General features: G+C 32.9%; 41 protein-coding genes and 1 riboswitch (2 of these 42 only partly in view). Of the genes, 31 read left to right on the top strand and 10 right to left on the bottom strand.

From position 1 onward, the window contains the following. From argB to argH, 3 genes are all read left to right on the top strand, one after another. Nucleotides 1-615 carry the 3' portion of an acetylglutamate kinase gene (gene argB, locus H0I32_RS10285; protein WP_179313422.1) on the top strand. Its footprint begins 162 nt before the window's first position, so 615 of the gene's 777 nt are visible here — the last part of the coding sequence; its start codon lies beyond the left edge, outside the window; the stop codon is at nucleotides 613-615. Continuing rightward, nucleotides 612-1673: a M20 family metallo-hydrolase gene (locus H0I32_RS10280; RefSeq protein ID WP_179313423.1), complete on the top strand. Its 1062-nt coding sequence runs from the start codon at nucleotides 612-614 to the stop codon at nucleotides 1671-1673. The genes argB and H0I32_RS10280 overlap by 4 nt, the downstream gene beginning before the upstream one ends. Before the next feature lie 111 nt (nucleotides 1674-1784). Then, entirely contained in the window at nucleotides 1785-3059 is a 1275-nt protein-coding gene (gene argH / locus H0I32_RS10275) for an argininosuccinate lyase (protein ID WP_179313424.1), read from the top strand. Nucleotides 3060-3188: 129 nt separating this feature from the next. On the opposite strand, the gene H0I32_RS10270 is transcribed toward argH, so the two are convergent. Next, on the bottom strand, nucleotides 3189-4652 hold the full coding sequence (locus H0I32_RS10270; protein ID WP_179313425.1) for a glutamate synthase subunit beta: 1464 nt from the start codon (nucleotides 4650-4652) through the stop codon (nucleotides 3189-3191). A gap of 4 nt (nucleotides 4653-4656) precedes the next feature. After that, on the bottom strand, nucleotides 4657-9171 hold the full coding sequence (gene gltB, locus H0I32_RS10265) for a glutamate synthase large subunit (RefSeq protein WP_246293597.1): 4515 nt from the start codon (nucleotides 9169-9171) through the stop codon (nucleotides 4657-4659). 444 nt (nucleotides 9172-9615) lie between these two features. On the opposite strand from gltB, the gene H0I32_RS10260 reads away from it, so the two are divergent. Continuing rightward, nucleotides 9616-10635, top strand: coding sequence for an outer membrane beta-barrel protein (locus H0I32_RS10260; protein ID WP_179313426.1), 1020 nt, complete (start codon nucleotides 9616-9618; stop codon nucleotides 10633-10635). 27 nt (nucleotides 10636-10662) lie between these two features. Continuing rightward, entirely contained in the window at nucleotides 10663-11961 is a 1299-nt protein-coding gene (locus tag H0I32_RS10255; protein WP_179313427.1) for an ammonium transporter, read from the top strand. A 173-nt stretch (nucleotides 11962-12134) separates the two neighbouring features. On the opposite strand, the gene H0I32_RS10250 is transcribed toward H0I32_RS10255, so the two are convergent. From H0I32_RS10250 to H0I32_RS10230, 5 genes are read right to left on the bottom strand one after another with little or no spacing between them, the layout of a single operon-like run. After that, on the bottom strand, nucleotides 12135-14714 hold the full coding sequence (locus H0I32_RS10250) for a phosphoenolpyruvate carboxylase (RefSeq protein ID WP_179313428.1): 2580 nt from the start codon (nucleotides 14712-14714) through the stop codon (nucleotides 12135-12137). Nucleotides 14715-14728: 14 nt separating this feature from the next. Then, entirely contained in the window at nucleotides 14729-15847 is a 1119-nt protein-coding gene (gene leuB / locus H0I32_RS10245; protein ID WP_179313429.1) for a 3-isopropylmalate dehydrogenase, read from the bottom strand. 9 nt (nucleotides 15848-15856) lie between these two features. Continuing rightward, a complete protein-coding gene (gene leuD, locus H0I32_RS10240) occupies nucleotides 15857-16447 on the bottom strand; it encodes a 3-isopropylmalate dehydratase small subunit (RefSeq protein ID WP_173586403.1) in 591 nt (196 codons plus the stop codon). Next, nucleotides 16447-17829, bottom strand: coding sequence for a 3-isopropylmalate dehydratase large subunit (leuC, locus tag H0I32_RS10235; RefSeq protein ID WP_173586402.1), 1383 nt, complete (start codon nucleotides 17827-17829; stop codon nucleotides 16447-16449). Before leuC ends, leuD begins: the two co-directional genes overlap by 1 nt. Nucleotides 17830-17833: 4 nt before the next feature. Continuing rightward, complete coding sequence (locus H0I32_RS10230; RefSeq protein ID WP_179313430.1) at nucleotides 17834-19009, bottom strand: 2-isopropylmalate synthase; 1176 nt, start codon at nucleotides 19007-19009, stop codon at nucleotides 17834-17836. Nucleotides 19010-19158: 149 nt separating this feature from the next. Here H0I32_RS10230 and H0I32_RS10225 point away from each other — a divergent pair, with 149 nt between their 5' ends. The 20 genes from H0I32_RS10225 (at nucleotide 19159) to H0I32_RS10130 (ending at nucleotide 46053) form a co-directional block, all read left to right on the top strand. Next, the gene (locus tag H0I32_RS10225) at nucleotides 19159-20709 is read left to right on the top strand and encodes a hypothetical protein (protein ID WP_179313618.1); all 1551 of its coding nucleotides are present in this window, start codon (nucleotides 19159-19161) and stop codon (nucleotides 20707-20709) included. A gap of 99 nt (nucleotides 20710-20808) precedes the next feature. Next, nucleotides 20809-20932: riboswitch (SAM riboswitch) on the top strand. Between the two features lie 145 nt (nucleotides 20933-21077). Next, nucleotides 21078-22373: an O-acetylhomoserine aminocarboxypropyltransferase/cysteine synthase family protein gene (locus tag H0I32_RS10220; RefSeq protein WP_179313431.1), complete on the top strand. Its 1296-nt coding sequence runs from the start codon at nucleotides 21078-21080 to the stop codon at nucleotides 22371-22373. A 130-nt stretch (nucleotides 22374-22503) separates the two neighbouring features. Then, complete coding sequence (locus tag H0I32_RS10215; RefSeq protein ID WP_173586399.1) at nucleotides 22504-22953, top strand: OsmC family protein; 450 nt, start codon at nucleotides 22504-22506, stop codon at nucleotides 22951-22953. A 12-nt stretch (nucleotides 22954-22965) separates the two neighbouring features. Further along, nucleotides 22966-23976, top strand: coding sequence for an alpha/beta fold hydrolase (locus tag H0I32_RS10210; RefSeq protein WP_179313432.1), 1011 nt, complete (start codon nucleotides 22966-22968; stop codon nucleotides 23974-23976). Between the two features lie 215 nt (nucleotides 23977-24191). After that, the gene (locus tag H0I32_RS10205; protein ID WP_179313433.1) at nucleotides 24192-29282 is read left to right on the top strand and encodes a translocation/assembly module TamB; all 5091 of its coding nucleotides are present in this window, start codon (nucleotides 24192-24194) and stop codon (nucleotides 29280-29282) included. A 3-nt stretch (nucleotides 29283-29285) separates the two neighbouring features. Next, nucleotides 29286-31571, top strand: a complete 2286-nt coding sequence (locus H0I32_RS10200; protein WP_179313434.1) for a BamA/TamA family outer membrane protein — start codon at nucleotides 29286-29288, stop codon at nucleotides 31569-31571. A 99-nt stretch (nucleotides 31572-31670) separates the two neighbouring features. Further along, complete coding sequence (locus H0I32_RS10195; protein ID WP_179313435.1) at nucleotides 31671-32144, top strand: nucleoside deaminase; 474 nt, start codon at nucleotides 31671-31673, stop codon at nucleotides 32142-32144. 88 nt (nucleotides 32145-32232) lie between these two features. Continuing rightward, the gene (locus tag H0I32_RS10190; RefSeq protein WP_173586394.1) at nucleotides 32233-32568 is read left to right on the top strand and encodes an arsenosugar biosynthesis-associated peroxidase-like protein; all 336 of its coding nucleotides are present in this window, start codon (nucleotides 32233-32235) and stop codon (nucleotides 32566-32568) included. A gap of 56 nt (nucleotides 32569-32624) precedes the next feature. Then, complete coding sequence (arsS, locus tag H0I32_RS10185; RefSeq protein ID WP_179313436.1) at nucleotides 32625-33680, top strand: arsenosugar biosynthesis radical SAM (seleno)protein ArsS; 1056 nt, start codon at nucleotides 32625-32627, stop codon at nucleotides 33678-33680. 71 nt (nucleotides 33681-33751) lie between these two features. Then, the gene (locus tag H0I32_RS10180) at nucleotides 33752-34432 is read left to right on the top strand and encodes a DUF2064 domain-containing protein (protein ID WP_179313437.1); all 681 of its coding nucleotides are present in this window, start codon (nucleotides 33752-33754) and stop codon (nucleotides 34430-34432) included. 89 nt (nucleotides 34433-34521) lie between these two features. Continuing rightward, nucleotides 34522-37716 carry a SusC/RagA family TonB-linked outer membrane protein gene (locus H0I32_RS10175; protein WP_179313438.1) on the top strand — a complete coding sequence of 1065 codons (3195 nt, stop codon included), beginning with the start codon at nucleotides 34522-34524 and terminating at the stop codon, nucleotides 37714-37716. 9 nt (nucleotides 37717-37725) lie between these two features. Then, nucleotides 37726-39168: a SusD/RagB family nutrient-binding outer membrane lipoprotein gene (locus tag H0I32_RS10170; RefSeq protein WP_179313439.1), complete on the top strand. Its 1443-nt coding sequence runs from the start codon at nucleotides 37726-37728 to the stop codon at nucleotides 39166-39168. A 6-nt stretch (nucleotides 39169-39174) separates the two neighbouring features. Then, on the top strand, nucleotides 39175-40521 hold the full coding sequence (locus H0I32_RS10165; RefSeq protein ID WP_179313440.1) for a sodium:solute symporter family transporter: 1347 nt from the start codon (nucleotides 39175-39177) through the stop codon (nucleotides 40519-40521). Between the two features lie 60 nt (nucleotides 40522-40581). Continuing rightward, nucleotides 40582-41409: a metallophosphoesterase family protein gene (locus tag H0I32_RS10160; RefSeq protein WP_179313441.1), complete on the top strand. Its 828-nt coding sequence runs from the start codon at nucleotides 40582-40584 to the stop codon at nucleotides 41407-41409. Nucleotides 41410-41439: 30 nt separating this feature from the next. Continuing rightward, nucleotides 41440-41934: a rhodanese-like domain-containing protein gene (locus H0I32_RS10155; RefSeq protein WP_179313442.1), complete on the top strand. Its 495-nt coding sequence runs from the start codon at nucleotides 41440-41442 to the stop codon at nucleotides 41932-41934. Continuing rightward, the gene (locus tag H0I32_RS10150; RefSeq protein WP_179313443.1) at nucleotides 41927-42556 is read left to right on the top strand and encodes a TIGR04282 family arsenosugar biosynthesis glycosyltransferase; all 630 of its coding nucleotides are present in this window, start codon (nucleotides 41927-41929) and stop codon (nucleotides 42554-42556) included. Before H0I32_RS10155 ends, H0I32_RS10150 begins: the two co-directional genes overlap by 8 nt. Beyond that, nucleotides 42549-43361: a purine-nucleoside phosphorylase gene (locus tag H0I32_RS10145; protein ID WP_179313444.1), complete on the top strand. Its 813-nt coding sequence runs from the start codon at nucleotides 42549-42551 to the stop codon at nucleotides 43359-43361. The genes H0I32_RS10150 and H0I32_RS10145 overlap by 8 nt, the downstream gene beginning before the upstream one ends. A 68-nt stretch (nucleotides 43362-43429) precedes the next feature. Continuing rightward, nucleotides 43430-44338: a sterol desaturase family protein gene (locus H0I32_RS10140; protein WP_173586384.1), complete on the top strand. Its 909-nt coding sequence runs from the start codon at nucleotides 43430-43432 to the stop codon at nucleotides 44336-44338. A gap of 32 nt (nucleotides 44339-44370) precedes the next feature. Then, the gene (locus H0I32_RS10135; protein WP_179313445.1) at nucleotides 44371-45174 is read left to right on the top strand and encodes a DUF547 domain-containing protein; all 804 of its coding nucleotides are present in this window, start codon (nucleotides 44371-44373) and stop codon (nucleotides 45172-45174) included. A 33-nt stretch (nucleotides 45175-45207) separates the two neighbouring features. Next, the gene (locus H0I32_RS10130; RefSeq protein ID WP_179313446.1) at nucleotides 45208-46053 is read left to right on the top strand and encodes a TIGR04283 family arsenosugar biosynthesis glycosyltransferase; all 846 of its coding nucleotides are present in this window, start codon (nucleotides 45208-45210) and stop codon (nucleotides 46051-46053) included. A gap of 7 nt (nucleotides 46054-46060) precedes the next feature. Here H0I32_RS10130 and H0I32_RS10125 read toward each other — a convergent pair whose 3' ends face one another. Beyond that, entirely contained in the window at nucleotides 46061-46795 is a 735-nt protein-coding gene (locus tag H0I32_RS10125) for a metallophosphoesterase family protein (protein WP_179313447.1), read from the bottom strand. 187 nt (nucleotides 46796-46982) lie between these two features. Here H0I32_RS10125 and H0I32_RS10120 point away from each other — a divergent pair, with 187 nt between their 5' ends. Further along, entirely contained in the window at nucleotides 46983-48509 is a 1527-nt protein-coding gene (locus H0I32_RS10120) for a carboxypeptidase-like regulatory domain-containing protein (RefSeq protein WP_179313448.1), read from the top strand. Between the two features lie 33 nt (nucleotides 48510-48542). On the opposite strand, the gene H0I32_RS10115 is transcribed toward H0I32_RS10120, so the two are convergent. After that, nucleotides 48543-49559 (bottom strand): glycoside hydrolase family 113, encoded by a 1017-nt coding sequence (locus tag H0I32_RS10115; RefSeq protein WP_173586379.1) that lies wholly within the window; start codon nucleotides 49557-49559, stop codon nucleotides 48543-48545. A gap of 121 nt (nucleotides 49560-49680) precedes the next feature. Here H0I32_RS10115 and H0I32_RS10110 point away from each other — a divergent pair, with 121 nt between their 5' ends. From H0I32_RS10110 to H0I32_RS10095, 4 genes are all read left to right on the top strand, one after another. Continuing rightward, on the top strand, nucleotides 49681-50985 hold the full coding sequence (locus H0I32_RS10110) for an NAD(P)/FAD-dependent oxidoreductase (protein ID WP_179313449.1): 1305 nt from the start codon (nucleotides 49681-49683) through the stop codon (nucleotides 50983-50985). 1 nt (nucleotide 50986) lies between these two features. Then, entirely contained in the window at nucleotides 50987-52576 is a 1590-nt protein-coding gene (locus H0I32_RS10105; protein WP_179313450.1) for a 4Fe-4S binding protein, read from the top strand. A 217-nt stretch (nucleotides 52577-52793) separates the two neighbouring features. Beyond that, entirely contained in the window at nucleotides 52794-53483 is a 690-nt protein-coding gene (locus H0I32_RS10100; protein WP_173586376.1) for a glycosyltransferase family 2 protein, read from the top strand. Nucleotides 53484-53539: 56 nt separating this feature from the next. After that, on the top strand, nucleotides 53540-54973 hold the full coding sequence (locus H0I32_RS10095; RefSeq protein ID WP_218841346.1) for a cellulose synthase family protein: 1434 nt from the start codon (nucleotides 53540-53542) through the stop codon (nucleotides 54971-54973). A gap of 100 nt (nucleotides 54974-55073) precedes the next feature. On the opposite strand, the gene H0I32_RS10090 is transcribed toward H0I32_RS10095, so the two are convergent. Continuing rightward, complete coding sequence (locus tag H0I32_RS10090) at nucleotides 55074-56165, bottom strand: SMP-30/gluconolactonase/LRE family protein (RefSeq protein ID WP_179313451.1); 1092 nt, start codon at nucleotides 56163-56165, stop codon at nucleotides 55074-55076. 204 nt (nucleotides 56166-56369) lie between these two features. On the opposite strand from H0I32_RS10090, the gene H0I32_RS10085 reads away from it, so the two are divergent. Further along, nucleotides 56370-57671: the 5' portion of a mannosyltransferase gene (locus tag H0I32_RS10085; protein WP_179313452.1), read on the top strand. It continues 63 nt past the right edge of the window; the window shows 1302 of its 1365 coding nt (coding positions 1-1302); it begins with the start codon at nucleotides 56370-56372; its stop codon lies off the right edge, out of view.

Genomic DNA, 57671 nt, shown 5'->3' with positions numbered 1-57671 from the left:
GTAACTATGATTGAAGGCAGACGTGTTACCAACAATGAAACTTTAGATATTATCACAATGGTTTACGCCGGTAAGATCAATAAAAATATTGTAGCACAATTACAATCTCATCAATGTAATTCAATTGGTTTTTCTGGTGCCGATGGCAATTCTATTGTCTCTATAAAAAGACCAACAGAACCTATTAACTATGGGTTTGCAGGAGATGTAAAACAAGTCAATACTAAAACTCTAGAAATTCTTCTTCAAAACAACATCACACCCGTTTTTTGCGCCATAACCCACGATGAAAATGGTCAATTACTAAACACGAATGCAGATACTATTGCTTCAGAATTAGCTATAGGTTTCGCAACAAGTTATCTTACAAAATTGTATTATTGTTTTGAGAAAAATGGGGTTTTAGAAAATGTAGAAAATGATGATTCTGTTATAGAAAAAATTAATACAGAAACGTACAAAACATTAATTGAAAACGGCATTATTTACGAAGGTATGTTACCTAAATTAAATAATTGTTTTTACGCCATTAATCATAACGTTAAAAAGGTTTGTATTGGAAAATCAGATATGCTTTTCCATGCCAATGCTAAACACACAACAATCACAAAATGATAGAAAGACTTACTGTAGAAGCCATAGCGTTACTAAAACAACTTATAGAAACGCAATCATTTTCTTCCGAAGAAGACCAAACTGCTTTATTAATTGAAGATTGGTTTAAAACACAAAAAATTCCTTTTAACAGGAGTCAAAATAACATTTGGGCAACCAATAAACATTTTGATAAGAGCAAGCCAACCTTATTACTAAATTCACATCACGACACCGTAAAACCAAACAACGGCTACACTAAAGACCCTTTAAAAGCCATTGTAGAAGACGGTAAACTATACGGTTTAGGCAGTAATGATGCTGGTGGATGCTTGGTATCTTTAATTGCTACTTTCACTTACTATTACGACAAGAAAAACCTTAACTACAACTTAGTTATTGTAGCTTCTGCTGAAGAGGAAAGCAGCGGACCAAATGGACTAAATAGTATGTTATCTATCATTCCAAACATCGATGTTGCTATAGTAGGCGAACCAACATTGATGAATCTTGCTATTGCAGAAAAAGGATTAGTAGTTTTTGACGCAAAAGTAAAAGGGACCGCTGGCCATGCCGCACACCCAAATGAAGATAATTCTATTTACAACACAATAGAAGTTTTAAAATGGTTTAAAGATTACGACTTTACAAAAAAATCACCAACTTTAGGTGATGTAAAAATGACGGTGACGCAAATCAATGCAGGTAAACAACACAACGCAATACCACCTGAAGTAGATTTAGTAATTGATGTTCGCGTAAATGACAAGTACACCAATGAACAAATTGCGGAAATTTTACAAAGAAAATCACCTTGTACAAGTATTATACCACGGAGCTTACGATTAAATTCATCTTCTATTCCTATAAGTCACGAATTAGTAGAAGCCGGAATTGAACTAGAAAGAGAAACCTATGGTTCACCTACCCTATCAGATCAAGCAGTTTTAAGCTGTCCTTCCTTAAAATTAGGCCCTGGCGACAGCACACGCTCGCATACAGCAGATGAATTTATTTATTTAGCTGAAATTGAAGAAGGAATTGATATTTATATTAAATTATTAGAAAAAGTATTGTAAAAACAGAAGAATCAAGATCATATGCTTTATCGCATGAATAAAGAGTCCGTGTTCTAACAGTGAAGCGGTCTTGCTTCTTGGTTCTAAATTTTAAGAATTAAAATTTATATTATGAAATTGTGGGACAAAGGATTTTCAATCGATAAAAAAATAGAATTATTCACCGTTGGTAACGACCGAGAAATAGACATGCATATTGCAAAATATGATGTCCAAGCATCTTTAGCACATGCTATAATGTTAGAATCAATAGGAATTATAACTTCTAAAGAATTAACACAACTTAAATCAGGATTAGAAATATTAGCAACATCTATTAAAGAAGGTACTTTTATTATTGAAGATTCGTTTGAAGATGTACATTCTAAAATTGAACACGAATTGACCAAAACCTTAGGTGAAGTTGGAAAGAAAATTCACACTGCTCGTTCTAGAAATGATCAAGTTTTAGTCGCACTTCAACTCTATTACAAAGAGAATCTAGAAATTATTAATAACAAAACAAAAACATTTTTTGATACCCTTTTAGGCTTAGCCGACACCTATAAAACCAAATTAATACCTGGTTACACACATTTACAAGTTGCAATGCCTTCCTCTTTTGGATTATGGTTCTCTGCTTATGCGGAATTATTAATCGATGATGTTTACGTTTTAAATGCGGTTTCAAAAATAGCAGATCAAAACCCTTTAGGTTCAGCTGCTGGTTACGGAAGTTCATTTCCTATTGATAGAAATATCACCACCAAAGAACTTGGTTTTTCTACTTTAAAATATAACGTTGTTGCTGCACAATTGAGTAGAGGAAAAAGTGAACGTGCTATTGCAAGTGCTTTAGGCGGACTTTGTAACACGATGTCTCGTTTTGCTATGGATATTTGCCTGTATATGAGTCAGAATTTTGGTTTTGTAACGTTCCCTGATGAATTAACAACAGGAAGCAGTATTATGCCACACAAAAAGAATCCTGATGTATTTGAACTGATTAGAGGAAAGTGTAATAAAATTCAAGCTTTACATTCTGAAATGTTACTTATCACCAATAATTTACCAAGTGGTTATCACAGAGATTTTCAATTATTAAAAGAGAACATCATTAATGCTTTTGAAGACGTAAAAGACATTTTAGATATCTTTAATTATGCTATTCAACAAATCATTGTAAAAGATATTGATTTGAAGGATGAAAAATACCAATACTTATTTACAGTAGATAGTATCAATAATTTAGTGGTGGATGGCATGAGTTTTAGAGAAGCTTATCAAAAAATTGGAGGACAAGTCCAAGCCGGTACTTATAAACCAGATTTAGGTAAAAAACATTCTCATATTGGAAGTATTCATAATTTATGCTTAGAAGACATTAAAGCTAAATACCCAAAATAAATACAATTAAAATATAAAATAGTTTAAACAAAAAAAGCATCTGAAATCAGATGCTTTTTAGTTTCTACTCTAACAAAAAGACTACCCCTAGATTTTATAGTAGTAGAAATATTTTTAAAATTGATTTGATTATAAACCAATCAAATCTCCTTCTTCATTTTTAGTTGCTAAATCAGATGTTCCCATTAAGAAAATATCTACCTGACGAGCTGCTTCTCGTCCCTCAGAAATAGCCCAAACAATTAACGATTGTCCACGACGCATATCTCCAGCAGTAAACACTTTTGGTACATTAGTTTGATATTTACCATATTCAGCCTTATAATTAGAACGTACATCTCTGTGAATCCCTAATTGATCAGCTATTGTAGCTTCAGGACCAGTAAAACCAAGTGCGAGCAATGCTAAATCACATTTCCAAGTTTTTTCAGTTCCAGGAACCTCAACTAACTTAGGTCTTTCTCCCGGAACCATTTCCCATTCTACATTTACGGTTTTTAATGCCGTAAGCTCTCCTTTACTATTGGTAACAAATTCTTTTGTATTAATCAACCAGTTTCTCTCCACACCTTCTTTATGAGAGGTAGATGTTTTTAACTGTAACGGCCAATATGGCCATGGTGTAGAAGGTGAACGATGCCCTGGTGGCTTTGGCATAATTTCAAAATTAACAACCGATTTTGCACCTTGACGATTCGATGTACCAATACAATCTGAACCTGTATCACCACCACCGATAACAATCACATTTTTTCCTGTAGCTAATACTTGATCTTTTACTTTTTGACCAAATACAACTTTAGTTTGCTGCGTTAAGAAATCCATAGCTTGTACAACCCCTTCAGCTTCAATACCTGGTGTTGGTAAACTTCTACGTTCCGTTGACCCACCGCAAAGCACTACAGCATCAAACTTTTTCAATTCTTTAATATCGTAATTTACACCGACATTTACATTGGTTTTAAACACAATCCCTTCAGCTTCTAAAATTGCTAAACGACGATCAATAATTCCTTTCTCCATTTTAAAATTAGGAATTCCATAGCGTAACAGTCCTCCAATAGCATCATCGCGCTCAAAAACAGTAACCGTATGACCTGCTCTGTTTAATTGTTGAGCAGCAGCCAAACCTGCTGGACCAGAACCAACAACAGCAATTGTTTTACCTGTTCGTACTTTTGGGGGTTGTGGTTTTATCCAACCTTCTTTAAAGGCGCGTTCAACAATATTTTTTTCAATATTCTCTATAGAAACCGGATCTTCAATAATACCTAAAACACATGCTTGCTCACATGGCGCAGGACATAAGCGACCTGTAAATTCAGGAAAATTATTTGTAGCATGTAATATCCAAGATGCTTTTTGCCACTCTCCTTGGTGTACCATATGATTAAAATCTGGAATTAAATTCCCTAACGGACAACCACTATGACAAAATGGAATACCACAATCCATACAACGAGAACCTTGCTCTGTCATACCTTTATCACTTAAAGGCACCGTAAACTCCTTATAGTTTTTTACACGATCCTTTACTGGTTTATATGTCTCATCTTTTCTTTCGAATTCCTTAAAACCTGTTACTTTTCCCATTGTCCTATACTGTTTCTAATTCTTCAACCATTTGTTCTTCTGTCGCTAAACGCTTTAAAGCGCGTTTGTATTCTGTTGGCATAACACGAACAAAATGACGTAAACTCACATCCCAATCTGCTAATAAATCAGCACCTCGTTGACTATTTGTGTATTTTACATGCTTCTCAATGATGGCTTTTAATTCAAGTCCATCTTTTTTGAGAATTTTTTCAAACTCTATGGTTTCGGTATTACACAAACCGTTTATAAATTTACTTTCTGGGTCATAAACATATGCGACACCACCACTCATTCCAGCTGCAAAGTTCCTTCCTGTTTTACCAAGTACGATTACTTTACCACCAGTCATATATTCACAACAATGATCACCAACACCTTCTACTACAGCTATTGCTCCAGAGTTTCTTACCGCAAAACGTTCCCCTGCAATTCCGTTAATATAAGCTTCACCTTCTACCGCTCCGAATAAACAAACATTACCTACAATAATATTGTCTGCAGCTATAAAATCTGCTTTTGCAGGCTTTTTAATAATAAGTTTTGCCCCCGACAAACCTTTACCTAAATAATCATTTGTATTTCCTTCTAAAGTAAATGTAAGTCCGTGTGCACTAAATGCACCAAAACTTTGCCCTGCCGAACCTGTGAAATTGATATTTAAAGTATCTTCTGGCAATCCTAAATGACCATAAATCTTAGAAATTTCATTACTTACAATTGCCCCAACAGTTCTATTTGTATTTTTAATAGGATACGCTAAAGCCATTTTCTCTTTTCGATATAAAGCACGATGCGAATCTTTTAGTATTTGAAAATCTAAGACATTATCTAAATTATGATCTTGTTTCTCCGTATTCTTAACCACCATTTTACCGTAAGACTCTGGTCGATGTAAGATTGAAGATAAATCTAAACCTTTAGCTTTATAATGCTTAATCGCTTTATTAGCATTTATTTTATGGGTCTGACCAATCATTTCAGCCATCGTTCTAAACCCTAATTCTGCCATAATTGATCTTAACTCTTCAGCTATATAATAGAAGAAATTAATTACATGTTCTGGTGTTCCTTTAAAGTTTTTTCTCAACTCTTTATCTTGTGTTGCAATACCAACCGGACAAGTATTTAAATGACATTTACGCATCATTATACAACCCGAAGCTACTAAAGGCGCTGTTGCAAACCCAAATTCTTCAGCTCCTAGCAATGCTGCAATTGCAACATCTCGTCCTGTTTTTAATTGACCATCACACTCAACAACAATTCTACTTCTTAAATTATTAAGCACTAAAGTTTGTTGCGCTTCTGCCAAACCAAGTTCCCAAGGTAAACCCGCATGCTTTAATGATGTTAAAGGCGAAGCACCTGTACCACCATCGTAACCCGAAATAAGAACAACATCTGCTTTTGCTTTAGCAACACCTGCTGCAATAGTACCTACACCAACTTCAGAAACTAGTTTCACATTAATTCTGGCTTCGCGATTCGCATTTTTTAAATCATAAATTAATTGTGCTAAATCTTCAATTGAATAAATATCATGATGTGGTGGCGGTGAAATTAAACCTACAAAAGGTGTTGAATTCCTAGCCGCAGCAATCCATGGTAAAACTTTTTCACCAGGTAATTGACCACCTTCTCCAGGTTTTGCACCTTGAGCCATTTTTATTTGAATCTCTCTAGCATTTGCTAAATAATGAGACGTAACTCCAAAACGTCCTGAAGCCACTTGCTTTATTGCAGAATTACGACTATCGCCATTTACATCGGGCTGAAAACGTCTTCTATCTTCACCACCTTCACCTGAATTAGATTTTCCTCCAATTCTATTCATAGCAATGGCTAAATTTTCATGAGCCTCACGAGAAATAGATCCGTAAGACATCGCTCCCGTTTTAAAACGCTTAACGATTTCTGTCCATGGCTCCACTTCATCTAAAGAAATCGGATCGATATTATTAAACTCAAATAAACCACGGATGGTCATTAAATTTTCAGACTGTTCATTAATCGTTTTTGCATAAACATCATAACTCGCCTGATCACTTAACCTTACCGCTTGTTGTAATTTAGCAACGGTTGTTGGATTAAATAAATGCTTCTCACCATTTCGTCTCCATCTGTAATCTCCTCCAATATTTAAACTTAATCGTGTGTCTGATAAATTATCTGGATAAGCATATTTATAACGCTGGTTAATTTCTTTTTCAATTTCATATAAGCCAATACCTTCAATTCTTGACGCTGTATATGGGAAATATTTTTCTACAAATTGAGAATTAAAACCAACAATTTCGAATATCTGAGAACCTCTGTATGAATGTAATGTAGAGATCCCTATTTTGTTCATCACCTTAAGAATTCCTTTTCCTATGGCTTGATTAAAATTATCTACAGCCTGTTGCTCATCCATTCCGGTAATAAAACCATCTTTAACTTGTATTCTGATAATTTCATTTACCATATACGGATTTACAGCACTGGCACCATAACCAAATAGAGTCGCAAAGTGATGAGGCTCTCTTGGCTCTGCCGATTCTATAATAATATCAAAATAAGAACGCTTACGTAAACGGTTCATTTGATGATTCACATAAGAACAAGCTAACAATGAAGGGATTGGAGAAAATTCTTTACTAACCCCTCTATCTGATAAGATAATGATATTCGTTTTTCTTTCAAGTGCTTTTTCAATCTGTACTATAATATTATCTAAAGCGTCTTCTAAACCATTTAACCCTTTATCTTTTTGGTAAAGCATTTCAATCGTTTCTGCCTTAAAACCTTCAACTGTAATATTTCTTATTTTATCTAAATCATCGTTTGAAATTACTGGATTCTGAATTTTAAGCTTTCTACATTGACGTTCTGTAATATTAAAAATATTTCTATCCTCGCCTAGAGATAAACTAATATCCGTTACAATTTCCTCTCTAATTCCATCTAAAGGCGGATTAGTAACTTGAGCAAATAATTGTTTAAAATAATTTGAAATAATTTGAGGTTTATTTGAAAGAACCGCTAACGGCGTATCTATCCCCATAGATCCCAAAGCTTCTTTTCCTTTTTGAGCCATTGGTGTAATAACCTCTTGAATATCTTCGAACGTATAGTTAAATAGACGCTCTCTTGTCTTCATATCTATAGTTTCAATCGGGCAAGTTTGCCCTGTATATGGAATATCCTTCAGATGTAATCTTGTTTTATCTAACCATTGTTGATAAGGTCTTTCTCTAACAATTTTACTTTTTATTTCTTCGTCATTTATAATACGACCTTGATTCATGTCTACAAGAAACATTTTCCCTGGTTCTAAACGACCATGACTTTCCACATCTTCTGGAGCAATATCTACTACTCCAATTTCTGAAGACATTATAAGTTTACCACTCTTTGTTACTGTATATCTCGATGGTCTTAATCCATTTCTATCTAATAATGCACCAATGTAATTTCCATCTGTAAAAGGCACAGAAGCTGGCCCATCCCAAGGCTCCATTATACAGGCATTATAATCATAAAATGCTTTACGTTCTGGAGACATTGTTTTATGTTTTTCCCAAGCCTCCGGAATCATCATCATCATTACTTCTGGCAATGACCTACCGGTATGCGTTAATAATTCTACCACCATATCCATTGAAGCAGAATCTGATTTTCCTGGTAAAATAATTGGAAATAATTTATCTATTTGAGGTCCAAAAACATCACTTTTCATAATCTCTTCTCGCACCCGCATTCTACTTACATTTCCACGAAGGGTATTAATCTCTCCGTTTTGACACATAAATCGGAAGGGTTGAGCTAATTCCCAAGTAGGCATTGTATTTGTAGAAAAACGCTGATGCACTAATGCTAAGCGTGTTACCAAATCTGATTCTTGTAAATCTTTATAGTAAGTCCCAATATCTTCGGGCATAATAATCCCTTTATAAATAAGCGTATTAACAGACAAACTAGAAACATAAAAATAAGAACTTTGAGACATTTTAGAATTCGCAATCGTATGCTCAGTTATTTTCCTTGCTGCATATAATTTAGCTTTAAAAACTTCTTCTGAAACCTCATTAGATTTCCCAATAAACAGCTGCTCAATATTCGGCTCTGATGCTAAAGCTATTGGACCTAATTGGGTAGAATCTACAGGCACTTCTCGCCAGCCAATAATTGAAAGCCCTTGAGCAATCACCTCTTTTTCAAAAGTATCTTTACAAAATTTATATTGATTTCTATTTTTAGGCAAAAACACCATTCCTATCGCATATTTGCCACGAACAGGGATTTTAAATCCACAAACACGTTTAAAATAAGCATGAGGAATATCTATTAATAAACCTGCACCATCACCCGTTTTTCCATCAGAGCTCACACCTCCCCTATGCTCTAATTTTACTAGTATTTCTAGAGCATCATGTATAATTTGATTGGTCTTCTCTCCTTTGAGATTACATATAAAACCCGCACCACAATTTTCGTGTTCAAATTCTGGTAAATAAAGGCCTTGTTTCTTCAGCATAATTCAAAAAATTTTAAAGGTTTTAACACCTCATTACTCCCCTAATATATATGCAATAATTTTATAAAAAAAATAGTTGAAACACTTTTCTCAAATCGATAGTTTAGAGCACCGAAACTAAACATTTTTCAAAATATAACAGTTTAGACTAGGAATTAGCTAATATGCAATATTTAATATTTTTCAAAAAAAATTATTAAATCCACTGTTTAAGCGAGTGAAAAGTAAAAATAACACACTAAATCGTGAATTTTAACAAAAAATTACAGATTGCAAATTATTGATATATCAATAAAAACAGCAAAAAAAAAAAATTAACCCTAAAATTTATAGGGTATAAAATTATATATTCGCAAAAATCATCATTTAACCCCTATTTTTTTTAGGGTGTAATTAAATATTGCATAGATTTGAGAGACACTAACTATTTATAAACACTTAATTATGAAAAAATTACTCTCTTTAACTTTACTATTATCAACTATAGTTTTAAGCGCTCAGGACACTGAAGAAACCACAACTGAAAAGTCATTTACCATTAGCGGTAGTGTAGATGCTTATTACCAAACTTATTTAACAGCTTCAGATGATTCCGGACAATCTTTTGGAACTGCTTTTGCAGATCAAACTGGATTTGCTCTAGGAATGGGTAACATTATTGCCAGCTACGAAAGTGGAAAAGTAGGTGCTGTCCTTGATTTAGTAACAGGACCAAGAGGTGGTAGCGCCACATTTAGCAATGACATTGTTGACGGTATTGTAAATCAAGCATACGTTTACTGGAATGTTTCAGAAAGCACCACGTTAACAATGGGACGTTTTAACACGTTTTTAGGATACGAAGTAATTGCACCAGCTGCAAACTTTAATTACAGCACATCTTATTTATTTTCTAGCGGACCTTTCTCTCATGTAGGTTTAAAAGCTGATTTTGCTCTATCTGATGATTTCAGCTTAATGTTAGCTGTTATGAATCCTTGGGATACTAATGACACTTCGACCACAGGTGAATATTCATTCGGAGCTCAATTAGGATATTCTGGTCAATATTTAAATTTATACTACGATAGTGGTAATAACGGCGGGTTAGGTTTTGAAGTTGATTATACTGGTGGATTCGATCTTAACGATAGTTTATTCTTAGGTATCAACGCTGCTTATAATGACAATGATGGAAGTGGTTTTTACGGAGCCGCACTTTACCCACAATACTCGCTTTCTGATGATTTCGCACTTGGATTAAGAGGCGAATATTTTTCATTGCATGATGATGAGCTTGATGATTTACCTAGCGTAATAGGATTAACTGTTACAGGTAGTTACATAGTAGATAGCAACTTAATTATTAAACCAGAAATAAGACTAGATTCTTGGAGCAATAACGATGCAGTTTATTTTGATGCAGATGGAGAAAACTCAAGTAGTTTAGAAGCTTTTACACTTGCAGCAATCTATACTTTTTAAATAAATACACTAACTAACATATACATTATGACAAACATTTTTTTAACATTTATTCCTAGTTTAATTGCAGCGCAAGATGCCGCTACATCTGCAGACATAGAAGCTGCAGTTAGCGCCATAAACGGAGACATGGGAATGCTTTGGATGCTAATTTCAGCAATCTTAGTATTTTTTATGCAAGCCGGATTTACACTCGTTGAAACTGGTATGACGAGATCGAAGAACGCAGCCAATATTGCAATGAAAAACTTACTTGACATTTGCGTTGGATCATTAACCTACTGGTTTGTTGGTTACTCTTTAATGTATGGTGACACTTCTAACGGATGGTTTTTTTGGAGCGGCATAATGCAAGGAGAAGGAGCTGATTTACTTTTCCAAACAATGTTTGCTGCAACAGCTGCAACTATTGTATCTGGAGCAATTGCTGGACGTACAAAATATTCTACTTATGCTATATTTTCAATTGTAATGACTGCTTTAATCTACCCTATAGCAGGTGGATGGCAATGGCAAGGTTCTGGTTGGTTAACCGAACTTGGATTTATTGACTTTGCAGGATCTTCAATTGTACACTCTGTTGGTGGATGGGCTGCATTAGTTGCCGCTTTTATGGTTGGACCAAGAATTGGAAAATACGTAGATGGAAAAGTAATGCCAATACCTGGACATAACCAAATTCTTGCAACCTTAGGAGTATTTGTACTTTGGATGGGTTGGTTTGGATTTAACGGTGGTTCTCAACTTGCTTGGGGTGGTACCGATTCAATCGCAGCTTCAAATGTTGTATTAGTTACAAACTTAGCAGCGGGCGCTGGTGGTTTAGGCGCATTAATCACAACATGGATATGGTACGGTAAACCAAATTTACCACAAACTTTAAATGGTGTTTTAGCCGGCTTAGTTAGTATTACTGCTGGCTGTGGAAACATGACCCCAATAGGAGCCGTAATGGCAGGATTAATTGGTGGTGTTATCGTTGTTTTCTCTATAGAAATTATTGAGAAAAAACTTAAAATTGATGATGCTATTGGTGCTGCTTCAGTTCACGGTGTTGCCGGAGCTTGGGGAACATTAGTTATTGGACTTTGGGGCGTTAACGGAGACGAAGCTATTGGACTACTTAATGGTGGTGGATTCTCTCAACTAGGAACTCAGGCAATTGGAGTTTTAGCATACGCAGCTTGGTCTGTTACACTATCATTTATTATTCTTAAAATATTAAAATCTACAATGGGCCTACGTGTAAGTGAAGAAGAAGAACTTGTTGGTCTTGACCTTTCTGAGCATGGAGAAATTGCATACCCAGGGAAGAGAGAAAGATAAAATCATTTATTAGTTTAAATTGATAATTAATTTAGTTGTTAAAGTGAAAACCCTCGAAGTATTTTTATTTCGAGGGTTTTCTATTTCCGTTTATTTTAAAACTAATGCATAAAAAAACCTTAGAAGCTTTTATCACTTCTAAGGTTTTTTTATTTACTCTAAATTATTAATTTTTAAGCTGAATTACGACTTGCATTAATATTACCAAACAATGATCGTGTTACCATTTTTTCAAAGGTTTTAATCAATTCCTCATCTCTTACTTCTGCTTTCTCAAGCTCTTGTATTTGCTTTAAAGCATATTGCTGTATTGTTATTAAAGGTAATACAATTGATTCTCTAACCGCAATTGATGCTTTTCCTGAAGGCTCTTCTTGCATTAAATCTTTATAACCTGTAAGTTTCAAGATTAAACGTTTAGAAGTTTCATACTCTTCATTTATAAGACTCCAGAATTCACCGTACTCTTCATCTTCTGCCATATAACGTGTTAAATCGAAAAACGACTTAGACAAAGACATCATACTGTTTTCAATTAAAGTTTTAAAGAAGTTTGAAGTTTTAAATAACTCTTTAACTTTATCAAATTCACCAACATCTTCATAATGCTTTAAAGCTGTCCCAACTCCAAAAAACCCTGGTACATTTTGTTTTAACTGACTCCAAGAACCAACAAAAGGTATCGCTCTTAAATCTTCAAAAACCAATGCATCAGATTTCCCTCGTTTAGACGGACGACTACCAATATTTGTTTTCGCATAGTACTTAAGCGTACTCATATTCTCTAAATAAGGAATAAATTTTGGATGCGCTTTAAAAGCCGAATAAGCTTCATAACTACGCTCTGCCAAATTAGTCATTACAACTCTATCTTCAGAACGCATTGTTAAATCGACATCACTTAGACTATTACCAATACCAGAACTTATTAATTGTTCTAAATTATATTGAGAAGAATCTAAAGTCCCAAAATTAGAACTAATAGTTTGCCCTTGTATCGTTAACTGAACTTCATTATCTTCTATTGTAGACCCTAAAGACGCATAAAAATCATGTGTTTTTCCTCCTCCACGAGCAGGTGGTCCCCCACGCCCATCAAAGAAAATTACTTTTACACCATACTCTCTAGAAACTCTAGTTAAGTTTTCTTTAGCTTCAAAGATTGCCCAATTCGCCATTAAGTAACCACCATCTTTTGTTCCATCACTAAAACCAAGCATAATAGTTTGCTTATTACCTCTTGATTTTAAATGCTCAGCATATTCTGGATTAGTATATAATTCCGTCATTATTTGAGGTGCATTCTCTAAATCTGTAATCGTTTCAAACAAAGGACCAACATCTACGGTTAACTTATCTTGAAATGCAACTAACTTTAACATCGCAAACAATTGCATGACATGTAAAGTACTTTGATTATTACTAATAATGTATCTATTTGCAGCCTGCTCACCATTCGTTTCCTGAATAGTTTTAATCGCCTTCATCGTTTGTAAAGCCATTAAAGTTTCTTCATCTTTTATTAAAGATAAATCTATTGAACCTTCAATTTTAGATAAAATCTTAACCTGCTCTTCTTCTGATAAATCTTGATAATCTTTAGGGAAAATAGCACTACCACTTTCTATTAAAGCATTAACCATATTATTAAAAAACTGCTCATGCTTACGACTATCTTGTCTAATATCTAAACTAGCAAAATGAAACCCGAATAAATGCGTTTTGTTGATAAAGCTATTTAACTCATCAACATATAATGACTGATGTTTATCTATAACAATCTGCTTAATAGCTTTTAATTCTGAAACAAAAAATTCTAAAGTTAAATCTGACTCTTTATCTGTAACTAAATTATATAATTCTTGCTCTAAATATGCTATTCTTTCTTCAACCCCCTGAAATGTTAATTTCCTTTTCAATTGTCTTAAGTTTCCATAGTAACTTTTTACAATTGAATTTCTTAATCTACCCGCTACTTTTAAAGTTATTTCTGACGTTACAAAAGGGTTTCCATCTCTATCTCCACCTGGCCAAAAACCAACATTGATAATATTATTATCGATATGCTCTCCATCAAAAATATTCTGTTGAATATAATCGTAAATACCCCCAAATGATTCATAAAATACATTTTGAAGATACCATATTAAACTTATTGCCTCGTCGTAAGGCGTTGGTTTTTCATGCTTAAAGAAAGGTGTTTTCCCTAATTGCGCTAAAAGATCATTAATTTTAAGCAAATCATTTTCACGAATTGCCGCCGTTAAATCTGTAATAATACCTAAAACTGAACCTGGGTAAAACTGTGTTGGGTGAGCAGTTAATACGATTCGAACTTTAAACTCTTCTAAATATTTTTTTAAAGTTTCTAATTTATTATCTGCTGTAGCTGTTTCTTTTAAACTCCTTAAAGTACCAATACCATCCATATTGTTAACCACAGGAAATGCAGCATCTTCAATTGCATCAAACAAAACGACTTGTCGCTCTATATATTGAATAAATCGAAATAATAAGTTGATTTGACTTTCTGAAGAACGCCTCGCTTGATATTTATCGAAAAAAGAATCCACGATAGTTGTTGGATCCTCATGATTCTCAAAACCGTTATGGCAAGTTTCATGAAACAAAGGCAAAAGCGCCCCTGTTTTCGTAACCGAATCAAAAGGCAATGTCATAAATATACTATTGTATATCTGATATTTAGACAATACGTTTTGATTAAAACGTGTTAATTTTGGTTGTGTGGACATTATATTTTTTAAAATTAAATTATAGTGGATTGTCCTAAGTGGATATTCTTAAAATTGATATTTGAATCTTTAGGATGATAAAGAAAATCTTCAATAAAATCACCAACATTAGACGTTGTCACCGTATTTACTACCGAATTTATATCCGGAGTTGTTATGTTTAATTTTAATGATTTTTCTACAGCTAACCTAATTAATTCGGCTTCATTATGTAATTCAAAATGACTCAACAACATAGCCGCCGATAAAATTGAAGCGATAGGATTTGCAATTCCTTTGTTTGCACCTTGAGGATATGACCCATGAATAGGCTCGAACATCGCATATTTATCACCAACCGAAGCCGATGCTAATAAACCAATAGAACCACCAATTACACTAGCTTCATCACTAATAATATCACCAAACATATTTTCAGTTAAAATAACATCGAATTGCTTAGGATTTAAAATCATTTGCATAGCAGCATTATCTACAAATAAGAAATCGAGTTCAACATCTGGATACTGCTCCGCAACTTCTTTTACTACTTTTCTCCAAAGTCTAGAAGATTCTAAAACATTTGCTTTATCTACCAAGGTAACTTTATGACTTCTATTTTCTGCTGCAACAAAAGCTAAATGCGCAATACGCTCAATTTCTTCACGAGAATAACCACATAAATCCGAAGCATAATTTCCATCTTCAGACAGCTGTTTTTCACCAAAATAAATACCTCCAGTTAATTCTCTATAAATTGATATATCTGTCCCTTCAATGATATGTTTCTTTAAAGGAGATTTATCTAATAATGTTTCATATGCTTTTACAGGTCTAATATTTGCAAATAAACCTAATTCTTTACGCAGTTTAAGCAAGCCTTGCTCTGGGCGAACTTTAGCAGTAGGATCGTTATCATATTTAGGATCACCAATAGCCCCAAACAAAATAGCATCACTATTTTTACATAATTCTAACGTTTCATCTGGCAAAGCATCATTGTACTTATCGATAGCAATAGCACCAACATCTGCCGTTGTAAACTTAAAATTATGATTAAATTCTGAAGCAATTACTTTTAACGCCTTAATAGCCTGATTAGTTACTTCTGGACCAATACCATCCCCTGGTAAAACTGCTATATTTAATTTCATTTGTATGGACTAATATATTTTCTGAGCTTCAAAAGCTTCAATTAATTTTTTATTATTCACAAGGTAATCAATATCATCGTAACCATTGATCATACATGTCTTTTTATAGGCATCTATTTCAAATTTTTCTGATAAATCAGAATCTTTTACAGAAATGGTCTGATTTTCTAAATCAACAAGTAACTCTGTCTCTGAATTAGACGCAATAATCTGAAGTAAGTCACTTAAAAACGCTTTAGAAACCTGAACCGGTAATAATCCATTATTTAAGGCATTCCCTTTAAAAATATCTGCAAAAAAACTAGAGACAACCACTTTAAATCCAAAATCTGTAATTGCCCAAGCCGCATGCTCTCTACTAGATCCGCAGCCAAAATTATCTCCTGCGACTAAAATTTTACCTGAATATTGAGCATCGTTAAGTATAAAATCTATATTAACGGAACCGTCTTTATGATATCTCCAGTCTCTAAATAAATTATCACCAAACCCTTTTCTGTCTGTTGCTTTTAAAAAACGCGCAGGTATAATTTGATCGGTATCGACATTCTCAATATTTAAAGGAATGGCTTTTGATTTTAAGGTTGTAAATTTTTCCATTAATTTAAATGCTTTGTTATATCTATAATTTTTCCTTCTACTGCTGTTGCCGCTGCAACTAATGGACTTGCTAAAATTGTTCTTGAACCTTGTCCTTGCCTACCCTCAAAATTTCTATTTGAAGTAGACACACAATATTCTCCTTGTGGAATTTTATCATCATTCATGGCTAAACATGCCGAACACCCCGGTTGACGCAATTCAAAACCAGCATCATCAAAAATAGTTTTCAAACCTTCTTCAATAATCTGATGTTCTACCTGCTTACTTCCAGGAACCAACCAAGCCGTTACATTATCTGCCTTTTTCTTTCCTTTAATATATTTAGCAGCAACCCTAAAATCTTCAATTCTAGAATTGGTACAACTTCCTATAAAAACAAAATTAATAGGTTTATTTATTAAACTTTCACCAGCTTCAAAATTCATATAAGCTAATGACTTTTTAAACGAAGGATTATCATTTACAGGAATCGTTTCTGAAATCTTAATTCCCATACCTGGATTTGTACCATAAGTAATCATTGGCTCAATATCCTCTGCAGCAAAACTATATTCTTGATCAAAAACAGCATCTTCATCCGTAGGAAGGGTTTTCCAATAGGCTACTTTTTTATCAAAATCTTCACCTTTAGGCGCAAATTCTCTTCCTTTCACATAACTAAAAGTCGTTTCGTCTGGAGCAATCATGCCTCCTCTTGCTCCCATTTCAATACTCATATTACAAACCGTCATACGACCTTCCATACTCATATCTTCAAAAACATTTCCTGCATATTCACAGAAATAACCTGTACCAGAATTGGTTCCTAATTTTGAAATAATATAAAGAATAACATCTTTTGGTAGAACTCCTGCTTTCAATTTTCCATTAACCGACACCCTTAAACTTTTAGGCTTAGTAAGCAACAAACATTGACTCGCAAAAACCTGCGCAACCTGACTTGTTCCTATACCAAAAGCAATAGCTCCGAACGCACCATGTGTTGAGGTATGACTATCACCGCAAACCATCGTTAAGCCTGGTTGAGTCACTCCCAACTCAGGAGCCATTACATGCACAATACCATTGTATTTATGACCTAATTGGTATAATGTGATATTGTTTTTTTTACAATTTTTAGACAACTGCTCTAATTGTTTTCTAGAGAGTTCATCTTTTATTGGTTGATCTTGATTTAATGTTGGCGTATTATGATCTGCCGTAGCCACAATTTGATTGGGCCTATATACAGGAATTCCGCGTTCTTCCAATTCATTGAAAGCCTGCGGACTTGTTACCTCGTGTATTAAATGTTTATCTATATAAAGTATCTGTGGTCCATTATCTATCGCATCTACCACATGCGCGTCCCAAACTTTATCGAATAGTGTTTTCCCCATGTATTTAAGCTGAAATTATTTGTTTATAGACACTACTTGTTTCTATAATTTGATGAATATCATTATCGTTGATTTCTTTTTTACGATCTGCAAAACTTAAAAAATTAGAATATACATCATCTAACTGAAGTTTTGTTAATTCGTAACCTACATTTTTAGCTCTGTATGCCAAAGCTGCTCTTCCACTTCTTGCTGTTAAAACAATTGCAGACTCAGTAACACCAACATCTGCTGGGTTAATAATTTCGTAAGTTTCTCTGTTTTTTATCACACCATCTTGATGAATACCAGAACTGTGAGCAAAAGCATTAGCACCTACAATCGCTTTATTTGGCTGCGTATAAATCCCCATATTATCACTAACAAGTTGACTCATTCCATACAACATTGACGTATTAATATTAGTATCTAAATTAAGATAAGGGTGTTGCTTCAATACCATAACAACTTCCTCCAATGCTGTATTACCAGCACGCTCACCAATACCATTGATAGTACATTCTATCTGTCGTGCTCCATTAATCACACCCTCAATAGAATTTGCTGTAGCTAAACCCAAATCGTTATGACAGTGACAAGACAATATAGCCTTCTCAATACCTTTTACATTTTCTTTAAGGTATTTTATTTTTGCTCCATACTCACTTGGTAAACAATACCCAGTTGTATCTGGAATATTTAACACAGTAGCACCTGCTTTAATTGCAGCTTCACATACTCTTGCTAAATATTCATTATCAGTTCTTCCTGCATCTTCAGCATAAAACTCTACATCTTCAACAAAAGACTTCGCATATTTTACAGCTTGAAAAGCACGCTCAATAATAGCTTCTTTGTTTGATTTAAATTTATGAATAATATGAGAGTCTGACGTACCTATACCTGTATGTATTCTCGGTAATTTAGCATATTTTAAAGACTCAGCAGCAACTTTTATATCATTTTCAACAGCACGTGTTAAACCACAAACTGTTGCATTTTTTACAATTTTTGAAATTGCTTCTACAGACTTAAAGTCTCCTGGACTAGACACTGGAAATCCAGCTTCAATCACATCAACTCCCAAAAGATCTAATTGCTTTGCAATGATTACTTTTTGTTCTGAGTTAAGCTTGCAACCTGGCACTTGTTCTCCATCTCGCAGTGTAGTATCGAATATTTGAATACGGTTATTAGACATTTATCAAAATATATTTTATAGTATTGTCTTACGAATATATATTTTGATTTTGCTTTAAAATACCGATCTTAGTTTAACTTTACGATGCCCAGTCGTTAAAATATATTTCAATTAACTGATTAACAGACAGATAAATCTATTCTCAATTGATAACTAAAGACCAAAAAGATAATTTATTCTCACTAGTTAAGTCTTTAACTAAATCTGAAAAACGTCAGTTTAAACTGTATGTTGGTCGGCTTGGTGTGAATTCTGACTCTAAATTTTTGAATCTTTTTAATTTTTTAGACAAGGCTAAAGCCTATAATGAAACTTCAATTTTAAAAAGTAATATTATTAAAAAACAACAGCTTGCAAATGTAAAATCGCATTTATATAAGCAAATTTTAATCAGCTTAAAACTGAATCCTTCACATCAAAACATAAGATTACAAATTAGAGAACAATTAGATTTTGCTTCAATTTTATACCATAAAGGTTTATATAAACAAAGTTTAAAAATTTTAGATAAAGCTAAAGAGCTAGCCATAGTCAATGAAGAAAAAAACTCGGCTTTCGAGATTGTTGAACTCGAAAAAGTTATTGAATCACAATACATTACACGAAGTATTAGCACACGCGCAGATGAACTAGCTGTGCAAGCTAAAGAATTAAGTACACTTAACGTTATAACCAGTAAGCTCTCCAACCTATCACTTCAACTCTACAGCAATATTCTAAAAACAGGTTATGTAAAAAATGAAGATGAAGCCAAAATGGTCATCAATTATTTCAATAAGCAATTACCCAAAGTTAAAATTGAAGACTTAGGGTTTCGAGAAAAATTATGGCTATATAAAGCTAATTTATGGCAAAGCTTTTTACTTCAAGATTTTTTAAACTGTTTTAAGTATGCTTTAAAATGGGTGGATTTATTTTATCAAAACCCAAGCATGATTAATCTTAATCCGGTATTCTTTTTAAAAGGAAACAACTACCTTTTAGAGGCTTTGGTTTTTATTGGTAACAAAACAAAATTTGTAGAAAAATTTAATGACTTTGAAGCCACAGTTCAAAAATTAAGCTTTCCAAAAGACGAAAATGTTGCTTCTTTAGTCTTCCTTTACACTAACTTTCACAAAATTAATCAACATTTTATTGACGGTAGTTTTGCAGAAGGACTCGATATTATTCCGACAATAGAAAAAGAACTAATCCCTTTTGGTGAAAAGATTGACCCACACCATAAAATGATTTTTTATTACAAGTTTGCTAGCTTACAATTTGGAGCAGGCAACAATAAAGAATGCATAAAATATCTTGATAAAATCATTTCTAACAAGTCGCTTTCCATGCGAGAAGACCTACTCTGTTTTTCCAGAGTTTTAAATCTTGTTGCTCATTACGAAGCAGGCTTAGATTACCACCTAGAAACCCTACTAAGAAGCACTTACAAGTTTTTAATTAAAATGAACGACCTTCATGAGGTACAAAAAGAAATGATAAAATTCATTAGAGGTTTACAAGATATTTACCCTCATGACCTTAAAAATGCATTTAAAGAATTACACAAAACATTAAAAACTTTTGAAGATCATCCCTACGAGCGTCGTGCCTTTTTATATCTTGATATTATTTCATGGCTTGAAAGTAAAATTGAAAACAAACCTGTCTCTGAAATTATTCATATTAAATATTTAGCAAAGAATAACTTAATTTAATATGATTTTCATAAAAAACTCATAAAATCGCCAAATCATTTGGATTTGTGCTTTTTGTATTGCAATATTTGTACTCACAAAGTTCAAACACTTACTGAAATGTTATCAAGAAAGGTGGAGGGAATGACCCTATGAAGCCTTAGCAACCCTTAGATTCACTAAGAAGGTGCTAAATTCTACTTAATAATCCGATTCATTAATCGGAAAATTGGATAGATAACTCAAGACTAATTACCCATCTGTAATTAGCATTTTCTTTATAATATTTTTCTATTAAGTATGCTTCACACTTCGATTTAAAATCGAAAATATATGAAGCTTATTTTGGCTTTTGGTTTAATCTTTTATTAACTCAAAAACTTAGAAAAATGAGTACACAAAAATTCGCAACCAAAGCGTTGCACGCAGGACACGACGTTAGTCAAACATCAGGAACAAGAGCTGTTCCTATTTACCAAACATCATCTTACGTCTTTAAAGATTCAGATGAAGCAGCAGGGAGATTTAATCTTTCGGTTCCTGGCTACATTTACACCCGTTTAAACAACCCAACTAACGACATTTTAGAGCAGCGTTTAGCAGCTTTAGAAGGCGGAATTGGTGCAGTAGCAACAGCTTCTGGAACCTCAGCTATTTCTACAACATTACTAACATTACTAAGAGCTGGTGATCACATCGTAGCATCGAGTAGTTTATATGGAGGAACCTATAATTTATTAAGCGTTACACTACCTAGACATGGTATTACAACTACTTTTGTAGATCCTTCTGACCCTGAAGCATTCAAAAAAGCAACTCAAGAAAACACAAGAGCCTTTTTTGTAGAATCCTTAGGAAACCCAAAATTAGATGTTTTAGATTTAGAAGCTATTTCTAAAGAAGCAAAAGCTTTTAAAGTTCCATTAATCGTAGATAATACTGTAGCAACACCTTACTTACTTAGACCAATTGAGTACGGGGCAGACATTGTTATTCACTCTTTAACAAAATACATCACCGGAAATGGAACTTCATTAGGAGGTATTATAATTGATAGTGGTAATTTTGATTGGACTAATGGAAAATTCCCAGAATTCACAGAACCATCTGCTGGTTACCATGGATTAGTTTATAGCGAAGCTATTGGAGCAGCTGCTTTTATCGCAAAAATTAGAGTTGAAGGCTTACGTGATTACGGTGGTGCTTTAAGTCCATTTAATGCTTTTCAAATCATTCAAGGTTTAGAAACTTTAGAATTACGTATTAAAAAGCATAGTGAAAATGCTTTAGAATTAGCAAAATGGCTACAAGAACAACCCGAAGTCAATTGGGTAAACTACCCTGGTTTAAAAACTAGTAAACACAAAAAATTAGCAGACAAATACTTACCAAAAGGTCAGAGTGGCGTTGTTACTTTTGGCGTTGACGGAGGTTACGAAGCTGCCAAAACAATCTCTGACACTACAAAATTGTTCTCATTATTAGCAAATATTGGAGACACAAAATCTCTTATCATTCATCCTGCAAGCACAACACATCAGCAACTAAGCGATGAAGCGCAATTAACCTCTGGAGTTACCAAAGACTTAATTCGTTTATCTGTAGGAATTGAAAATATAGAAGATTTAAAAAATGATTTAAAAGAAGCTTTTGCTGTTATAAAACAAAAAGCGTTTCAGCATTAATCAAAAAGTCACTATCACATTAAGCACAGTAAAAAACATAGCAAAATTAATTTTTTGCAGCTGTGCTTTATGTGATATTTTGATGACTCTAAAATTTTAAATTAAAATATTTTCAAAATTAAAAAACAAAATGAGCGATATAAAATTTTCTGTAGCAGGAGCTAGTGCTTCACCTACAAAATTTATAGGAAAAACAAGACAATTTACTTTAGTCGTAGACGAACCTTCTGATTTAGGAGGTACAGATACGGATGCAAATCCGGTAGAATATATTTTAGCTGGTTTTGCGGGCTGTGCTAATGTTATTGGGCATATAGTAGCCAAAGAGTTAGGTTTCACTATAAAAAATTTAAAAATAGAAGTCTCTGGCGAATTAAATCCAAATCGGTTTTTAGGTAACTCCAACAAAGAACGTGCTGGATTTAAATCTATAAGTTTAAATCTTATTCCTGAAACGGACGCAAGTATTGAAACCTTATCTAAATGGCTTCAATTAGTTGAAGAACGATGCCCTGTAAAAGACAATCTTCAAAATAAAACACCTTTAAAAATATCCGTAGTAAAAGAATTTGCGGTTTAAAAAAAACTAGCGATGATAAATCTAAAACATATTACAATTGCTAACTATGCAACCGAAAGTGGTAAGACAACTTCACTAAACTTGTCTTACCAAACTTTTGGTAAACCCCTACATACAGCACCTATTATTTTAGTGAATCATGCGCTAACTGGAAACTCTAATGTTATCGGAGAAAATGGTTGGTGGAATGATATTATCGGAGAAAATAAATGTATCGACACTAATGAATACACAATTTTATCTTTTAATATTCTTGGTAATGGCTACGATAATAAAGCTGAAAACATCATAGAAAATTATAAAGATTTCACAGCAAGAGATATTGCAAAACTCTTTGCCTTAGCAATAGAAGAATTAAAAATTCAACATTTATTTGCTGTCATTGGAGGTTCTGTTGGAGGTGGAATTGCATGGGAATTAGCCGCATTAAAACCGCGTTTAATTAAACATTTAATTCCTATTGCAACCGACTGGAAATCTACAGACTGGGTTATTGCTAATTGCCATATTCAAGATGCGCTATTAAATAACTCTTCTCAACCATTGGTAGATGCCAGAATGCATGCCATGACGTTATACCGAACACCTGAGTCTTTAACACAAAAATTTGATCGCACTAAAAAAGACGAATCCTTTTTTAACATTGAATCCTGGCTTAGTTATCACGGTAATGCTTTAAACAATCGCTTTCAGGTCGCTGCATACAAATTAATGAATCAGGTTTTAAGAACAATTGATATCACTAGAGATCGAAATGATTTTTTAGATGTCGCATCTAAAATTGAAAGTGACATTCATATCATCACTATCAATTCTGATTTATTTTTTAAAGCTGATGAAAACTGGAACACCTTTGTTGAACTAAAAGGCAAGAAAGAAAATGTTAACATTCATGAAATAAAATCGATACACGGACACGATGCTTTTTTAATTGAATTTGATCAATTAGCACGCTTTTTGAAACCTATTTTTAAAGCAGAAGTAACTTCTGTTAAAAAAAAACTTGAGCAGCAAGTTGCATAAAAACTAGCATATAATATTAAAAAGAGCCAAACTTATAAGTTTGGCTTTTTTGCTTCAAAGAATCTACAGAACTTTATAACTAAACGACATCTCTTATCTTTTCATCGATATTAATAACAGAACCTTAATAAAATTAGTTAATTTTTAACTCTAGAGCGTTAATATTATTAGCAATAACGACAATTATAATACTTTTGACCGTATATATTTGACTGTTGAATAATACCGAAAATACACCACCCCAAACCCCAACAAAACGAAAATTTCGTTGGCTTCGCAGAACGCTACGTATTCTGTTAGGAATTCTTGTGTTTTTATTTTTAGTTATCCTTTTTATTAGAAGCCCTTGGGGACAGAATATTATCGTTACAAAAGCGGTGAATTATGTTTCAAGTAAAACAAATACTAAAGTTGAAATAGAAAAATTATTTATCACTTTTGATGGAGACGTTCAACTCGATGGTCTTTATCTCGAAGATACCAAAGGAGATACTTTAGTATATTCAAAATCACTAGAAGCTAATGTTCCACTTTTTAAAATGATAAGAGGCGAAGCTATTGGTGTAGATGCTTTAGATTGGGAAGGTTTACGGGCTAATGTGATTAGAAAAGATAGTATTGAAGGTTATAATTTTCAGTTTTTAATAGATGCTTTTGCTACAACCGATACAACAACAGTTGTAACAGATACCATTTCTACCCCACTCAACTTAGTGCTTAGCAATTTAAAATTTAAGAATTTAGATATTGTATTTGATGATGCCGTTGCCGGAATTGACTCTAGGTTTAAAATTGGTGAGCTGAATGCTGACATGGAAACGACAAATCTAGAAGCCATGATTTTTGAAGCTTCAGATATTGAACTGAATAACTCTAACATTAAATTTATTCAGAAACCTGTAGCGATAGATACCACAACAACTGACAGCCCTTTGCCAAAGCTATCTTTCGATAAAATTGTTTTAAATAATGTTGTGGCTTATTACGAATCGCAACCCGATCGCCTGATTGCTGATGTTAATATTTCAGAATTCTCAACAGAAGATCCTGTTATAAATTTAGCAGATAGCAATTTTAATCTTAAAGAAATTACACTTAAAAATTCTAGAATTAGTTTAAATACAGCAGCCAAAATTAATGGCTTACCAGATTTAACAGAAGACATAAAAGCAGAAACAGAACCGACCACTTTTGAATGGCCACAAATTAAAATTGACATTGCATCGATAGATTTTGAAAACAACCAAATTGAATATAAAGTAGGTGATGCAATAGCTCAAAAAGATGTTTTTAATGCAAATGCTATTTCATTAAACAACCTTACCTTACAAGCTAAAGACATTACATTAAAAGATAGAAATGCAGGGCTTCAATTAAAAACACTACATTTTAATGAATTTTCAGGATTGAATTTAAATCAACTTGGTTTCAACCTTAAAATTTCAGACCAAAACTTAAATTTAGAAGATTTAGATTTTAGGTTAAATAATAATTCGGTTTCAGGTTATGCAGATTTAAATTATAATTCACTTTCTTCATTATTAGAAAACCCAGAAAGCACAACGGTTAATTTAGACCTGCCTTCAATCAACTTATCTTTATCTGAAATTATAAAATTTCAACCTGACTTAAAAAATAACGAATACATCAATACTTTAAGTAAAAATCAACTTAAAGGAATCTTGAAAGCTTCCGGAAGTTTAGCTTCCATCAATTTAACAACCATGAAGCTTAATTGGGGAAATTCCACCAAAATTTCTGCCAACGGAACACTTCAAAATATTACAAACCCAGAAACACTTCAATTTAACATTCCTAATTTTTCTGCGCAAACAACTCGTACAGATATCGTAAAATTTGTTAATGAAGCAGATTTAGGCATTAGTTTACCTAAAGACATTAAACTTATTGGGCAAGCAAATGGTAATCCTGAAGCAATTTCTACTAAAGCAAAATTAAATACCACGCAAGGAATCGCAACCGTTGATGGTAACTTTAAAAATGCAGATACTATTGCTTTTGAAGCCAAAGTAACGATTGAAGATTATAAGGTTAACGAACTATTAAACGATCCACAATTTGGGGCACTAAGCCTTAACATCGATTCTAAAGGAAGCGGAACAAACCTAAATAACCTAAACGCAACTTTAGAGGCGACAGTTTCAAAATTTGAGCTAAATAATTATGCTATTACAGATCTTAATCTTAATGGGAAGATTGTAAATGGTGAAGGAAATTTAAGTTCAAAATATAAAGATGACAACTTAAATGCAACGCTAGATGTGTTTATGATTTTAGATTCTGTAGCACCAGAAGCAAAAATAAAATTAGATGTAATTGGCGCCAACTTACAATCTTTAGGCTTAATGAGCCGAAATGTTAAAACAGCACTATCGCTCGATGCTAACTTTAAAGGCAATAGTGAATTTTACGATGCTTCTGCAACCATAGAAAACGGAGTCATTGTTTATGATAATAAAACATATCTTTTAGGGGAGTTAAACGCTTTAGCCTACGTAAATAAAGACACCACTTCGGTTGCTATATCTAATAAAATGCTAGATTTCAATCTAAAATCTAATGCCAATCCACAAACTTTTAGCAAATCGCTACAACGCCATATATTAAGCTATTTTTATAGAGACGAACAAGTATCAGATACTATTACCGATTTTGTAAAGTTAGATCTTAAAGGCAAAATTTCTCAATCCCCATTACTTAACGATGTCTTTTTGGTCAACGTACAAGATTTAGACACCATTGCTATTTCTATGAATTTCAATGAAAAAGCAAGAATTTTAAAAGCGAAAATAGATGCACCTCATATTAATTATAGTGGAAACACTTTAGATAATTTGACCTTTGCTATGAATACTGACAAAACGGACTTCAATTTTAATTTTGGCTTTGATAACATTACTGCAGGTCCTATAAATATGCCTAAAACAATAATTACAGGCCAGCAAACTAATAATGAATTAGCATTAAATTTCTCTGGTTATCATGACGATAAGAAAATTATGAATGTTAATACTAACATTACTGGTAACCGAGAAAAACTAACTTTTACCGTACAACCAGATAGCCTTTTACTTAATAGTCAACAATGGACAATACCATCAAACAATGAAGCTATTTTAAGTGATAATAAACTCGCTTTTAATGAATTTAAGATTTCTAAAAACAATCAATCTATAGCTTTAACAGATAAACTCTCAGAAATCACAAAAGAGCACATAGCCGTAATCTTTGAAAATTTTGATATCGATGAGTTTTTTAATTACCTAAATCCTGAAACTGAAATTGCTAATGGGCAACTTAATGGAGATTTTATACTCGAAGATCCGTTTACAAACGCAGGGATTATTGCTGATTTAAGTATTTCTAAATTCGAAATGCTAAAAACCGACTTAGGAACCTTTAGTTTAAAAGGAAATTCATTAGACAATAACAGTTATGCTTTTAACGCCGGACTTAAAGATGGTGATATTGATTTTGACCTTAAAGGCGATTATACCGTGTCTAATAATGACGCTAATTTAGATCTTAACTTAAATATTAATTCATTTCAAATGAAAGCACTTAATACGCTATCATTAGGAGAAGTTAAAGATACTGAAGGAAGTTTTTCTGGTGCTTTTAAAGTTACAGGCACAACATCTAATCCGCAATATCGTGGCTTTATAACGTTTAACAACGCAGGCTTTAACGCCACTAAACTGAATACAAAGTTTACGATGGCTAACGAAACTCTAAATGTGAATAATGATGGACTTTCCATGAAAAACTTCACCATACGAGATGAAAACAATAATAATTTAGTCATTTCTGGATCTGTTGGAACGGAAAGTTTTATTAACCCAACGTTTAATTTAGATGTTAAAGCCACTAATTTTCAAGTATTAAACGCCACAAAAGAAGATAATGAAGCTTTTTACGGCAAAGTAACTTTTGATGCTAATGCTAAACTTACTGGAGATTTACAAATTCCTAAACTAAATGCTAAACTTACTTTAGGCTCAGACACAGACCTTAAATATGTAATGCCTGCTTCTGTAGCAAATATTGAAGAGCGAGACGGTGTGGTAACCTTCGTTAATCGTGAAAATCCCGATGCTATTTTAACCCAAACAGAAAAACAAACGGCTACTGTTAAAGGCTTTGATATTTCAACACAAATTAAGGTTGGCAAAAAAGCTTCGGTTACCGTAATTCTCGATGAAGAAACAGGCGACAATTTTAAAGCTGCAGGTGAAGGCGATTTTATTTTCACCATGGTTCCTAATGGTCGAATAACACTTTCTGGTGCTTACGAAATTACTGATGGTCATTATGAACTTAACCTTTATAATTTAGTCAATAGAAAATTCTTAATCGCACCAGGCAGTCGTGTTACTTGGTCTGGAGATCCATTAGATGCCCAACTAGATGTTAGAGCTATTTACAATTTAGAAACCTCAGCGTCCTCACTTATGGCTTCTCAAATTTCGGGTGCAGATCCTTCCGTACAAAGCAAGTATAGACAAGTATTACCTTTTAATGTTTACCTTAATATTGAAGGCGAATTATTACAACCTCAAATCTCATTTGGTTTAGATATGCCCGAAGAAGATCAAGGGGCTATTGGAGGTCAAGTTTACACCAGAGTACAACAAGTCAATGAGCAAGAAAGCGAATTAAACAAGCAAGTGTTTTCTTTATTAGTCTTAAATCGTTTTTACCCAGAATCAGGTAGTGATGGTAGTGATGGCGGATTTGCAACTATTGCTAGAGATAACTTAAATGATGCCGTCTCTGAACAATTAAATGCATTTTCTGATAAAATAATGGGCAACACAGGTGTAGAATTAGATTTTGGACTAGACAGTTATACCGATTACCAAGGAGACTCACCAGCAGACAGAACTCAATTAGATATCGCTGCTCAAAAGAAACTTTTTAACGATCGTTTAACCGTAAGAGTTGGTAGTGAAGTTGATCTACAAGGCAGTAGTGCTTCAGGAGAAGAAACACCAATTATTGGTAACGTAAGTTTAGAATACACTCTATCTGAAGATGGTAGATATCGATTAAAAGGCTTTAGAAAAAGCGAATTTGAAAACGTTATTGACGGACAAACTATTGTTAGTGGAATTGGGTTAATTTTCACAGAAGAATTTAATCAGTTTAGTGAACTTTGGGATTCTATTTTTAAAGAAAAACAAAAAAATGACGCTAAACTAGAAGCAGAACAAAAAGCTAAAGAGGAAGAACAGAAAGCAAATGAAGAAGTAAATGATGAAGCTGTTGAAACAAAAAAGAATTAGACTTTGAATCATAAATTAAAACATATAATCGCATTTTTCTTCTTTGGAATCTTTGTCTATTCTTGTAGTATAACAAAACACATTCCGGAAGGAGACCGTTTGTACACAGGTGCTAAAATAGAAATTGAATCAGACAGTAATGTAGATAATTTAGCAGAATTAAAAACGGAATTAAACAGTGTTTTACGTCCAGAGCCTAATTCCAAATTCTTAGGAATGCATCCTGGGTTATTTTTTCATTACAAAATGCAAAAAGAAAAGCCTGGTTTTATTAACCGCTGGCTTTATAAACAAATAGGAGAAAAACCCGTTTATCAATCTAATGTTTCAACTTTTGAAGTTGAAGACATTTTAGAAAACCGCCTAGAGAACAAAGGCTTTTTTTATAGTAGCGCAAGTTCTTCATTTGAAGAAAAGAAAACAGAAGCTTCCGTAACTTATAACTTAAAAGTTACAACACCTTACACCATGGAGAATTTTCAGGTAGACTCTATGCCTTCAACCATCTATAAAGATGTAAAAAAAGTTGCTGACAAATCCCCGTTTAAAAAATCTTCACGTTTCGATTTATCTAATATGAAATTAGAAAGACAACGTATAGATGCAGCATTAAAACAGAAAGGATATTATAACCTTAATCCAGAATTTTTCGTTTTTGAAGCTGATACCAATCAATATGATAATAAAAAGTTTGATTTATTTCTTAAGCTAAAGTCTGAAGTTCCAAAAAAATCAACCGTTCCATATTATATAAAGAGTGTCAATATTTATCCTAATTACAAAATCACGGATTCAACTCAAATTCCTGTAGAACGCGTAAATGATAAAAATTATTTTCAAGATTCTTTATTTTTCGACCCTAAACGACTCGATAAATTTATCACCATTAAAGAAGGAGAATTATACAATCCTAATACTTCTAAAAACACCTCTAGACGACTTTCAAGTATTGGTGCTTATAAATTTGTAAACATTCAATATAAAGAAATCGACAGTTCTTTAACCGATAGCTTAGCAGCGCTAGAAGCCAACATATACCTATCGCCATTAACAAAAAGAGCTGTACGTGCAGAACTGCAAGCGGTTACCAAATCTAACAATTTTACAGGTCCAAACTTAGCGTTAACTTATAGCAATAGAAATTTATTTAAAGGAGGAGAAACGCTTAATCTTAGCACTAATCTAGGTTATGAAACGCAATTTGGAAGCGGAGACAATGCAGGCTTAAATAGTATTGAATTAGGGCTTAAAGCAGAACTTATATTTCCACGTGTCATATTCCCTATTCAATTTAACGAAGATTTCTTTGAATATTCTGTACCTAAAACTAAAACAAGCCTTGGTTTAAGTTACTTAAGTCGTAGTGAGTTATACACCTTAATATCAGGAAATGGCCTTTTTGGTTACTCATGGAATGCTAATAAATATATTACATATGAGTTTAATCCAATATCTGTAAACTATACACAACTCGCCAAAACCTCAACGGAGTTTGAAGAAATATTAGACGACAACCCATTTCTGCAACTTAGTTTTGATCAGCAATTTATTTCGGGAATGACATTTTCATTTACCTATAATGAAATGATAGACAGCAACGACCCTCATCAATTTTATTTAAATACCACTTTAGATGTTGCGGGGAATTCCATTAGCCTTTTAGGCCAGTCTGGAGAATCTGGAGAATCAGATACTTTTTTAGGTTTACAATATGCGCAGTACGCAAAGGCTGATGTAGATTTTAGATTTCATCTTAACTTCGGAAAAAATAGGGAACAAACCATCGCTACACGGTTTTTTGCAGGTTATGGCTTGCCCTATGGAAACTCTGAAGTTATCCCTTACGTAAAACAATATTTCTCAGGCGGACCTTACAGTGTAAGAGCTTTTAGCATTCGTTCATTAGGACCAGGAACTTATAACGGAGAATCAGACGATGACAGCAGCAGCAGTTATTTTGACCAAACCGGAAACATTAGATTAGAAGCTAACGCCGAATACCGCTTTCCTTTATTTTCTTTCTTTAAAGGAGCCATTTTTGCAGATGCCGGAAACGTATGGAACTCTAAAGAGAATCCTACTTTTGATGGTGAAGATAAATTTACTTCTAACTTTATAAATGAATTAGGAATGGGAACCGGAATTGGTCTTAGAATAGACGTACAAGGTTTTGTAATACGTTTTGATTTAGCAGCACCATTTCATGATCCTTCTGTAGAAGAAGGAAAACGATGGGACTTTAAAGTTGATGAGCCTGTTTTAAATTTTGCAATTGGTTATTCATTTTAACCCTTCTATTCATCAAATTCTTTCATTTATAAATACCTAGTATCTTTGACATCTATATTTTTTTGAAGCATTAGTTTCAATAAACAGATACAATGAGATATGACAGATAAAGAACAATTTATGAAAGAAGCTGTAAATGCAGCTTTAAAAGGAATGAATAACAATGAAGGCGGACCTTTTGGCTGCGTTGTTGTTAAGGATGAAAAAATTGTAGGACGCGGAAATAATAAAGTGACCTCTACAAATGACCCAACAGCACATGCCGAAGTTACAGCTATTAGAGATGCTTGCAAAAACTTAGATTCTTTTCAATTAGAAGGTTGCGAAATTTATACCTCTTGCGAACCTTGCCCAATGTGTTTAGGTGCTATTTATTGGGCCAGACCAGATAAAGTTTACTACGGAAGTAACCAAGTAGATGCTGCAAATATTGGTTTTGATGATGAATTTATATATAAAGAAATCCCGCTTCCTTACGAAAAAAGAAGTATTCCTTTTCAGCAATTAGCTCGCGAAATAGCCTTAGAACCATTTCAGGAATGGACTAAAAAAATAGACAAAACAGAATACTAAAATGAGTTCTCTTCATAAATTTCTGTAATTTTTACAATTTAACTTCGACATAATACAGTATATTGATTGTTCTAAATCAAAAAATATTATGTCAAAACCATATTACGATGCTGCGGATTTACGCAAATTCGGAAAAATCACAGAATGGAATGAAGAACTAGGAACTAAATTCTTCGATTATTACGGTAAGGTATTTGAAGAAGGCGCACTAACAGCGCGCGAAAAATCATTAATTGCCTTAGCTGTAGCACACACAGAACAATGTCCATATTGCATTGATGCTTACACAAAAGACACATTACAACGTGGTGTTACCAAAGAACAGATGATGGAAGCCATACATGTTGGTGCAGCAATAAAAAGTGGCGCAACTTTAGTACATGGTGTACAAATGATGAATAAAGTGAATAAATTAGACGGTTAAGCATAAAACCTTAACCTCTTTTTTTTCGTAAGAATTACAACTAAGAGCAACAATTAATGGCAACAAAGTCCCTAAAAAAACTCGGAAACGATTTAGCGCAAAGCAATAAGCAATTAGAAATCCTCTCTAATGGCATTTTTAAAAATGGTGAATTACCAACCTTTAAAGATAAGATTTCAGAAACGAGTCAATTTCCTATAAAAGCAAAAAAACTAGAAATTTTACAAATCAATGTGGGCTACATGTGCAACCAAGTTTGCGACCATTGCCATGTTGATGCTGGTCCGGACCGAAAAGAGATAATGACCAGAGACACCATGAGACAATGTCTTGAAGTGATCAAAAACTCTGGTGCACACACACTAGATTTAACTGGTGGAGCACCAGAAATGAATCCGGATTTTAGATGGTTTGTAGAAGAAGCTGCTAAAGTTGGTATTACAGATTTCATTGTACGTTCTAACCTAACCATTATTAGAGCTAACAAAAAATACTACGATTTACCAGAATTCTTTAAAAAACACAATGTACATGTCGTGAGTTCCATGCCACACTGGACACGTGGAAAAACAGATAAACAACGTGGTGATGGTGTTTTTGATAAATCTATAAAAGCGTTACAAGAATTAAATGCTGTTGGCTACGGAATGCCAGATAGCGACCTAAGATTAGATTTGGTTTACAATCCTTCAGGTGCATTTTTACCAGGAGACCAAGCGGCTATGGAAAAAGATTTCAAAAAGGCATTGATGGACGATTTTGGAATTGAATTTCACAATTTATTTGCCATTACAAATTTACCAATTGCTAGATTTTTAGATTATTTAATCGCTTCCGAAAACTATGAAGATTACATGTACTCTTTAGTAGAAGCTTATAATCCTACTGCTGTTGAAAACGTAATGTGTACCAACACTTTATCAATTAGTTGGGATGGGTATTTATTTGATTGTGATTTTAATCAGATGTTAGAATTACCCGTAAATAGTAAGTCTAAGCATATTTCAGAATTTAACGAAGAATTATTAGAAGGAAGAAACATCGTTATTTCTCAACATTGCTATGGTTGTACTGCTGGAGCAGGAAGTAGTTGCCAAGGTGTTGTAGCATAAACAAATTCAGATAAAAGTAGAAATATCACAATAGAAACAAAATTACATTCTTGCCTGAGCAGGAATAACCAATGAATAACAAAACCGCCATATTAATCTTTGCAAATTCTGCAGAAAAACAATTGACGTCAAAATCAGTTGCTTCTTCTGACTTCTTTAATTTGCTTGATTCTGATACTGTAAAAACAGTAAAAAAAGCGGGTTTACCTTATTTTCATATTTCTGAGAAAGCGCAAAAAGGACATTCATTTGGAGAACGTTTTACCAATGCTATTGAAACCGTTTTTAACCAAGGGTTTCAAAATGTTATAACACTTGGTAATGACATTCCCAACCTTACCGCTAATCTTATAGTAAAAGCCAAAGATAAATTAGAGAATTCAGATTATGTTTTAGGACCTTCAACCGATGGTGGCTTCTATTTAATGGGTTTCAAAAAAGCACATTTTAGTAAAACAGACATCCAGAATTTACCTTGGCAAACTTCAAAATTAAGACGTTGTTTACATCATGAATTACAACAACAAAACGAAAGTATTTCTTACTTAGAAACGCTAACAGATATTGATGACACTTCAGATATAGAACTGATCTTAAAAAGTTTTAAGTCTTTAGATTTCAACATTAGAAAACTGCTTTTAAAAATTCTAAAAACAGTAAAAACAATTGTAATAGTAGCCTCTGTTTTTCATGGTAAAACAGTTTTCAAAAAACAATACAATAAAGGCTCACCTATTTTACTTCATATTTAAAATTGGGTTTTAATTTCATTAATTCCTAAGGATTTTTTCTTTCAAATAATCTAATATTTTAAAAAACCGCCACACTTTGTGGTCTACATATGAAGCACATTTACTTATGCTTACTGCTATGCTTTTGCTTTTTCAGTAATGCCCAAATTACAATTACCGGAACAGTTACCGAAGCTAGTTCAAAAACACCTTTGCCCTTTGTTAATATCACATCTAATTCAGGACAAGGAACGACCTCAAGCGATGATGGCACCTACACAATACTAGTTGACTCAACTACAAACAAACTTACCTTCTCATTTTTAGGCTTTAAAACACAAACTATTGAAGTAGGAAATCAAACTATTATCAATATTGAATTACAAGAAGATTCTGCTGCGTTAAACGAAGTTGTAATTACTGCTTTAGGTCTTGAGCGAGACACCCGAGAATTAGGTTATGCTGTGCAAGCCATTTCATCTAAAAAACTAACAGAAGTCAAAACGGTAAACTTTCTAGATAATTTACAAGGAAAATTAGCAGGAGTAACGGTTACACAAGGCGCAACAGGTGTTGGATCTTCATCTAAAATCACGATTAGAGGCGAAGCTTCCTTTTCTAACAACAACCCTTTATTTGTGGTTGATGGTGTGCCAATAAACAACGAAACCGTTTTTAACTTCACCAATGAAGCTGCTGCTGGATTTCAAGAAATTGATTTTGGTAACGGTGGCATGGAGGTCAATCCGGATGATATTGGATCCGTGACGGTTTTAAAAGGTCCGAGTGCTGCTGCATTATATGGCACAAGAGCTTCTAATGGTGTTATTGTTATTGAAACCAAAAACGGAAAAAACAAAAGGGGTTTAGGCGTTAGTTTTAATTCGTCTCTTTTTGTTGAATCTGCTTTTAAATTGCCCGATTTCCAAAATTCATATGGCCAAGGTAATTCTGGAGAATTTGAATATGTAGACGGTTTAGGCGGTGGTATAAATGACAACATCACTTATTCTTGGGGACCACGATTAGACACTGGTTTGTTAATTCCTCAGTTTGATAGTCCTGTACAATTGGTAAATGGTTCTTTTGTTCGTGGTGGAGACACAGCATTATATGATGGATTAGCAATAACAGCAACACCTTTTACATCAAACCCAGATAACTTAAAGGATTTTTATCAAACAGGAGTTACTACGATTAATAACATATCGATTTCTAATGGGTTTGATACCGGAAATTATAGATTATCGTTCACCGATTTAAGAAGTGAATCGATTATTCCTGGTGTTAATTTAGATAGACAAACCATTTCTACAAAACTGAATTTTAACCCGAGTGACAAAACAAAAATTAACGCTTCCATAAGTTATATTAATTCTAGTAGTGACAATAGACCTGCTAATGGTTATGGAAGTGAAAATGCCAATTATTCGCTTGTTGCTTGGGGACCACGCTCTTTAAATATAGAAAATCTTAAAAATTATTGGCAACCTGGTTTAGAAGGGACACAACAATATTCATTTAATTACACATTTTTTGATAATCCGTATTTCATTTTAAATGAGAACACCAATTCCTTTAATCGCGATCGTATTTTTGGAAATCTATCCATTACACAAGAACTGACTAAAAACTTAAGTATTTCCTTAAGAACCGGAATGGATTATTCTACAGAAAAACGTCAATTACGTCGTGCTTACAGTAGCAATAGATTTAGTAATGGTGCATACGCAGAACACGATGTAATGTTTAGAGAAGTGAATACCGATTTTTTAATCAACTATAAAAATCAGTTTAATAATATTTCTGTGGATGTGTTTTTAGGTGGAAATAGATTGAATCAAACCGCAACCACAAATCAATCTCAAACGGTCAGTTTGGCACAGCCAGGAATCTTTAATTTAAATAATGCAGCTTCACCTATTGAAACGTTTCAGTTTGAAAGTGAAAAGCGAATTAATTCATTTTATGGTATTACAAAACTGGGCTATAAAGACTTTTTATTTTTAGATATTACAGGACGGAATGATTGGTCTAGTGCATTAGCCACACCTTTTTCGGTAGATGGCACTTCGTTTTTCTACCCTTCTATCTCTTCAAGTTTTATTTTATCTAATGTTGTAGAATTACCAACTGCCATATCTTTTGCAAAACTGAGAGCGAGTGTGGCACAAGTTGGAAACGACACAAGTGCTTACCAAACTTCTGGTGCTTTTGTATCGCAAACCCCTTACAATAGCCAACCTACGTTTAGCGACCAAGACTTTATTCCCAATGCCAATTTAAAACCAGAAAGCACCACCTCTTATGAGTTTGGTGCAGATTTACGATTTTTAGATAATAGATTACGATTCGATTTTACGTATTACAATGCCAATACAAAAGACCAGATTATTTCTTTACCTGTTGCCATTTCTTCTGGTTACAGCCAACAAGTAGTTAATGGCGGAAATGTAAACACACAAGGTGTAGAAATTGTTTTAGGGATTACACCAATTCAAACGGATAATTTCAATTGGAATAGCATGTTTAACTTCGCCACTAATCGCTCTGTTATTAAAAACTTACCTCAATCGGACGGAAGACTAACCTTGGCTTACAGCAGAATTTATGACAGTGCAAATCAAACCGTTTGGTTTCAAGTAGAAGAAGGTGGACGTGTTGGTGATTTCTACGGAACAGGTTATCAAAAAAATGATAATGGAGAATTTTTAATTGATGATAATGGTAACTATATAGCTGATGATAATTTAAAAAAATTAGGAAATTCTAATTCCGATTTCACATTAGGATGGAGCAATAATTTCAATTATAAAAATTGGAATATGAGCTTTTTATTCGATTGGCGACAAGGGGGCGAAGTCGTTTCTAGAACACGTGCTTTAGGAAATGTTGGTGGTCAACTAGCTGAAACTAGTTACCGACCAGATGCCGGAATTGTTACACAAGGTGTCAATGTAAATACTGGACAAGCAAATACCGTTGCGATTACTGCAGAAAGTTATTACCGACAGTTTTACGATAGAAATCACGAAGAGAATAATGTTTACGACGCTTCCTTTTTAAAACTTCGTCAATTTTCTATTGGTTATACGTTCGATATAAAAGATGGTTTTTTAGGATTGAAAGAAGGTGCTGACATTAGTCTTTCCTTAGTTGGAAACAACTTATTTGCCATAACCGAAAATCCGCATTTTGACCCAGAACAATTAGCCGTTCAAGGCAATGGATTTGTAAGTGGTGTTGAAGACATGAGTTATGCTACAACAAGAAGTATTGGTTTTAAAGCCGGATTTAATTTTTAAAAAAGCAACATGAAAAATTTCACATATATACTTTCGGTTTTATTTATTGCAACAACAATGAGTTGCACTAAAGATTTTGAAGACATAAATACCAACCCAAACCAACCAAGTTCAGTCCAACCGAGTTTGTTATTAAGACAAGTGATATACGATTTTGGCGAAAACATGAGCTATGAAGGTTTTGTTGCTGGCGATTTATTAGCACAACACAGAACAGCTTTAGATTTCAACCTATTTGATAGACACGCTTTAAAATCACCACAATTAGGAGGTAATCCTTGGCCTATTTTTTATACCAATTTGAGAGATAATGAGATTATCTTAAATCAAGCTAAAACAACAGAAACCTTTGCTATTTATGAAGGTCCTGCTTTAATTCTTAAGGCTTATATGGCTGCTGGTTTGACGGATTTATTTGGAGACGTTCCCTATTTTGAAGCGTTCAATGGTGTTGAAGGCACCGTAACACCAGCATACGATTCACAAGAAGACATCTATCTTAATGAAAACGGTATTTTAGATAATTTAGATAAAGGTATTGCTGCAATTGAAGCCTATACTGATGTGATTCCGCTAGAAGGAGATATTTTATTTAATGGCAATTTAGAGGCTTGGATAAAATTTGCGAATGCTTTAAAAATTAAACATTTGGTGCGTATTTCGGATAAAGTAGATGTTTCTAGTCAATTACAAACACTTTTTGATGAAGGCAATTATATTACTTCAAACAGCGAAAATGCTATTTTCAATTTTACAAACACAGACCCAAACAGTTTTAGATTAGCACAATTACGAATTGGAGATTTCAATAATTTTGTATTATCTGAAACTATGGAAGACATTTTAGTGGGTTTAAATGACACGAGACTTTCAAGTTTATTTCGTCCGTTCTCAAATTCAAGCACTAATGAATTTAATGGTTTATTAAATGGTATTGATGCATCTTCGACCTCTATTGCTTTAGCTAACTATTCTTTGGCAAGTACTGCTTTTAGAGAAGACACGTCTAGTTTAGATGCTAATTTTATAACCGCTTGGGAAGTACAATTCGCCTTAGCAGAAGCAGCCGCCAAAGGTATTATTTCTGCAGAAGCACAGACATTATACAACGCTGGAGTTACGTTAGCATTTGAGTATTGGAATACGGAACTACCTATAGATTACCTTTCTGGCCCTGCAGCTTATAATGCTTTTGGGTCAAACCCAATAGAACAAATCTTAACACAGAAATGGATTGCAAATATTATTAATGGTTACGAAGGCTGGATAGAATACAGAAGAACAGGTTTCCCTGAATTGCAAACGATTTCAGCAAGTTTAAACAACGATTTAATTCCAGTAAGAATGCCTTATCCTGCAGAAGAAGCCGCTTTAAATTTCGAAAATTACAGTGTTGCAGCCAACGCAACCGACAACAATAGTATAAACGTGCCAGTTTGGTGGAACGAATAAACATACATGGATATAATTAACTGGCAATGGCTATTGATAATTGCATCGAGTTTAATACTCTTTATATTATCACCATTAGCAAAAACTACAGACGATTTTTTTAAGGCGGTTCATAAAAGGAAAGCACCAAACGCTTTAGTGCTTACCGGAAGCCTTATTATTTCTTGGATTTTCGCCAAGAGTATTACTAATGCGGCCAATTTAGGTTTAGACTTTGGTATTGTTGGTGGTGTTGCGTATGCTGGTTATTATTTATCATTTGCTGTGGCTGGTTTACTAATTTACAAAATGCGCGTTGTTGGCGGATTTAAAAGTATCCATCAATTTCTAACTAGCAAATTCGGAAAAGGAGCTATGGCTTTGTTTTCGATTTTAATTGCGATTCGTTTATTTAATGAAGTTTGGAGTAATACCATGGTAATTGGCAGTTATTTTGGCGAAACAGATAGTTCTAACTACCATAAAGCCATAATTGTTTTCACCATATTGACATTAGCTTATGCTATAAAAGGAGGTTTGAGTAGTTCTATTTTTACTGATGTGATTCAGATGGTATTATTCAGTATTCTACTTATAGTAATTCTGTGGAATATATTTTCTATTGAAAACTTTAGTGTTACTGATGTTGCCACTTCTGGAACATGGAGTTTTGAATTAGGTTTAAATCTTTTCTTCGCTGCCATTATTCAATCGTTTAGTTACCCGTTTCACGATCCTGTTTTAACAGATAGAGCCTTTATCAGTTCGCCTAAAGTGACACGAAAAAGTTTTTTATGGGCCAGTTTATTGGGTGCCATTTGCATTATACTATTTAGCGTCATTGGTGTTTATGCGCAAACCCAAGGTTTTAAAGGACAAGCAGCCGTAGAAGTCGGAAAAGCCTTTGGTGTCGTCATCTTATTAGTCATTAATTTTATTATGATAACCTCAGCAGCATCAACATTAGATTCTACATTCTCTTCATTTTCAAAATTATTAGCCATTGATTTAGGCATGGTAAATGATATAACTTTCGGGCGTGCATCCATGGCAGCAATTGCTATTTTAGGAACTCTACCCGTTTTTTTAAATGCTGAAGTATTATCTGCCACTACCATATCTGGAACCATGGTTATAGGATTAACACCGGTTTTTATATTCTGGAATATTAAAGTTCCCAAAATCAGTTTTTATCTAAGTGTAATTTCTGGTTTAACATTTGGGTTTTTACTCATTTTTGATCTGTTTCCGGAAGCTTTAATTTTTACAGAAGGAAAATATGCGGATTTACTTTGGGTGAATATTTGGGGAATTTTGAGTTGTACTATTTTATATTTTATTCCGAAATGGTTACCATCGAAAACAACGTATTAAAGGCAAATTCTGTTTCATAAATAACATAAGAAATAAATTTTCACTTTAACGTGAAATACTATGAATAAAAAAATAACAAACATCGGAACCTTAACGGGTAAAGCACTACTCTTTGGTGGAGTTTACAGCAACCTTCAGGCGCTTAAAGCCTTAATTGCTATAGCAGAATCTGAAGGTATTTCACCAGGAAATTGCATTTGCACAGGAGATATTATTGGTTATTGTGCGCAACCTGAAGAAACCATGCAAACCTTTATGAATTGGAATGCAAGGAGTATTGTTGGTAATGTAGAAATACAGTTACGAGATGATGAAGCCGATTGCGGCTGTGATTTTACAAAGGGTTCTCGTTGTGATGGTTTTTCACAACAATGGTATCCGTATGCTAAGAGCAAACTATCAAAATCGTCTTTAGATTATTTACATACGCTTCCAGATCATATAACATTCAACTATGGGAATCAAAAGATTTCGGTAGTACATGGTTCTTATTTTAATGTTTCTGAATTCATATTTAAATCGACGGATTGGTCAACTAAACTTCGAAATTTTACAGCATTACAAAGTAATATTATTATTGCAGGACATTCAGGCTTACCGTTTATAGAGGAACAAAAAGACAAACTTTGGATAAATCCGGGAGTGATTGGTATGCCCGCAAATGATGGTAGTCCTGATGTTTGGTTTACAATTTTAGACGATACTACAAAACCTATACTTGCAAATTTCCGTAAGTTAGAATACAACCATATGCTCACCAACAAATTAATGTTAAACGGATTGCTACCTGAATCTTACGCAAAAACAATTGTAACTGGAATTTGGGACAATATGGAAATTTTGCCTGAAGCAGAGAAACTATTAAAAGGAAAAACAATACTATTGTAAGGTTAAACTAATTATTTATACTAAAGCAAAATGCAAAAACTCTTTATATTATCTTTTTTATTCATTTGCACTCTTGGATATAGCCAGGATACATTGGTAAAACTATTAAAAAAGTATAATAAAGAGACGATTCCTTATGTTTCTGCTCAAGAATTAGCAACTCAAATTACAGACGCTAGAGTATTAGATGCTAGAGAACTTAATGAATACAACGTAAGCCACATAAAAAATGCATTATATGTTGGTTATAAAAAATTCGATATAAATACAGTTAAAAAATCACTCCCAGACACTTTACAAACCATTATTGTTTACTGCACTATTGGAGTGCGTTCAGAAGACATTGGTGAGAAGCTTAAAAAGGCTGGCTACACCAATGTTTATAATTTATTTGGTGGTATTTTTGAATGGAAAAACAATAATTTCCCTGTATTTAATTCCGAAGAAAAAGAAACAGAAAACGTACATGCTTACTCCATAGAATGGGGTAAATGGCTACAAAAAGGTATTAAAATCTATGACTAAATCTCTCGTAATTGTTTTTGTAAAAAACATAAAATTAGGAACTGTAAAAACAAGACTTGCCAAAACTATTGGTGACTATGGTGCTTTTGATGTTTATACTGAATTAGTTAAAATCACAGAAAAAGCAACTAAAGCATTAGATTTTGATAAACGTATTTATTTTTCTAACGCCATTGTAGATGAACAATGGAAAGATGAAATTAAAATGGTTCAGAGCGGAGCAGATTTAGGTGAGCGTATGCTTAATGCTTTTAAAAAAGGCTTTGCAGATGGTTATGAAAAAATCGTACTTATTGGTTCTGATTTACCAGACATTAATTCTACACATATTGAAAAAGGGATAGATGCTTTAAATACAAACGAAGTTGTTTTTGGCCCAGCTGAAGACGGTGGTTATTACCTAGTAGGAATGTCTAAATTAAACACTTCTATTTTCACCGATAAACCTTGGAGTCAACCTAACTTATTAAAAGGTACGTTACAAGAGTTACATAAAAATAACGTTACAGTTAATACTTTAGATATTTTAAACGATATTGATACTTATGAAGATTTAATTGCTTCAAATTTTTATAAATCTAACAAAGAATTACAAGAAAAAATACAACAACTCAATGATTAAATTAATAACAGAAAGTACCGAATATTTACAAAGTAAAGGTTTTAAAAATCCTGAAGTTGGTATCATTTTAGGTACAGGTTTAGAGCAATTAATTAACGAGATTGAAATTATTGCCGAGGCAAGCTACAATCATATTCCTAATTTCCCAACTGCCACTGTAGAGTTTCATAAAGGCAAACTTATTTACGGAATTCTTGAAGGTAAAAAAGTAGTGGTTATGCAAGGCCGTTTTCATGTTTATGAAGGTTACAGTTTACAAGATGTTACATTTCCTGTTAGAATTATGGAAAAACTAGGGATTAAAACCTTATTGGTTTCTAATGCTGCAGGTGCTGTTAATTTAGACTTTAAAAAAGGCGAATTAATGCTTATTGACGATCATATTAATCTTCAAGGAAGTTCACCTTTAGCTTTCAAAGGCGTTTCTGAATTAGGAGAACGCTTTACAGATATGAGCGCACCTTATGATGCAGATATCAATTCTAAATTTGAAAACATAGCCAAAGAAAATAATATTACACTACACAAAGGTGTTTATACAAGCGTTGTTGGTCCTCAACTAGAAACACGTGCAGAATACCGTATGCTTAAAATTATGGGTACCGATGCTGTTGGTATGAGTACAGTTCCAGAAATCATTGTCGCTAATCACTTAAAATTAAAAGTTGCCGCTGTTTCTGTTTTAACGGATGAATGCGATCCTGAAAATTTAAGACCTGTAGATATTTCTGAAATTATTGCTATGGCAGAGAAAGCAGAACCAAATATGATTACTCTTTTTAAAGAATTAATTAAAAATTTGTAAGTCTAAACAGATTTAACCTACAAAAGGATTATTAATTAAAAGACCACCCCTTTTTTTTTACAATCTAAATGGAAAAATACCTAGACATATTCACTAAATCTTATTCCAGCTATTGGAACTATCTAAAGTATGAATTCATTGATATTTATCATTGGGATAACTTCTTTTATGGACTTATCCTTATTTCTATTTTAGTATGGATTTTAGAAATTGCTTTTCCTTGGAGAAAGGAACAGGCCCTTTTTAGAAAAGATTTTTGGTTAGATACATTTTATATGTTCTTTAATTTCTTCATACTAAACCTAATTATACTTATTGCACTCTCTAACACGGTTTCTGAAGTATTTAATGATATTTTAGGAATTGTTGGCTTATCCGTTTCAAGTTTTCAGTTATTTGATGTCGATGAACTACCAAAATGGTTAGGGCTTTTTATCTTTTTTATAGTTTCAGATTTTGTTCAGTGGAATACACACCGTCTATTACATCGTTTTGAATGGCTTTGGAATTTTCACAAAGTACATCATAGTATAAAAGAAATGGGGTTTGCTGGGCATTTACGTTACCATTGGATGGAACCCGTAGTTTATAAGTCTATTTTATATATCCCCTTAGCTATTATTGGAGGTTTTGATGCACAAGATGTTGCCATCATATATTTCTTCAACATTGCTATCGGACACTTAAACCATGCTAATTTGGGTTGGGATTATGGAATTTTAAAATATCTATTCAACAATCCAAAAATGCATATTTGGCATCATGTTAGAGAATTACCAAAAGGTGAACGCTTTGGAGTAAACTTCGGAATTACATTAAGTATTTGGGATTATCTTTTTAAAACAGATTACATTCCGCATGACGGAAGAGATATTGAACTAGGGTTTGATGATGATGACATATTCCCTAAAGATTTTATAGGACAATCTGTATATCCTGCATTTTCAAAGAAACGTAAATCTAGCGTTTCAGAATAATTTAACCTTTCTAATTAAACACACATTTAGACATGAAATATTTATCAGTTTTACTAGTTACTATAATTTTTGCTTCATCGTATTCTGGAGCACAAAGTATTAATGAAAACAATTCTATTGAAATTAGTTTGGGCCTAGACGGAACAATAAGCAACGACGGTATTACAGAAACTACTGAAATTATTTACACAGAAGCTTTTGACCATTCTATTTTTAATAAATTACTACAAAAATTCGTTTCTGATAATGGAAACGTGAATTACAAAGGTTTAAAAGGAGAACATAAAACACTTCTAAGTTATATTGATTTACTAAAAACGAATCAACCTAATGAAGATTGGAGTAACAATGATAAACTAGCCTATTGGATTAACGCATATAATGCTTTAACCATAGATTTAATCTTAAAAAATTACCCAACAAAAAGCATCAAAGACATCAAAGATCCTTGGGATCAACGCCTTTGGAAGTTTGGAACTACTTGGCAAAACTTAAATGATATAGAGCATAAAATACTTAGAGGAATGCATGAACCACGAATTCATTTTGCTATTGTTTGCGCTTCTATATCATGCCCTAAATTACAAAATACAGCATTTACGGCTTCTGAATTAGACACACAATTAACCAATGCTACAAAAGAATTTTTAGCAGACACTACAAAAAATGAACTTTCAGAAGAACAGATAAAAATCTCTAGAATCTTTAAATGGTTTAAAAAAGATTTTGAGACTAACGGAAGTTTAATTGATTTTCTTAATCAATATTCTGATGTAAAAATTTCAAATTCAGCTAAAAAAAGCTTCAAAGATTACAATTGGAATTTAAATAAATAAAAATATTCTCGTGCTTTTTTCGTAAATAGATATATGATAAGTATAATTATTCCGGTATTTAACGAGGCTGATAATATTGCCAATTTATTAACGCATCTTTTAGAGAATTCTGAGGATAAGAATATTTCAGAAATTATTATAGTAGATGGTGGAAGTATTGACGGAACTATGGATATTGTTAAAGACTTCGTCACTTCGAGTGATTCTGAACGCAGTGAAGAATTGTATCGAGAAGCTTTTTCAAATGTTCTCGATACAAAATTCCAAAAAAGGAATTTCACTCGAACTGACGCACAACTAGGTAGCGAAATAGGAGATCCTGAATCAAGTTCAGGATGGCATATTCAATCAAAAATACTTTTTCTTGAATCTTCCAAAGGAAGAGCAAAGCAAATGAATTGCGGTGCAAAACATGCTAAAGGAACTATTTTATACTTTCTTCATGCTGATTCTTTTCCCCCTAAAAATTTTGATCAATTTATAATTAACGAAGTTCAAAAAGAAAATGAAGCTGGCTGTTTTAGAATGCAATTTGATAGCCATCATTGGTGGCTTAGGTTAGCAAGTTGGCTAACACAGTTTAATTGGCGCGCTAGCAGAGGTGGTGACCAAAGCCAGTTTATAACCAAAACATTATTTAATATTATTGGTGGTTACGATGAAGCTTACGTTATTTATGAAGATAATATGCTGATTAATGAATTGTATGCACGTGATCAGTTTACCGTCATCAATAAAAAATTAAAAACCTCAGCCAGACTTTACCGCAAACATGGTGTTTGGAAAGTGCAATATCACTTCTGGACCATTTACTTAAAGAAATGGTTTGGTGCTTCTGCTGAGGATTTAGTTGCTTATTACAAGAAGAACATTTGCTAAACGCAACTTACTTTTTTTTATTCCGCCCTATTTCATCAGGGTATAAATCCATCACTTTATTACTTTGAAAAATTTCTTTAGTATCAATATCAATTGCAGATAATTTCCCTTTAAAGGTTGCTCCAGTATCTACATTCCAAATATTAGCACAATTCATCGGTTTGTCTTCACCAAAATTAGTTGTTGGTGTGTGGCCAATATAAATTTCAGAATATTTTTTTAAGCGATTAGGGTAAATCAAAGAATCTAACTTAATATTTTTATCAAATGTTAAGGCCATTTCCCATAATGTTCTATCAAAATAGAAATTTTCGGGGTTCAATTCATTTTCTACACCTTTCATAGAGGTAAAACCTGCATGAAGAAATAATCGGTTTTCAGAATCTATATGATATAATTTTAATGCTTCAAAAAAGTGAAGATGTGTTTGTTTTTCTTCATCAGAAAAATCCTTGTAGCTTTCAATGGTTTCTTTTCCTCCATTTTTAAACCAAACTTCATTAACATCTCCCGTTGCTAACCATTTTTCGCACCAAACATCGTGATTTCCTTTTATAAAAATACATGCATTCGTTTTAGATAAGTCTATTAGACGTTGAATAACTTGCGCAGCTTCACTCCAACCATCTACATAATCTCCTAAAAAAATTAAGGCATCATCAGAACTTACATTTGTTCTTTCTATAAGTTGATTTAAACCTTTTAATCCACCATGTATATCACCAACAGCTAATGTTCTCATACGATTCTATTTTTTTTTCAAAGCTAAAATTAAATTTTAAAACCATACTTTCTAAATCGTAATTTTTAGATCTTAAATTTTCTTGAAGATGTTAAACTTAAGATAAACTATACTTAAGAAAGACATAAAATTGATTTCCAAACCACTACAATATTTTAATTTGCTAGTCAACCAATCAATCCTTAAAATGAAAATCAATCAAACACTATTTGCAATAGTCTTTTTTTCTATTGCTCAATCTTACGCACAACAGACCTTTTCTTCAAAATTATTAGATTCAGAAACCGAAAAACCTATTCCCTTTGCAACTATTCAATTCAACTCAAAAACAGGAGTTATTAGTAACGACGATGGTGATTTTAACATCACAATTACAAGATCTATAAAAGCAACAGACTCTTTATTTATAAGTTGCTTGGGGTATAAAGAAATACGAGTTCCGCTTATAAACTATGATAATTCTACAATTTACCTAAAGTCGCAATCTTTCGACTTATCTGAAGTATTAGTCACTAATAAAAATTATTCTATTGATGAGATTTTAGATAAAGTAAAAGAAGGTTTAACGACTAATTACGATTCTGACTTTACAAAAAGAAAACTATTTTATAGAGAATCTTATTATACAGAAATGGATAAGTCTGAAGTTAACTTAGAAAAATCTACAATACCCGAATTTAATCAATCAATGATTGACAGTTTAATTCAGATTATGCCAAAAAACACAAGTAGTCATACTGAAATTTTGGGTGAACTTTATGGAAAAATTACACCAGAAGCTGCTCAGAAAATAGAAATATTAAAAGCGTGTAGACTCTATGACAAATCCATGGATATAAATATGGATAATTATGAAAAAAGATTTAATGACATTTTTAAAAAATATGTGAAACGAGATTCTTATTTTAAAATTAAATCGGGCTGGTTTAGTGTGAAAGAAGAAATTGACTCTTCCTTATTTGGTGATAAAAAAGAAAAAGTAATAAATGAAACTTTACTTGCTGAACAACGAAAAAAAGATTCGATTAGAAAAATAGGTTTTAAGCATTGGAAAAAGATGAGTATTCATAAATTTGAAAACAACAATTTTATTGATAAAGATAACGACCTTAACTTTATTCATAAATCTCAACGCTATGAGTTTACTTTAGCCGACTATGCGTACATAGATCAGATGTTTGTATATGTTATACCTTTTAAACCAAAACGCAGCGAAGATTTTGAAGGAACAATGTATGTAAATACAGAAGATTTTGCCGTTGTAAGAGTTGATTATAAAAATGTAAAACCTTTAAGTAGTTTTTCATTGTTAGGCATTTCAACTAAAAAATATTTAAAAGAAGGCACTATCATATTTCAAAAAAATGAAAATGAAAAATATACTTTAAAATATAGAGATGAATCTACAGGCCAAAGGGTTGGTATAAAACGTCCTATAAAAATTGTTGAAAAGAACAAAAATGTACGCGGCAGAAGAAAACAAAATGAATTGAAAGGCGATATTTATTTCATTGTTAGAAACATTGATAAGTCTGAACTTATTGTTTTTGACAGTGAAACAATTTCTGAAGCGGAATACAACAATTTTAAAGAGAAAAACTTAGTCACACCAGAACGTCTTAATAAATATGATCCTGATTTCTGGAAAGGTTATAATATTATAGAACCCAATAAAGCCATTAAGGATTTTAAAGCTTTAGAAAGTGATGATTAAGATTATCTAATATAGCCTAAGCTCAATTAAATATCAATTGAGCTCACGCCGCTTATAATGCGATTTTATAATGGCTTCTACAGGTTTATTCTGAGGTGTAAATTGATTATTATCTACACCACCAACTTCATCATGGTTAATAAACCATTTCCATAAATAACCACCAGCAAACCAATCTTCATCCCAAACCGCATCAAATAAAGCTTGGGTGGCATTATTTTGTGCTTCAAGATTTACAGAAGTCATAGAACGATCGTAACGCCAAGGTTCTTTACCCGTATAATCTACACTTCTATAACCAAACTCTGTAAACAGAATTGGTCGGTTTAATTTTTCTGAAAAACCTTTTAATCCTTCTTTATGTTTTACCCAACCATTTATACAATCTTCAATTGTTGGTGTTTGCATAGTACTTACCGGAAAGTAAGCGTCTACACCAACATAATCTAGATCTAACCAAAAAGGTGTTGTCCAAAACTCGTCCCAATTAGCAGCATAAGTTAGCTTACCTGTATAAATCGTTCTAATTTCTTTAATAAGTTGATGCCAATATTCAGGTCTGTTTTTTATAAATTCTTCTAGCTCTGTTCCTATACAAAATACTTCGACATTTAACTCTTCAGACAACTCAGCATAATTTAAAATAAAATCAGAATAAGAGGTTTCTAATAATTTCCAATCTGTTTCAGTACCTGCTTTTAAAAATCCGGTAAACTCTCCATGAGAAATCCACAATTGCGGTTTCACCATCACTCTTATATTTTCGTTATGAAGTGCTTCAATATATTGCTTTGCTCCAGAACGGGTTTCGCCATACCATTGTCGTTTGGTATTATGAGTCACTTTGGGATGCTCTTTATCTCTTACAAATCCAAAAGGCATAACAGCGGCAGCATTAGCATTTATCTGTACCAAGGGTTTTACATGCGAAGAATCTACAACGCCTCTAGAAGCCACAAAGCTAACCCCATTAATTTTAGCAGATTGAGACGGAATCGCAGCACAACCAAAAAACAAAAAAACAAAAAGGCAGTAAAAAAAATATCGCATATTATTAAAAATTATGCCTAAATTTAAAGAAATCTCGCTTATGGGTTAAGGTTTTAACAAAACCTTCGACCTATATGTTTTATCACTAACCTAAATCCCACCGAATATTCGGATATCAACCATGGAACATATCGTTATTATTGGCAACGGCATCTCTGGAGTTACACTCGCAAGGCATGTTAGAAAACTTTCAGACAAGAGAATTACAATTATTTCGGGTGAGACCGATTTTTTCTTCTCTAGGACTGCTTTAATGTACATTTATATGGGGCATATGAAATTTGAACATACACAACCTTATGAGAATTGGTTTTGGGAAAAGAACAGGATTGAACTAAAGAAAGGTTTTGTTAATAAAGTTGAAACTGAAACAAAAACACTTCATTTTACAGAAGGAGAAACACTTCAATACGATAAATTAATTATAGCAACAGGAAGTAAACCTAATAAATTTGGTTGGCCTGGTCAAGATTTAGAAGGTACACTAGGCATGTACCACAAACAAGATTTAGAAAAGCTTGAAAAATACGCCCCAAATAAAGAAACTTGTAAACGTGCTGTAATTGTTGGTGGAGGTTTAATAGGAATTGAATTGGCTGAAATGCTAAATAGCCGAAGTATTCCTGTAACATTTTTAGTAAGAGAAGATAGCTTTTGGAATGGCGTTTTACCACAAGGTGAAAGTGAAATGATTAATAGACATATTAAAAATCATCATATAGATTTACGACTTTCAACAAACCTTAGAGCCATAAATTCTGACGAAAATGGAAAAGTAAAATCAGTAATTATTGAAGAAACAGGAGAAGAACTCGAATGCAATGTCGTTGGTTTAACTGCTGGTGTAGCACCAAATATTGATTTTCTAAAAGATTCTGGTATTGAAATAGGACGTGGTGTAAAAGTGAATCGTTTTTTAGAAACAAATATCCCTGATGTTTATAGTATTGGTGATTGTGCAGAACAACATGAGGCTATTGGAAACCGACGACCTATTGAAGCGGTTTGGTACACAGGCCGAATGATGGGAGAAACTTTAGCCCAAACTCTTTGTGGTAACCGTATAGAATACAAACCTGGTCATTGGTTTAACTCCGCAAAATTTTTAGATATTGAATATCAAACTTATGGTTGGGTATTTGGAGAACGTGGGAGACCTGAACACGAAGTCCATTTTCATTGGAAACATGAAGATGATACAAAATGTATCACGGTAGCTTACGATAAAAACACAAATGTATTTTTAGGAATTAATAATTTTGGAATACGAATGCGCCATGAAGTTTTTGACCGATGGCTTACCGAAAAACGTGATGTAGATTACGTGATAAATCATTTACCTGAAGCTAATTTTGATCCTGAATTCTATTCAAAATTTGAAAAAGATATTTTAAAAGCCTACAATAACCAATTACAAACTGTATAAAATGAGCAACAAATTAAATCATAGTATGTCATTGGCAAAGCCAGACGCTTTAGACATTACAACAAAACAAAAAGTAGCGCTTGCTATAGGTGTCATTGGGTTATTTATATTCACATTAGCTCTTTTTAATACTAACTTCCCTAATAAAGGTTTATTTCTAACACTTTCATTAGGATCTATAATCGGTGGTATTATTATATATTCTAGAGAAGCTTACCTTACCAAACTAGAAGGTATAAAAAATGATGGTGTTTGGTTTAAATCCATATCATCACGTGGAATTCTAGGTTGGATTCTAGGTGTTCTTTTAACCACATTTTACATTGTACTTTATTTCTTTCCAAAATATTTAGGCTTGGGGACTGATGGAGAAGCAAATACAGGTTTAATTAGTCTTTTTGATCCTTTAAGTCATTTGTTAAGTGGAAGAAATGCCAGTCAATGGTTTGTCTACGGAACACTTTATACCGTTGCAATATTAGCTTTTGGTTATAAATTTATTCTAAAATATAGACATAATCGCTACCAACAATTACGTACCGTTTCAGTAATGTTTTTTCAATTAGGTTTTGCCTTTTTAATTCCTGAATTCATGTACGTAATGAATAATGATTTACCATACTACGATCTTAAAAGTATTTGGCCTCTTAATTATTACATTTTTGATGAATGGTCTGTAAATGGTTTTCTCTCTAATGGTAATATTGGTATTGCCTTATTGTTATTTGGTATCATATCTATATTTGTAATCACACCAATTTTAACCTTTAAATATGGGAAACGTTGGTATTGTTCTTGGGTTTGTGGTTGTGGTGGTTTAGCTGAAACTGCAGGTGACTCTTTTAGACAATTATCTTCCAAAAAGATGTCTGCATGGAAATTAGAACGTTGGTTAATCCATACCGTTTTAGTATTTTCTGTAGTGATGACAGTTGCTATGATTTACACCTATTTAGGTTACGACAAAAATGATTTCTGGTTAACAAGAGATGTTTTTATCATTTCTGTTATCGGCTTTTTAACTTTAGTCTTTGCAGTTGTAATGATCTTTAAAAGACATGAACTAGGTAAAGATGCTAAATTTGGCGCTATTGGTTACTTTATTGTTATTACACTTTTACTTGTAATGCATTTTACAGGAACAACAGATCAGCTTTTTTATATTAAAGCTGGTGCCTTAAGATCTGCTTATGGTATTTATATCGGATCTATTTTTTCTGGAGTTATAGGAACAGGGTTCTACCCTATTTTAGGAAACCGCTCTTGGTGCCGTTTTGGTTGTCCTATGGCTGCTATTCTTGGTTTTCAACAACGTTTGTTTTCTAAATTTAGAATAACAACAAATGGTGGTCAATGTATTTCTTGTGGTAACTGTTCTAACAGTTGTGAGATGGGAATAGACGTAAGAGCTTATGCTCAAAAAGGTGAAAACATTGTACGATCTAGTTGTGTCGGTTGTGGTGTTTGTTCTGCTGTTTGTCCAAGAGGCGTTTTAAAATTAGAAAATGATTCAATGGAAGGACGTATTAACCCAACAGAAATCCTTTTAGGAAACGATGTTGATTTAATGGATTTCGTTAATCAGAAATAATTTGGTTCTAAACTCATTTCAATATTAATACATAATTAAAACGTTCAAAATAATTTTGAACGTTTTAATTTAAATATTGCATCAAGACTTACTGTATTTCATTTCACAAATTGTAACCTTAGTATATTCCACATTTAATAGTTTACAATTAGCTTAGTGTAAATTTTTAGACAAAAAAATTTTCAAAACCGTATTTTAGCGCTCATAAATAGATTAAATGCCCAATATAAAAGTTATTATTCCTGCTTATAACGAAGAAGAGTCAATTCCTCATGTTATAAAAGACATTCCTGCTATTGTCGATGAAATTATTGTAATAAGCAATAAATCAACCGATAACACTGAAATCAATGCCAAAAAAGCGGGTGCTACCGTTTTAATTGAAAATAGAAAAGGGTATGGTTATGCTTGTTTAAAGGGGATGGAATATATTTCTCAACAAAAAAATAAGCCAGATATTATTGTTTTTTTAGACGGAGACTACAGCGATTATCCAGAAGAATTAACCAAAATAATTCAACCAATTTTAGAAGAAAACGACGACTTTGTTATTGGTTCTCGTGTTAAAGAATTGCGAGAAGAAGGCTCAATGACCATACCTCAAATTTTTGGTAATTGGCTCGCAACAAGCTTAATGAAATTATTTTTTCGTTCTACTTTTACAGACCTAGGTCCCTTTAGAGCTATTAAATATGATAAGCTTTTAGGACTAAAAATGGAAGACAAAACTTATGGATGGACAGTAGAAATGCAGCTCAAGGTTTTGAAGCAAAAACTACGCTATAAAGAGGTCGCTGTTAATTACAGAAACAGAATAGGTGTCTCAAAAGTTTCAGGAACGATAAAAGGTGCTATCTTTGCAGGCATAAAAATCTTGACATGGATTTTTAAATACAGTTTTAAGTGATTTACCTTCAATACACCATCATCGTTATTTACACTGTTGCTATAGTGCTCATATTTATGTACGCCCTAGCACAGTTAAATTTACTCTACAATTATCTTTCTTCAAAAAAGAAGAGAGAAACTTGTGACAAGTTTAACTTTTCAAACTCTGAAGAGATTCCGTTTGTGACCATCCAGCTCCCCGTATACAATGAAATGTATGTGATGGATCGCCTGTTGGATAACATTGCCCTTATGGAATACCCAAAGGACAAACTAGAGATTCAAGTTTTAGATGACTCTACAGATGAAACCGTTGCAACTACAAAAGCTCATGTAGATCGGTTAGCTAAAACAGGCCTAGATATTACACATATTACAAGAACAGATAGAAGTGGGTTTAAAGCTGGTGCACTTAAAGAAGGTTTAAAAATTGCCAAAGGTGAGTATATTGCTATTTTTGATGCTGACTTTTTACCTCAACCCAATTGGTTAAAACGTACTATTCCTTATTTTAAGAATGAAAAAATTGGTGTTGTTCAAACCCGTTGGGGACATATAAACAGAAACTATTCTTTACTTACTAAGATACAAGCTTTTGCTTTAGACGCTCACTTTACGTTAGAACAAGTAGGAAGAAACAGTAAAGGTCACTTTATAAACTTTAACGGTACTGCTGGTGTTTGGCGTAAAACATGCATTATTGATGCTGGAAACTGGGAAGGTGATACGCTTACTGAAGATTTAGACTTAAGTTATAGAGCACAATTAAAAAATTGGGAATTCAAATATTTAGAAGATGTTGAAACTCCTGCTGAATTACCGGTAGTTATAAGTGCCGCACGTTCTCAACAATTCCGTTGGAATAAAGGTGGAGCAGAAAATTTTAGAAAAATGCGTTCTCGTGTTATAAAGTCTAAGAATATTTCTCCCAAAACCAAGGTACACGGCCTACTTCACCTTTTAAATAGCACCATGTTTTTAAGTATTTTTACGGTTGCTATTTTAAGTATTCCAATGTTATACATTAAAAACGAATATGCTCACCTAAGAAATTACTTCTACGTAATGAGTTTCTTTGTTATGAGTACCATTATCTTTTTTGTTTGCTATTGGTTTATGTATAAGAATATTTATGGTAGTGGATTTAAAAAATTCTTCAGCTATATTGGTATGTTCTTTACTTTTTTCTCAATAGCTATGGGCTTTTCGCTTCATAATTCTATTGCTGTAATAGAAGGTCATATTGGTAAAAGAAGTGAATTTGTACGTACACCTAAGTTTAATATTAGTACGCTAAAAGATTCTTGGAAAGGCAATAAATACTTAATGAAAAAGGTATCTCCTCATGTTATTATTGAAGGGTTCTTGATGCTTTATTTTGCATTTGGAATGTATAGTGCTTTTATTGTTGGAGATCAAGGTGGTGATTTTGGATTGTTCCCTTTTCACTTAATGCTTTTCATCGGTTTCGGTTATGTATTCTTTAAATCATTATCGTCTAAGGTTTAAAAAACATCTAAACATAAAAAATCCGTAAAATATTTATAATATAATTAAATATTTTACGGATTTTTTTTGGTTTAATTTAACGTTATATTACTCTCAACACTTATTTAGTAGGTAATGTAACTTTGTTTAAAGTAAATTCCATTTCAGAAATATCTCCTGAAATTTCGTTAATCCTAGAGTTTGTAAAATACAGTTCGTTATTATAGATACTAAACGTATCTGCCCATTTTACCTTATCACCTTCTACTAAAGTAGAAATACTTCCATCAGCCTGTCTGTATTGTATTTTATTATGTTCTAAATCTGCATAATATAAATTACCATTAGCATCTAAAATCATTCCATCTGGCGCTGATGTTTTTGCTACAAACTTAACTTGATTTTCTATCTGAGTTTCATCTTCAAGATCAAAAGCACTAGTAGGAATAGCGTATAAACTATAACCCGTAAGTGCATGGTAATACAATGTATCATTGTTTGTATCTAAAGCAATACCATCAGAGTTAATTGCTCTTTCCCATTTTTTATCACCAAAGGTTAAGTAAGAAGCTTCGGCACTAGTAGATTTATGATTATCTAAAACTCTTTTTGACACTTCAGAATTCATATCTAAAATTACTAATCCTGCATGACCAGAATCTGTAAAATAGATTTTCTTCTTTTTCTTATCTACACGAAGATCATTTATATAAGAATCCGGATGGTAACTCCCTTCAGAAAGCTTATAAACTTTGCTTAAAGTGTTATCAGCTAAATTAAATACAAAGACACGTGGGGCATCTAATACATTTTGAAACAACTGACTTCTTGTATCTAAAACATATAGTTTATCTTCAAAAGCGACAACAGATTGCACGCCTACAAACTTATCTTCAACAACTTCGTCTCCAATTTTCCACGAATTCCATTCTGTATTAGGAAAACTTATCTCTTCTTTATTCTTATTAACTTCAACTACAGAATTTTTAACTCCTTCTCTCCATCTTGGGAAATTCACAAAAATACGACCATCATTAGCAACCGAAACTCCTGTAACCTGTTGCCCTTTAAAACTTATAACTTCATTTACTTGTAATGTTGTTGTTGTTGTATCCTTTTTTGTGTTTACAACTGGTTCTACTTTTGACTGACTAGCGTCTTTACATGAACTCAGTACAATAAAAAAAGCAACGAAATAAAATATATTCTTCATAAAATATGTGATTTTTAGTTACTCAAAAGTAGTAAAGATTACTTTATTACACTTAGATTTTCAGCAGGAAGAGCTATTTAATAGAAGTATATTTATATAAATAATCTAGTAAGTGTAAGCTTAGCATTAAAAATGAGTCTTAAAATACCTAACTATAAATTTAGCAATTAACTAAACCCCACAAATAATATTTATATTTGATTTATGCTAAACAACACCTTATATTCAAAGCTAAAAAAGTCTTCTATTTTATTAGTTGTTGCAAGCATAATCTTCTATTTTGTTTTTGCTTATTACACCACAAGAACAGAATATTACAAAATAGTCGCCTTGTATGCTGCTCTTTTTTTTCTGTTTTACAAATTAGTAGATTACAATAAAACAAACCTTAAACTATTAACGTATACAGCAGTTATATTACGTCTAATTTTTATTTTTTCGACCCCAAATCTATCACAAGATTTTTATCGCTTTATTTGGGATGGACGAATGATATTTGAAGGTTTTAACCCTTATTTATACACTCCAGATTCTTTTATTAATAACGGAATATTCCCTATTAAACAAGCACAAGAATTATATAATGGAATGGGAGAATTAAGCTCTTCTCATTACACTAACTACCCACCTATTAATCAGCTGTGTTTCACAATTGCTGCTTTATTTTCTAGTCATGGTATTTTAGGCTCCATTATATCCATGCGACTTATAATTATTGCTGCAGATATTGGTACTCTTTATTTTGGAAAGAAACTCTTAGAACGTTTAAAACTACCTTCAAATAGAATTTTTTGGTATATTTTAAATCCTTTTATTATAATAGAATTAACTGGTAATCTTCACTTTGAAGGTGTTATGGTTTTCTTCCTCATTTGGGCATTTTACCTGTTATATTCAGATAAATGGAAATGGGCCGCTGTAATTTTTGCCTGTTCAATTTCAGTGAAGTTAATTCCATTAATGTTATTACCTCTGTTTTTTAAATTCTTTAGAACAACAAAAACATCACAGATTTGTTATCCCAAACTAATCACATTTTACGCGATAATTGGTATAACTATACTCCTACTATTCCTTCCTTTTTTCTCTATGGAATTTGTAAATAATTACTCTAAAACAGTTGGGCTTTGGTTTGGAAATTTTGAATTTAACGCAAGTATTTATTATCTCTTAAGAGCAATTGGCTATAGTATAACGGGCTATAATGAAATTGCTATTATTGGTAAAATTCTACCAATAATTTCGGTCTTCATAATTTTTGGGTTTTCATTGTTTAAACAAAACAATAGTTTACCTAAACTGATCACTTCAATGCTATTAGTATTTACTTGCTATTTATTTTTAAGCACAACAGTTCATCCTTGGTATATTGCAACACTAGTGATATTTTGTGTATTTACTAATTACAAGTTCCCTCTCGTTTGGTCTTTTGTTATTATCTTAAGTTATTTAGCCTACTCAAACACCTCTAATACTGAGAATTTATGGATTATAGGTTTAGAATAT

The organism is Winogradskyella sp. HaHa_3_26, from assembly GCF_019278425.1.
Taxonomy (GTDB): Bacteria; Bacteroidota; Bacteroidia; order Flavobacteriales; family Flavobacteriaceae; genus Winogradskyella; species Winogradskyella undariae.
This window is presented reverse-complemented; position numbering and strand designations above follow the sequence as displayed.

Excerpts from the sequence above, each read along its gene's own strand:
- H0I32_RS10280 (WP_179313423.1), top strand. The coding sequence starts at position 612 with ATGATAGAAAGACTTACTGTAGAAGCCATAGCGTTACTAAAACAACTT.
- argH (WP_179313424.1), top strand. The coding sequence starts at position 1,785 with ATGAAATTGTGGGACAAAGGATTTTCAATCGATAAAAAAATAGAATTA.
- H0I32_RS10270 (WP_179313425.1), bottom strand. The coding sequence starts at position 4,652 with ATGGGAAAAGTAACAGGTTTTAAGGAATTCGAAAGAAAAGATGAGACA.
- gltB (WP_246293597.1), bottom strand. The coding sequence starts at position 9,171 with ATGCTGAAGAAACAAGGCCTTTATTTACCAGAATTTGAACACGAAAAT.
- H0I32_RS10260 (WP_179313426.1), top strand. The coding sequence starts at position 9,616 with ATGAAAAAATTACTCTCTTTAACTTTACTATTATCAACTATAGTTTTA.
- H0I32_RS10255 (WP_179313427.1), top strand. The coding sequence starts at position 10,663 with ATGACAAACATTTTTTTAACATTTATTCCTAGTTTAATTGCAGCGCAA.
- H0I32_RS10250 (WP_179313428.1), bottom strand. The coding sequence starts at position 14,714 with ATGTCCACACAACCAAAATTAACACGTTTTAATCAAAACGTATTGTCT.
- leuB (WP_179313429.1), bottom strand. The coding sequence starts at position 15,847 with ATGAAATTAAATATAGCAGTTTTACCAGGGGATGGTATTGGTCCAGAA.
- leuD (WP_173586403.1), bottom strand. The coding sequence starts at position 16,447 with ATGGAAAAATTTACAACCTTAAAATCAAAAGCCATTCCTTTAAATATT.
- leuC (WP_173586402.1), bottom strand. The coding sequence starts at position 17,829 with ATGGGGAAAACACTATTCGATAAAGTTTGGGACGCGCATGTGGTAGAT.
- H0I32_RS10230 (WP_179313430.1), bottom strand. The coding sequence starts at position 19,009 with ATGTCTAATAACCGTATTCAAATATTCGATACTACACTGCGAGATGGA.
- H0I32_RS10220 (WP_179313431.1), top strand. The coding sequence starts at position 21,078 with ATGAGTACACAAAAATTCGCAACCAAAGCGTTGCACGCAGGACACGAC.
- H0I32_RS10215 (WP_173586399.1), top strand. The coding sequence starts at position 22,504 with ATGAGCGATATAAAATTTTCTGTAGCAGGAGCTAGTGCTTCACCTACA.
- H0I32_RS10210 (WP_179313432.1), top strand. The coding sequence starts at position 22,966 with ATGATAAATCTAAAACATATTACAATTGCTAACTATGCAACCGAAAGT.
- H0I32_RS10195 (WP_179313435.1), top strand. The coding sequence starts at position 31,671 with ATGACAGATAAAGAACAATTTATGAAAGAAGCTGTAAATGCAGCTTTA.
- H0I32_RS10190 (WP_173586394.1), top strand. The coding sequence starts at position 32,233 with ATGTCAAAACCATATTACGATGCTGCGGATTTACGCAAATTCGGAAAA.
- arsS (WP_179313436.1), top strand. The coding sequence starts at position 32,625 with ATGGCAACAAAGTCCCTAAAAAAACTCGGAAACGATTTAGCGCAAAGC.
- H0I32_RS10180 (WP_179313437.1), top strand. The coding sequence starts at position 33,752 with ATGAATAACAAAACCGCCATATTAATCTTTGCAAATTCTGCAGAAAAA.
- H0I32_RS10175 (WP_179313438.1), top strand. The coding sequence starts at position 34,522 with ATGAAGCACATTTACTTATGCTTACTGCTATGCTTTTGCTTTTTCAGT.
- H0I32_RS10170 (WP_179313439.1), top strand. The coding sequence starts at position 37,726 with ATGAAAAATTTCACATATATACTTTCGGTTTTATTTATTGCAACAACA.
- H0I32_RS10165 (WP_179313440.1), top strand. The coding sequence starts at position 39,175 with ATGGATATAATTAACTGGCAATGGCTATTGATAATTGCATCGAGTTTA.
- H0I32_RS10160 (WP_179313441.1), top strand. The coding sequence starts at position 40,582 with ATGAATAAAAAAATAACAAACATCGGAACCTTAACGGGTAAAGCACTA.
- H0I32_RS10155 (WP_179313442.1), top strand. The coding sequence starts at position 41,440 with ATGCAAAAACTCTTTATATTATCTTTTTTATTCATTTGCACTCTTGGA.
- H0I32_RS10150 (WP_179313443.1), top strand. The coding sequence starts at position 41,927 with ATGACTAAATCTCTCGTAATTGTTTTTGTAAAAAACATAAAATTAGGA.
- H0I32_RS10145 (WP_179313444.1), top strand. The coding sequence starts at position 42,549 with ATGATTAAATTAATAACAGAAAGTACCGAATATTTACAAAGTAAAGGT.
- H0I32_RS10140 (WP_173586384.1), top strand. The coding sequence starts at position 43,430 with ATGGAAAAATACCTAGACATATTCACTAAATCTTATTCCAGCTATTGG.
- H0I32_RS10135 (WP_179313445.1), top strand. The coding sequence starts at position 44,371 with ATGAAATATTTATCAGTTTTACTAGTTACTATAATTTTTGCTTCATCG.
- H0I32_RS10130 (WP_179313446.1), top strand. The coding sequence starts at position 45,208 with ATGATAAGTATAATTATTCCGGTATTTAACGAGGCTGATAATATTGCC.
- H0I32_RS10125 (WP_179313447.1), bottom strand. The coding sequence starts at position 46,795 with ATGAGAACATTAGCTGTTGGTGATATACATGGTGGATTAAAAGGTTTA.
- H0I32_RS10120 (WP_179313448.1), top strand. The coding sequence starts at position 46,983 with ATGAAAATCAATCAAACACTATTTGCAATAGTCTTTTTTTCTATTGCT.
- H0I32_RS10115 (WP_173586379.1), bottom strand. The coding sequence starts at position 49,559 with ATGCGATATTTTTTTTACTGCCTTTTTGTTTTTTTGTTTTTTGGTTGT.
- H0I32_RS10110 (WP_179313449.1), top strand. The coding sequence starts at position 49,681 with ATGGAACATATCGTTATTATTGGCAACGGCATCTCTGGAGTTACACTC.
- H0I32_RS10105 (WP_179313450.1), top strand. The coding sequence starts at position 50,987 with ATGAGCAACAAATTAAATCATAGTATGTCATTGGCAAAGCCAGACGCT.
- H0I32_RS10100 (WP_173586376.1), top strand. The coding sequence starts at position 52,794 with ATGCCCAATATAAAAGTTATTATTCCTGCTTATAACGAAGAAGAGTCA.
- H0I32_RS10095 (WP_218841346.1), top strand. The coding sequence starts at position 53,540 with ATGTACGCCCTAGCACAGTTAAATTTACTCTACAATTATCTTTCTTCA.
- H0I32_RS10090 (WP_179313451.1), bottom strand. The coding sequence starts at position 56,165 with ATGAAGAATATATTTTATTTCGTTGCTTTTTTTATTGTACTGAGTTCA.